Raw genomic sequence first — 55,497 nt, forward strand, 5'->3', positions numbered from 1 at the left:
CCACCGCCCGTATCTTGGCCTGGCCTATCACCATGCGCATGTCGGTGGGGTAGTCGCTGTCGCGGGCGTCGATCTCGGCGGCGAAGATGGCGTCGCCGATCACGGTGACGCGCAAGTCCACGCCCTGTATGCAGCGCTGGAAGATCACCGGCGCCAGGCGCACCAGCTCCAGCCGCTGCAGGTCCTCGGCCTGCACCAGCCGCGTCTCGCGCCAGTCCTCGATGCTGGCGAGAAAAGGCTTGAACACCACGCCATCGCCCCGGTGCGCATCGCAGAACGCGCGCGCGGCATCGGGTGATGTGGTCACGCAGGTCGGCGGCAGCGTCAGCCCCACGGCCACGGCCTGCGTCCACTGCAGCGGCTTGCGGTGCGCGGCCTCGTCGGCGCCGCGGGGGTTGATCCACGGCGCGTCAATCGAGTCCAGCATGCCCAGCACGGCCTGCTCGGTTTCGCTGTGGGCAAACTGGCGCCGGTCGGCCGGCCCCACCGCCGGGTCGATGTCAAAGCCGCGCACGCGCCGCCACCACACGGCGTCCACCGTGGCCAGGTCGATGGGCGTGCCGCCCAGCAGCCGCAGCGACGGCGGCGCCTGGCCCGGCCAGTCAAAGGCCACAGGGCACCGGGCAGGAAAGTCCGACAGGTCAATACGGTGCACCGGCTCGCCTGCGGCCATCAGGCGGTCGCACACCGCATCGGTGTGCTCCTCGCCCGGGTAGGACACGACAAGAATCATGCCGCGCCCTCGCCGCCGCCCAGCGCGCGCCAAACCTCCAGCGCCTGCTCCAGCTCCTGCGCCAGCACGTCGGCGGTAGCCTGGGCCTCTTCGTGGGCTGCGGCCAGCTGCTCCAGCTGCGCGGCGGCCTGCTGCAGGGCCTCGTCACCCTGGCTGCCCAGGCCACCCATTTGCGGCTGGCGGCTGGCGCCCGCCAGCACGAACGGCGTGGCGAAGTCGCCCCCCGCCGGGTTGATCACCGGGCCGGGGCCTGGGCCGATCGGGTCGCGGCCCACTTCCTTGACGGTCTCGCGGATGGGGTCTTTGCCCACCTCTTTGATCGTGTCGCGGATCGGATCCTTGGCAATCTCCTTGACCGTGTCGCGAATCGGGTCCTTGCGCACTTCCTTGATGGTGTCGCGGATCGGATCCTTGCCCACCTCCTTGATCGTGTCGTTGACCGGATCCTTGCGTATTTCCTTGATGGGGTCCTTGCGCACCTCTTTGAGGGTGTCGCGAATCGGATCCTTGGCGATTTCCTTGATCGTCGGACGCACATTGGGGTACATGGCCAGCACCCCCGCGATGTCGCCAGCAGACAAGCCCGTGCGCTGCCCCATGGTGACGCCCGCCGGCAGCGGCACCCGCGGCACCAGCGTGGGCTGGCCGTTGGTCGAAAAGGCCGTTGCCGGGTAATGCATGATGGACGCAAAGTCGTACGCACCCAGGTCGTCACCGTCCTGAATGTGCTGGTTGAAGTTGTGCTGCATCGCCGGGTCGATGTTGGCCCAGTTGACCTGCACGAACTGGTCGCGGTCCTCGCGGCTTTGCTCGTGCCACAGGCCCACGGCGTGCCCGATCTCGTGAATGGCGTTGCCCAAGGTGCAGCCCGGGCCCAGCGTGATCGCCTGCGAGCCGCCTCGGCGCCCGACGAACGACGAGCAGCCGTTGCCAGGCACAAAACGCACAAAGTCCGGAAACTGCGCCGCATTGGCCGGCGTGCGCGCCACAAAGCGGATGACGGTGTTGGCCTCCCAGTGCGCAATGGCGTCTGTGACGCGCGCCTGGTTGGGCAGGGCGGGGTCTATCTCGTAGGGCACGCGGCCGTTGGCCCAGCGAAACTGCACGCCATCGGGGCTGGTGATGCCGATCGAGAACAGCACCGGGTTGCCCGATTCGTCCGACTGCATGTCGGCAATGCTGCCCAGAACGATGTCGCCCTCGAACATCGCCATGCCATCGACATCGGCATAGTGCAGCCACTTGCCCGTGGTGTTGTTCAGGCCGCGCAGCCCCACGAACGCCGTGCCCGCCAGGGCGCCCGAGCGGCATTCGCACTGGTCGTCGCCACCGCCCGCATCGCCAGACTTGCCGGCCGCGCCGCGCCCCGTGTCTTGATGTTTTGCCATGATCAATGCCCCCCTTCAGAGCCCGCAGCCACTTGCGTGGCAACCGGCATGTCGATGCGCGTATCGATGTCCGTATCCATGCGCCACCGGGGTGGGCTGCCTGCAGTCGTCAGAGTCATGCGAATCATGTCAATCCTCCTTGAGGGGTGTATCCCCACGCACAAAGTGCACACCCACACAGCGGCAACCGCCTGGATGCGCCCGGGTTTGCGCGGCAGCAGGCCGCGGCGATCCAGTGTCATGGACGCTTTGGGCAATCTCAAGCCAGGCGCGGTAACGCATATGCAACAAGCGTGTGTGGAACTGCCCGCTGGTGTTGCAAGTAGGTACCCAACTGCCCCGGCGCACAGCCGCGCAGCACCCGGCAGTCATGGATTCCCGCCTGCGCGGGAATGACGGCAGCGTTACCCAGTCGGGCATCGAGGAATGCCTGGATCCCCGCCTGCGCGCGAAGGGCAGGTCTGGATCAGTGCCTTGCCTGGCGGCTCAGCGCCCCGCCGGCAGTGCCAGCCGGCACAACTGCAGCGCCAGCCGCTGCAGCGCCTGCCAGCCGTCGGTGGGCCAGTCAGGCGCCTTCAGGCCTTTGACGATGCCGTCCACGGTGTGCGCAGACTGCAGCAGGCGGGCCAGGGCGGCGTCGCTGGCCTGGGGCAGCAGGCGCTCGAACTGGCGCTCTTTGTTACCCCAGATGCGGTTTTCGCGCAGGGCCATGGGCAGGGGTTTGCCGGCGTTCATGGCATCTTTCACGCGCTTGAGGGCGCGGATGTCCTCGGCCAACGCCCAGTGCACCAGCACTTCGGCCTCGCCCTCGGCCTGCAGGCCGTCGAGCATGCGCTGCACCCGCGCCACCTGGCCCGACAGCACCGCGTCGGACAGCTTGAACACGTCGTAGCGCGCCACGTTGAGCACGGCCGATTCGACCTGCTCCCAGGTAAGCTCCCCCGCGGGGTGCAGCAGCGCCAGCTTTTGGATCTCCTGGTGCGCGGCCAGCAGGTTGCCCTCCACGCGGTCGGCAAAGAACTGCAGCGTGCGCTGCCCCTCCTCGCCCGCCGCGACGCGCTGGCCCTGGGCAGCCAGGCGCTGGGCGATCCAGGCGGGCAACTGGGCGCGCTCGATCGGGTCGATCTGCACCGTGGCGCCGTGCGACTCCAGCGCGGCAAACCAGGCGCCGGTTTTGGTGGCCTTGTCCAGCCGGGGCAGCAGCACGATGGTCAGGGTGCTGTCGTTGCCGTCGGCCGCCTTGGCGATCTGCTGCAGCGCGCCCGCGCCGTCCTTGCCGGGCTTGCCGGACGGGATGCGGATTTCGATGATCTGCTTGTCGGCAAACAGGCTCAAGCTGCCGCCCGCGGCCAGCACGCCGCTCCAGTCGAAGTGCGCGCCGGCGACGGTGTGGCTGCTGCGCTCGGTATAGCCTTGGGCACGCGCCGCGGCGCGGATAGCGTCCAGCGCTTCCTGCTGCAGCAGCACCTCGTCGCCGTGCAGGGTGTAGAGCGGGCGCAGACCTCTTTGCAGTTGCGCGTCCAGCTGGTTCAGCGGTATTTGAGCCAAATCGGCCTCCAGCCCTTATTCGTTGAACGCTGATAGCTATTTTTACGATAGCAGAAGGCATGTGCTGCGCCACTGGCGCACGCCAATCCGCGGGCCGCCGTGGAGCTGGCTTTGCCAGGCCACTGGCGGCGTCCCCCTTCCCGCAACGCGCAGCGATGCGAGAGAAGGGGGAAGGCGCGAAGCGACTCAGGGGGTTGCACCGGTTTTCACTGCGGCCAGACGGCGCATGATCTGCTGCACCAGGTCGGTGCGCATGTTGCGCATCAGCAGGGCCTCTTCGCCCTCTTTGGACAGGGCGATGGTTTCGTTGTAGCTGATGTCGCGCTGCTGCAGCATTTCGGTGTCGGCAATCCATTCGCGCCCCTGCGGGTCGCGCAGGCGAAAGCGCACGCGCAGGCGCAGCTGCAGCTCGCGCACCTGGCCAGAGGCGTTCAGGCCCACGACCACGCGCTCTTGCTGCTCGGACAGCAGCTCGAAAATAGCCTCGGCCTGGGGCATCTGGGCGGGCTCGGTCAGCAAGGTGAGCCCGGTGCCCGCGCCCTGCAGCGTGCGCCGCAGTTCACGCGCCAGCAGCGAGCCGGCAGGCGCCTGCACGTACAGCGAGCGAAAGCCGAACTGCGGCACGCCGCGCAGGCGAAAACCGCAGGCGGTCAGGGTGGCCAGCGGCGCCAGGGCCAGTGCGGTGAGCAGGGTGCGCTTACGCATGACGGGTTGGTGCATGGCGATCTTCAGACGACGACGTTGACCAGGCGGCCGGGCACGATGATGACCTTCTTGGGCGCCTTGCCTTCGGCGAATTTCTGAAAGTCTTCGCTGGCCAAGGCCGCGGCCTCGATGGCGGCCTTGTCAGCCGTGGCGGCCACGCGGATCGCGCCGCGCAGCTTGCCATTCACCTGCAGCATCAGCTCCAGCTCGTCTTGCACCAGGGCGCCCGCGTCCACCTGCGGCCAGGCGGCGTCGAGCAGGTCGCCCAGGGCGCCGGCGTAACCCAGCTCGCTCCACAGCACGTGGGTGATGTGCGGCGTGGCCGGGTACAGCACGCGCAGCAAGATGCCGAAGCCCTCGATCAGCGCCACCTGGGCGCCCGCGCTGTCGGTGGCCTTGAAGTCCTCCAGCGCGTTGATCATCTTCATGGCGCCGGACACCACGGTGTTGTATTGCATGCGCTGGTAGTCGTACTGCACCTGCTTGAGCACGGTGTGGATCTCCAGGCGCAGCGCCTTGGCCTCTTTGCCGAATTCCACGTCTTTCAGGCTTGCAGCGCCTGCTGCGCTTGCGCTGGCAGCTACTTTATCCATAGCAGCCAGCTTGGCGCCAAAGTTCCACACGCGGCGCAGGAAGCGGTAGCTGCCCTCCACCGCCGCGTCGTTCCACTCCAGCGTCAGCTCGGGCGGCGCGGTAAACATGGTGTACAGGCGCGCGGTGTCGGCGCCGTATTTTTCGATGAGCTGCTGCGGGTCCACGCCGTTGTTCTTGGACTTGGACATGGTGCCCACGCCCTCATAGTCGATGGGCGTGCCCACGGGCAGCAGACCGTCACCGCTCTCAGCGGGGTTCTTGAGCTTGGCACCGATGATCTTGCCGGCCTCGTCGTGCACGTGCTCCACGTCGTGAGGCCAGAAATAGTCCTTGGCCCCCTTGGCCGTGCGGCGGCTGTAGATGTGGTTGAGCACCATGCCTTGCGTGAGCAGCCTGGTGAAGGGCTCATCGACTTTCACCAACCCCAGGTCGCGCATCACCTTGGTCCAGAAGCGCGCGTACAGCAGGTGCAGGATGGCGTGCTCAATGCCGCCGATGTACTGGTCCATCGGCATCCAGTAGTCGGCGCCGCCCGCCACCATCTGCTCGCCGTTCTTGGCATCGCAGTAGCGCATGAAGTACCAGGACGAATCGACAAAGGTGTCCATGGTGTCTGTCTCGCGGCGCGCGGGTTTGCCGCAGCAGGGGCAGTCCACCTTCAAAAATGCCTCGCACCTGGCCAGCGGGTTGCCGCTGCCATCGGGCACCAGGTCTTGCGGCAGCACCACGGGCAGGTCTTTTTCGGGCACGGGCACGGCGCCGCAGCTCTCGCAATGGATGATGGGAATCGGCGTGCCCCAGTAGCGCTGGCGGCTGATGCCCCAGTCGCGCAGGCGCCAGGTGGTCTTGAACTCGCCCAGGCCCTTTTGCTGCAGCGCGTGGGCGACGGCGGCCACGGCGTCCTGATAGCCCAGACCGCTGAAGTTGTCGGAATTGATGGTGACGCCGCGCTCCTTGTCGCCGTACCAGTCCTGCCAGTGGTGGAAGTCGAAGGTTTCGCCGTCCACCAGCACCACCTGCTTGATGGGCAGCTGGTACTTGAGCGCGAAGGCAAAGTCGCGCTCGTCGTGCGCGGGCACGCCCATCACGGCGCCGTCGCCGTAGCTCATGAGCACATAGTTGCCCACCCACACCTCGACCTGCTCGCCGGTGAGCGGGTGCGTGACGAACAGCCCCGTGGGCATGCCCTCCTTTTCCTTCAGGGCCAGCTCGGCCTCGGTGGTGCCGCCCTTCTTGCATTCCTCGATGAAGGCGGCCAGCGGGGCGTTGGTGGCGGCGGCGTGCTGCGCCAGCGGATGCTCGGGCGCCACGGCGCAGAAGGTCACGCCCATGATGGTGTCGGCGCGCGTGGTGAACACGTACAGCTTGCCGTCCTGGATCAGCTCGCCAGTGGCGTTGCGGATGTCGTGGGTGAACGCGAAGCGCACGCCAGCGCTCTTGCCAATCCAGTTCTCCTGCATCAGCCGCACCTTGTCGGGCCAGCCGTTCAAAGTGGCCTTGTCGTTGCCGATCTGCACATGGTCGAGCAACTCTTGCGCGTAATCGGTGATCTTGAGGTAGTAGCCGGGAATCTCGCGCTTTTCCACCAGCGCGCCGGTGCGCCAGCCGCGCCCGTCGATCACCTGCTCGTTGGCCAGCACCGTCTGGTCCACCGGGTCCCAGTTGACCACCTGGGTCTTTCGGTAGGCAATGCCCTTTTCCAGCATCTTCAGAAACAGCCACTGGTTCCACTTGTAATAGTCGGGGTCGCAGGTGGCGACCTCACGGCTCCAGTCGATGGCCAGCCCCATCGCCTGCATCTGCTTTTTCATGTAGGCGATGTTGTCGTAGGTCCACTGCGCAGGCGGCACGCCGTTTTTCAGCGCGGCGTTCTCGGCCGGCAGGCCGAAGGCGTCCCAGCCCATGGGCATGAGCACGTTGTAGCCCTGCATGCGCAGGCTGCGCGTGAGCATGTCGTTGATGGTGTAGTTGCGCACGTGGCCCATGTGCAGCTTGCCGCTGGGGTAGGGCAGCATGGAGCAGGCGTAGAACTTCTTCCTGCTGACGTCTTCGGTCACGCGGTAGGCATCGCGGGCCGTCCAGTGGGCGTGCGCGGCGCGCTCCACCTCGGTGTGGTTGTATTTGTCTTGCATGAGGCCTGGGTAAAGAAAACTGCAGGGAACTGCGTGTCGGCGCAGTGGTCACAATGGACTCCGGTGTGCCCGAGATTCTAGGCCCGCAGCCACCCTGCCCCCGCCGCCCGCACGGGCCGGCACGTCTTTGTCATTCCAAGGAGTTTTACCCGTCGTGACCGACCTTCCGCTGCCCGATTCGCTCGCCCTGTGGATGCAGGCCTCCATCGGCCTGGCGGCGCTGCTGCTACTGGCTTTTGCCGCGCAGGCCGTCACGAGATATGTGCTGCGTCATGCCATGCCGCGCCTGCGCAATCGCGTCGATTCGCGCCTGACGCGGGTGCTGTGGCACGACGAAGTGCTGCGCCGTGCGGCCCAGGTGGTGCCGCCGCTGATCGTCCATACCAGCATCCACGCCGTGCCCCACCTGCACCCGACGGCCGCCACGGTGATCGACAACGTGGCCGTGGCGCTGACGGTGCTGCAGGCGGTGCGCACACTCATCGCGCTGCTGGATGCCGCGCAGCAAGAGCACGGCAAGTCGCCCGGCGACTCGCACACGGCCACGCGCTCCATCAAAAGTTACGTACAACTGGGCAAGCTGGTGCTGACGCTGGTGGGCGCCGTCATCATCGTGGCGACGCTGATCGACCGCTCGCCGCTGATCCTGCTGTCGGGCCTGGGCGCCATGTCGGCGGTGCTGATGCTGGTGTTCAAGGACACCATCCTGTCGTTCACCGCGGGCCTGCAGCTGTCGTCCAACGACATGCTGCGCGTGGGCGACTGGATCGAGATGCCCCAGGTGGGCGCCGACGGCGACGTGGTGGACATTGCCCTGCACACCGTGAAGGTGCAGAACTGGGACAAGACCATCACCACCATCCCCACCTGGCGGCTGATGAGCGAGAGCTACCGCAACTGGCGCGGCATGAGCGAAGCCGGCGGGCGGCGTATCAAGCGCACCGTGCGCCTGGACGCGGCCAGCGTGCGCTTTCTGAGCGATGACGACATTGACCGCCTGTCGCGCATTGCCCTGCTGGCGCCCTACCTGGAGGAAAAGCGCCAGGCGGTGCATGCCGCCAACGCCGCCCTGGGCGAGCGCGCCTGCGCCCCCGCCAACCTGCGCCGTCTGACCAACATCGGCACCTTTCGCGCCTATGTACAGGCCTATCTGCGCGCCAATCCGTGCCTTCGCCAGGACATGACGCTGATGGTGCGCACGCTGGAGCCCACCGCCGAGGGCGTGCCGCTGGAGCTGTACTGCTTTACCGCCACCACCGCCTGGGTGCAGTACGAGGCGATTCAGGGCGACATCTTCGATCACCTGCTGGCGGTGCTGCCCGAGTTCGACCTGCGTCTGTACCAAAGCCCCACGGGCTACGACATCCGCGCCGGGTTGCGGCAGGGCTTGCAATAACCCCCAGCGTCGGCATCGCCCGGACGCGGGGCCGTAGCCACGCCAAGGACCACAGGCCGGTCAGCGGCGGTCCAGCGGCGGCTGGGCGACAAATCCGATGCGCCGCAGCCCTGCCGCATGGGCCGCGCCCATCACCTGCACCACGCGGCCATAGGACACGGCGGTGTCGGCGCGCAGCTGCACTTCGGTATCAGGCGCCTGGGCGGCGACCTGGCGCAGGCGATCAGCCAGCGCGTCGTCCGCCACGGGCGCATCGTCCAGATAGGCCTGCCCGGCGGCATCCACCACCAGCGCCACGATGCGCGGCGCGGTGCCCGGCTGTGCGCCGTCGGCCTTCGGCAGATCCAGGTGGATGCTGCTGGCCAGCAGCGGCGCGGTGACGATGAAGATCACCACCAGCACCAGCATCACGTCCACCAGCGGCGTGACGTTGATCTCGCTCATGGGCTGCGGGCCGGGGGTGCGCTCAAGGCGGCCGAATGCCATGGCGCTCACCGGCCCGGGTCGACGGCATGGGTGTCGATGAGCAGCTCGCGCAGGTCGCGCGCAAAGCCTTCCAGATCGGCCTCAATACCGCCGATGACGCGGCCAAACCAGTTGTAGGCCAGCACGGCCGGAATGGCCACCACCAGGCCCGCGGCCGTCATGATGAGTGCCTCGCCCACGGGGCCCGCGATGCGCTCGATGGTGATCTGCCCTGCCCCGGCCATGGCCGTGAGCGCATGGTAGATGCCCCACACCGTGCCCAGCAGCCCCACGAAGGGCGCTGTGGACCCCACCGTGGCCAGCAGCACCTGGCCGAACTGCAGCCTGCCCAGCACGCCGTGCAGCGCGTCGCGCAGCACGCGGGTCAGGCGCTGCGACAGCCCGCCCCGCCCGGCCAGCGTGGTGGGGCCCAGCTGCTCCAGCTGCAACGCGGCGCGCACCAGCGGCAGCACCAGAGTCTCGCGGTCAAAGGCCGGCAGGCGTTCGAGCGCGGCTGCCAGCGACGGCGCCTGCCAGAACGCGGCCGCGCTGCGCGGCACGTCCGCATGGGCGCGCCGCAGCAGGCGCAGCTTCCAGAAGATGACCACCCAGCTGGCCACCGACATCGCCAGCAGCAACAGCGCCGAGGCCTGCGTCACCACATCCCCCTGACGCAACCACTGCAGGCCGTCCATGTCCGCGGGTCTCCGACAGGCTTACTGAAGGCCCAGGACGTCGAACATGTCGAACAATCCCGCGCGCTGCGTGGCCAGGTAGCGCACGGCGCGCAGGCTGCCCTGGGCGTAGCCGGCGCGGCTGCCAGCCTTGTGCGAAATCTCGACGCGCTCGCCGGTGCCGGCAAACAGCACCGTGTGGTCACCCACGATGTCGCCGCCGCGCACGGTGGCAAAGCCGATGCTGTCTTGCCGGCGCTCGCCCGTGTGGCCGTAGCGCTCATAGACGGCGCGGTCGGCCAGCACCGTGCCCTGCGCCTTGGCGATCACTTCGCCCATCTGGATGGCCGTACCCGAGGGCGCGTCCACCTTGTGTTTGTGGTGCGCCTCGATGATCTCGATGTCGTAGCCCGTGTGCAGCGCCTGCGCAGCCATCTGCAGCAGCTTGAGTGTGACGTTGACGCCCACGCTCATGTTGGGCGCGAACACGACGGCCACCTTCTGCGCGGCGGCCTCGATCTGGGCCTTCTGCGCATCGGAAAAACCCGTGGTGCCGATGACCATCTGCACGCCCAGCCCGGCACATACGGCCAGGTGGGCCAGCGTGCCCTCGGGGCGGGTGAAATCGATCAGCACGTCGGCGTTCTTCAGCCCCTCGTGGAGGTCGGCGGTGATGGACACCCCGCTGGCGCGGCCCAGGAAGGCCGCAGCATCGGTGCCCACGGCGGGGCTTGAGGGCTGGTCCAGCGCGCCGGCCAGAGCGCAGTCGTCACTGGCCAAAATGGCCTCGATGAGCATGCGGCCCATGCGGCCGGAAGCGCCAGCCACGGCCACGCGGCGGGGAGCAGTGGAAGAAGAGGTCATGTCAGCAAGCACAAAAAGTTAGATCAAGCGCCCGGCATCCCGGGGGACGCTCAGCGGCTGGTGGATTCCAGCGGCGGGTAGCTGGTCGCAGGCCGCGGCGGGGGCAGTGTGGCACTGGGGGCGGCCGCAGGCTCTGTTTTGGAAAAACGCGCCAGTTGTGCCTCGGTGGCCTCCAGCTGCGGCACCTTGGGCTTGGCCACCTTGGTGGTGAGCGAAGCCACGAACTCGGCCTCGGAAGGCATCTCGTCTCCTTCAACGCGATCCATCACGTTGTCTTTGAAGAACACCGTCAGCTTGCGTGTCTGCGCCTCGACGCCGGGGCGCTGCAGGGTGAAGACGTATTCCCAGCGGTCGCTGTGGAACACGCTCACCATCAGCGGCGTGCCCAGAATTTCGCGCACCTGCAGGCGCCCCATGCCGGGCTGCAGCGCGCGGACTTGCTCGCTGGAGATGAAGTTGCCCTGCACCACGTCCGTGCGGTAAGGCGTAACCACGCTGGACAGTCGCCTGCCCGTGTCGGCGCAGCCGGCCAGCCCGACACCAATCAACACAACGGCGCCCCAGAGGGCGCCACAACGGACGGGAGCAAACATGGGTTTATGCATAGGGATATGATCCGAGTCATTGTAGCGGCTGGATTTTCCGGGCCTTGCGCGCAGCCTGCAGGGCGCCTCATGCACGCCTCATGCACGATTTCGCCCTGGCGCATCAAACACCTTGTCATGACGAATATCGACGAACTCAAAAGCACCGGCCTGAAGGCGACGCTGCCGCGCCTCAAGATCCTGGAGATATTCCAAAAGGGCGCCCAGCGCCACATGACGGCCGAAGACGTGTTCCGCGTGCTGCTCGACGAGCGCTCCGACATCGGCCTGGCCACCGTCTATCGCGTCCTGACGCAGTTCGAGCAGGCTGGCATTCTGATCCGCAGCAACTTTGAAGGCGGCAAGGCCATCTACGAACTCAACGAGGGCCAGCACCACGATCACTTCATCTGCACCGCGTGCGGCAAGGTCGAGGAGTTCTACGACGCCGAGATCGAAAAACGCCAGAACCTGATCGCCCAGTCCAAGGGCTGGGTGGTGCAGGATCACGCCATGGCGCTGTACGGCCAGTGCGCCAGCTGCGCCAAGAAGTAGCGATCAAAGGAGCAGCGTAGCCTCAGGAGGCGCCGCCGCGCTCCATGGCGCGCCGGTGGCGCTCCACAAACTCCTGGTAGGTGTCGATGCCGCGCAGCTGCAAGATGGTGTTGCGCACCGCGGCCTCCACCAGCACGGCAATGTTGCGGCCGGCGACCACCTGGATCACCGCCTTGAGCACCGGCACGCCCAGCACGTCCTGCGTCAGCGGCTCATAGGGCAGCCGCTCGTATTCGCGCTCCATGGTTTCCTTGCGCACCAGGTGCACGATGAGGCGCAGGCGCATCTTGCGGCGCACCGCGGTCTCGCCAAAGATGGCTCGGATGTCCAGCAGGCCGATACCCCGCACTTCCAGCAGGTTCTGCAGCAAATCAGGGCATTTGCCCTCGATGGTGGTCTGATTGATGCGAAACAGGTCCACCGCATCGTCAGCCACCAGGCCGTTGCCGCGGGTGATCAGCTCCAGCCCCAACTCGCTCTTGCCCAGGCCCGATTCGCCCGTGATGAGTACGCCCAGGCCCAGAATGTCCATGAACACGCCATGCATGGTGATGCGGTCGGCGAAATGCTTGGACAGGTACGCGCGCAGCACGTCGATGACGAAGGCCGCCGACTCGTGCGTGGCGAACATCGGGATCTGCGCCCGCTCGCACATGGACACCACTTCGTCCGGCGCAGCCTGGCCGTCGGCCAGTACCAGCGCCGGCGGCTCCAGCGTGACGATGCGCGCAATGCGGCGCTTGCAGTCCTCGGGCGTGGCGTTGGTCAGGTAGGCGATTTCGCGCTCGCCCAGAACCTGCACGCGGTAGGGGTGGATGTAGTTCAGATAGCCGACCAGGTCGGCACCGGATCGCGCGGCGCGCACCGCCACCTCGGTGAAGCGGCGCTCGGAAGCGCCCAGGCCGGCAACCCATTCCCATTTGAGGAGCTCACGGAACTCCTCGAAGACCACATCAGCGCTGACAACGTTGGGTTTCACGGCGGGCTGATGGCGAGAAGCGGGGTCAGCCGCCCTGGGCGGAGCGCCAGGTGGCAATCAGGGTGTGCAGGCCTGCAGCATCGGTGCTGGACTTGAGGCGCTCGCGCAAGGCGGTATCGCTGAGCAGCTCGGCGATCTCGGAGAGGATTTCCAGATGCTTTTGCGTGGCCGCCTCGGGCACCAGCAGAAAGATCAGCAGGGATACGGGCTGCTCGTCAGGGGCATCAAAACCAATCGGCTGGGCCAGCTGGAACACGGCCGCCATGGGCGACTTCAGGCCCTTGATGCGGCCATGCGGAATGGCCACGCCGTGCCCCAGCCCGGTGGAGCCCAGGCGTTCGCGCGCAAACAGGCTGTCGGTGATCAGGGCCCGGGACAAGCCGTGCTGGCTTTCAAAAAGCAGGCCCGCCTCCTCGAATGCACGCTTTTTGCTTGTGGCATCGACGCTCACGAGCACTTGTGCGGAAGGCAGTATGGAAGCAAGTCGATTCATGGTTAGTGGGCGCTGATTATGCACGCCTAGCGGAAACCCTGAAAGTGTATCCACCAGCAACAAAAAACCGCCCCGATGGGGCGGTTACCGTTTCGCCGCTGCAGCGCCGCCCTCAGGGGCGGCCCGGCGCGTCATCATGTCAGGCGGCTGCGCCGGCGGCCTGGACGGTGGCCCGAACCACGCCGGCCTGGTGATCCTGCAGACGATCCTTGTGGCGCACGACCATGCGGTCGAGCTTGTCCATCAATTCATCCACGGCCGCGTACAGGTCGAAGTGAGCGCTTTCCACGAACAGGTCGCTGCCCTTGACATGCAAAGTGCACTCGGCACGCTGACGTTTTTCCTTCTCCTTTTGCTTTTCCACGGTCAGAAGCACCTTGACATCCACCACCTGGTCGAAGTGGCGAATGATGCGTTCCAGCTTGGACGTGACATAGCTGCGCATGGCGGGGGTCACTTCAATGTGGTGACCGCTGATCGTCAAGTTCATACACAAGTCTCCTGTAGCTCAGGGTTGAAAAACACCGCCCTTGCCCTTCGGGACGGGCGGGAACTTGAATGCATTCAGGCCTGGATTCACTATGCGCCTGCCATCCTGGGAATGCAATGCGATCCCGCCCCTGGCACAAGGACTATGACAAAAGGATGTCGAACCCTCCGAAAACCGTCACAATTGTTTTCTTGCCTCGGCCCCGGATGCCGCAGCTGCAGCGCGCCGACCGCCGTGCCTGGCCGCTTAGAATTCGCAGCCCTGTCCGCGACCTGGCCGGGGAGGCGTTTGCCCTGTGCGCCGCTTCTTTCGACCGCCTTCCGCCTCACTATGACCCAGCCCAGCACCTCCGCCCTGCACACTTCCGCCCTGACCTCGCTGCCGCTGCTGGCGCGCGGCAAAGTACGTGACAACTACGCCGTCGGCACCGATCGCATCCTGATGGTGGCCAGCGACCGGCTGTCGGCCTTTGACGTGATCATGGGCGAGCCGATTCCCGGCAAGGGCGAGCTGCTCACGCAGATGGCGCTGTTCTGGTTCGACAAGCTAGGGCACATCGTGCCCAACCACCTCACTGGCGAGGCACCCGAGAGCGTGGTCACTCCCGCCGAGGCGCCCCAGGTGCGCGGCCGCTCCATGCTGGTCAAGCGGCTCAAGCCGATTGCGATCGAAGCCGTGGTGCGCGGCTACCTGGCCGGCAGCGGCTGGAAGGAGTATCAGCAGTCGCGCTCGGTCTGCGGCGTACCGCTGCCGGACGGTCTGACCAACGCTGCCAAGCTGCCACACAGCATCTACACACCCGCAGCCAAGGCCGCCATGGGCGAGCACGACGAGAACATCACGTTCGAGCGCACGGTGGAGATGGTGGGCCCCGAGCTGGCCACCCGCATCCGCGACATCTCCATTCAGCTGTACGAGGCTGCGGCCGCCATCGCGCTGGACAAGGGCATGATCATTGCCGACACCAAGTTCGAGTTCGGCCTGACCGAAGCAGGCGAACTGGTGCTGATGGACGAGGTGCTCACACCCGACAGCTCGCGCTACTGGCCCGTCGAAGGGTACGCCGAGGCGCTGGCCAAGGGCGAGAACCCACCCAGCTACGACAAGCAGTTCGTGCGCGACTGGCTGGAGCAGGCCCAGGTCAACGGCAAGCCCTGGGACAAGACTGCACCCGCACCGCGCCTGCCGCGCGAGGTGGTGGAGAAGACCGCCGCCAAATACCGCGAGGCGCTGCAGCGGCTCACAGCCTGACGACCGACGGCCGGGTGGCGCGCCGCGCCGACGCGGTCATCGCAGCAAAAAGGCCCCTCGCGGGGCCTTGGTCATTTCAGCTCAGAACCACGCTGGACAGCCGCCGGCGATAGCTGGCCACCACCGGATCCTCGGGCGGAATCTGACCATCGGCCACCTTGGGCTTGGGCGGCTCGATGATCTCCAGCACCGCCACATAGGCCTTGCGCGCAGCCTCTTCGTTCCAGGTCTTGTCGCGCATGAGGATTTCGAGCAGCTCGTCCATCGCGTCCGTCCAGCGCTGTTGCGCGATGAGCCAGCGCGCGCGGGCGAAGCGGGTGTCAAAGTCGCGCTTGTTGGCGGCGATCTTTGCATCAAAATCGGCCTCAGCTCCTGCGCCGCATGCGCCAGCAGCTACAAAATCCAGAGCATCCATCCACATCTTGAGCGCCCCCAGCCGGCGCGAGCCCTGGGCCTTGGTGATTACCGGCGCAAAAGCCACCTTGGCGTCGTCCTCGCGGCCCAGTTGCAGCAGCAGCCGCACGTAGTCAAAACGCGCCTCGTCGTTGGCCGGGTCGGTGGCCACGGCGCTTTGCAGCGCCTCCAGCGCACCCTGGGTGTCGCCCTCGGCCAGCGCTTCCTGGGCTTGTTCTTCCTGCTCCTCGGCCTGCAATTCCTCGGCGCTGGGCAGGTGTTTGTCAAGGAAGTTGCGCAGCAGGCCCTCGGGCTGGGCACCCATGAAGCCTTGAACAGGCTGGCCGTTGATGATCAGCACGCAGGTGGGGATGCTGCGGATGTCGAACATGGCGGCCAGCTGCTGCTCCTGCTCGGAATCGATCTTGGCCAGTTTGAAGCGGCCGGCGTATTCCGCCTCCAGCTTTTCCAGTACCGGGCCCAGCGTCTTGCACGGAGCGCACCAGGGTGCCCAGAAGTCCACCAGCACGGGCACGCTCATGGAGGCGGCAACCACCTCGGTCTCAAAGTTCTCTAGGGTGATATCGATCATTTGTGGCAGTCCCGATAAGGTGGCGCGGCGCGCCAGTTTCAACGCAAACTGGGGCAGATTTTGGGGCAATTTTGTGCCCAATGGAGGCTGATGGGCCATCTTGGCCTCTTGTGATTACCCACTTGCCAGCGCGCGCGTCGCGCCTCCCTCTTCGCGGCCGCGTTGCACCAGGGCGCGCCCGCCAAAAATGCAAGCCCTGACTGCTTGATCAGGGGGCGCGGGCGGCGCGGGGCGCCACCGCCGGCACAAACGTAAAATCACGCGCTTCACCCCCGGCGAGCGCACCGCGCGCACCTCCCACATGAATCCCATCCAGATTGGCGTGGTCATGGGCTCCAGCAGTGACTGGGACACCATGCAGCACGCAGTTGCCATCCTCCAGCAATTCGGCATCGCGCACGAGGCGCAGGTGGTCTCCGCCCATCGCATGCCCGACGACATGTTCCGCTACGCCGAGACCGCCGCCGGCCGGGGCCTGCAGGCCATCATCGCGGGCGCCGGCGGCGCCGCGCACCTGCCCGGCATGATCGCCGCCAAGACCACCGTGCCGGTGCTGGGCGTGCCCGTCGCCAGCCGCCACCTGCAGGGCGTGGACTCGCTGCACTCCATCGTGCAGATGCCCAAGGGCGTGCCCGTGGCCACGTTTGCCATTGGCGCGGCGGGCGCGGCCAACGCGGCGCTGTTTGCCGTGGCGCTGCTGGCCAATCAAGACCCCGCGCTGCGCGACAAGCTGGACGCCTTCCGCGCCGAGCAGACCGCCGCCGCGCGCGCCATGACGCTGCCGCCGGTGTCCGCATGAGCGAGCGTCAGACCGTGATCCTGCCCGGCGCCACGCTGGGCGTGCTGGGCGGCGGGCAGCTGGGGCGCATGTTCGTGCACGCCGCCCAGGCCATGGGCTATTTCACCGCGGTGCTGGACGAGGACGCCACCAGCCCCGCCGGCCTGGTGAGCCACCACCACATCCGCACCGGCTACGAAGACCCGCAGGGCCTGGCCGAACTGGCCAAGGTCTGCGCGGCCGTAACCACCGAATTTGAAAACGTGCCCGCCGCCGCGCTGGACACCCTGGCGCGCAGCCTGCCCGTGTCGCCCGCGGGCAGCGCCGTGGCCATCGCCCAGGACCGCGCGCGTGAAAAGGCGCACTTCGTGCAGTGCGGCGTGCCCGTGGCGCCGCATGCGGTGATCGAAACCGCCGCGCAGCTCGCCGCCGTGTCGGCCGACACGGGCGCCGCGCCGGACCGCCCCAAGCAAGCGAGCGCCCCCTCGGGGGGCAGCGAACCACACGCAGTGGGGAGCGTGGGGGCATCACTCTTGCCGGGCATCCTGAAAACCGCCCGTATGGGCTACGACGGCAAGGGCCAGGTACGCGTGACCACGCCCGCCGAACTGGCCGCTGCCTGGGATCAGCTGGGCCGCGTGCCCTGCGTGCTGGAAAAGATGCTGCCGCTGGCGCACGAGTGCTCGGTCATCGTCGCGCGCGGGCGCGACGGCACCGTGGTGCACCTGCCCGTGCAGCGCAACCTGCACCGCGACGGCATTCTGGCGGTGACCGAGGTCTATGAAGGAAATCTGCCTGCAGCGCAGCTCCATCAAGCGCTGGCAGCTGCGAAATCGGTAGCAGATGGTCTGAACTACGTGGGCGTGCTCTGCGTGGAGTTCTTCGTGCTGCAGGACGGCACGCTGGCGGTCAACGAAATCGCCCCGCGCCCGCACAACAGCGGCCACTACAGCCAGAACGCGTGCGACGTCTCGCAGTTCGAGCTGCAGGTGCGCTGCATGACCGGCCTGCCGCTGGTCCAGCCGCGCCTGCACAGCCCCGCCATCATGCTCAATCTGCTGGGCGACCTGTGGTTCCAGGGCGGCGGCGATGCCACCACGCCCCCGTGGGACCAGGTGCTGGCCCTGCCCGGCTGCCACCTGCACCTGTATGGCAAGGTGGAGGCCAAGCCCGGCCGCAAGATGGGTCACCTGAACATCACCGGCGCCACGCCCGAGGCCGTGCGCGCCACGGCACTCAAGGCGGCCGCCATCCTCGGCATCGCGCCGTTCTGAACAAAGGCCCACATGATTCTGGATGGACGCCTGGACGCCTCGGTGCAGGCCGCCGCGCAAGCCCTGGCGCGCGGCGAACTGCTGGGCCTGCCCACCGAGACGGTGTACGGCCTGGCGGCCGATGCCGACAACGATGCCGCCGTGGCGCAGATCTTTGCCGCCAAGGGGCGCCCCGCCAGCCACCCGCTGATCGTGCACGTGGCCGACGCCGCGGCCATCACCCGCTACGCCAAGGAAGTGCCGCTGTTCGCGCAGCAACTCATCGACGCCTTCTGGCCCGGCCCGCTCACGCTCATCCTGCCGCGCCTGCCCCACGCCGCAGTGGCCTCCACGGGCGGGCAGGACAGCGTGGGCCTGCGCTGCCCCGCGCACCCCGTGGCCCATGCCGTGCTGGCGGCCTGCCAGCGGCTTGATCCGCCCGTATGGGGCGTGGCCGCGCCCAGCGCCAACCATTTCGGCCGCGTGAGCCCGACCACCGCGCAGCATGTGGCCGAGGAATTCGGCGACGACCTGCTGGTGCTGGACGGCGGCGCCTGCACCGTGGGCATCGAGTCCACCATCATCGACTGCACGCGCGGCGTGCCCGTGCTGCTGCGCCCCGGCGCCATCTCGCGTGAAGACGTGCAGCGCGCCTGCGGCCAACGACCGCTATCGAAAGAAGAGCTGCCAGCACTGGCCCCACGGGCTTCAGGCACACTTTTGGCCCATTACGCCCCCACGGCGCGCGTGCGCCTGATGGACGCCAAGCAGCTGCAGGCCGGACTGGATGTGCTGGGGGCGGACGCGGCCCACATCGCCGTGTATGCACGCGCGCCGCTGCGCGCGGCGTCGTCGAAGATCCTTGTGCGGCGCATGCCCGATGACGCCGCCGCCACCGCGCAACAGCTGTTCGCCGCGCTGCGCAGCTTTGACGACGCGGGCGTGCAGCTGATCTGGATCGAAGCCCCGCCCGACGCGCCTGCCTGGGAAGGCGTGCGCGACCGCCTGCAGCGCGCCGCGGCGGCGGGCTGATGCGGCGCATGGATGCGCCTGCCCGGCAGTCGCAAGCTCCCCCAACGCACCCTCGTTAAACTCTCGCCCACTTCAATCGGAGAAACACATGGCAGTAAATTGGATGCGCCGCACCTTTGTGGCAGCCGCTTGTGCATCGGCCGCGCTGCTTGCGGCCTGCGGTTCCAGCAGCACGGAATCGGCCATCTCGCCCCAGCGCTTCATCGCCTTTGGCGACGGCATGGCCGACGTGGGGCAAAAAGGCTCCAGCTACACCATCAACGACGGCAGCATCAACAACTGGACGCTGCGCGTTGCCGCCAACTACGGCGGCACGCTCAAGGCCGTATCGGCAGGGGGCCTGAGCTACGCGCAGGGCAACGCCCGCGTGAGCGCCACGCCCGACGCCGCCGGCAGCGCCGCCACGCCCACGGTGACGCAGCAGATCGACCAGTTTCTGGCTTCCAACAAGTTTGGCGACAACGATCTGGTGATGCTCAGCGCCGGCGTCAGCGACATCATCGCCGGCATGGCCGCGGTGCAGGCCGGCACGCAGACCGAAGACCAGTATGTGGAAGCCGCCGGCAAGGCCGGCAAGGAGCTGGCCGCGCAGGTGCGCCGTCTGTCGGGTGCCGGCGCCAAGTACATCCTGATGACGGGCACCTACGACCTGAGCCGCACGCCCTGGGCCAAGGCCATCAAGAAAGAAGCCCTGATCGGACGCGCCAGCCGCCAGTTCAATGACGAACTGCTGGTGAGCATCGTGGACCTGGGCGCCACGGTGCTCTACATCGACGTGGCCTATTACGTGAACCTGTTCGAGGGCAACCCTGGCGGCTACGGCTTCTCCAACAGCAGCACGCCGATCTGCACCTCGGTGGATACGGGCGCTGGCATCGGCATTGGCGCGGGCGAGGTGAACTCGGCCCTGTGCACCTCGTCCACCCTGCAGGCAGGCGCCGACCCGACCCGCTATCTGTTTGCCGACAAGGTCTATATCACCCCGGTGGCCCACCGCACCTTTGGCGACTACGCCTACGACCGGCTGCGCGAGCGCTGGTAAGTCATGAAAGCAGCGGCCCCGCGACACTGGCCGCCGCGAAAAGGCCGGTGCGCAGCACGGCCTGAGTTCAGACAATCAGCGCCAGCCCGCTTGATCCAGTGACCGCTGCACCAGCTGCGCCATCAGCTGGTGCCCCAGGGGCGTGGGGTGAAAGCCGTCTGAAAAACTGTAGCTCTTCCACCAGTCGGCCCCGCCGGTCGCGCCGGCCGGTGGCGTCGAGGCCGACAGCGCGGCCGCAGTGCAGGCGGGCATGTCATAGCGGGGCAGGCCATTGCCGTCCACGCCGGTGGCGGGGCAGGCGGGAGTGGTCACGTTGGTGTAGCCGTATGCCGCGGGGCGATCGACCTGATCCTTGAACGAGGCGTAAAAGTCCACCACGGCGATGCGGCTGTCGCCCGCCAGCGCCGCAGCCAGCCGGGTGTTGAATGCCTGAATCCAGCCATCGAACAGTGCCTGCGCCTGGGTCGCGGCTGCCGGGCCGCCAGCTGCGGCAACGGCGGCCAGCACCGTGCGAAAGCGCGGCGTCAGCGTGACCGGGGGCATGTTGAGCACGGCCACGCGCGGCGCGCCCTTGTCCAGCGTCTGGGCCTTGATGGTGGCGGCAAAGCGGCTGGCCAGTTCCTGCATGTAGGCGCCGCCCGCCTGGGCCATGCCGGTGGCGCCACCGGCCAGCAGGCTGCCGACGGTGGCGGCGTCCAGCACCGAGCGCAGCATGGTTGCGTAGGCCTTGCCGCCGTCTTGCGATGCGGCCAGGTAGGCGCTGATCAGGTCGGCCGCGTCGTTGCCGCCCCCGTCGATGAGGACCAGGTCGCCCTCGGCATAGCCTGCGGCGCCCGCGTCTTGAAGCTGCCGGACGATGGACACCGGCGTGCCCGGCGCCGTGAAGTGGTTGATGCGCCCGCCAAGCACCGCGTAATTGGTGCAGCCCGCCGTAGTGGCAAAGCTGCCTCCCGTTGCGACGTAGCGCGGGCACAGCGTCTGGCCGTAGCGAGCGGCCACCTGTTCGGGCCACAGGGTGGCAGAGCCCGCCCCCGTGGCGGCCGCGCCCTGCACGGTGAACTTGAAGCCAAAGGTGCCGCTGTCGGCCAGGCTGTCGCCCACCACCTTCACCGCCGTGACGGCAGGGGCGGGCGTGTCGTCAGAGCCGCCACAGGCCACAAGGGTCCCGGCCAAAACAACAGAGACAACGGCCGAAGCCAGGGCGGAAACGGGTGATCGTGCAGCCGGGGGTCTTGCAGGCGGGCGTGGTAATGGCATCAAGAAAGTCCGTCAAAAAAATAAGAGGCTGGTGGTGCGTGGAGATGCGTTGGTGCCCGGACAATCTAAGCGATGACCGGCAGTTGACGCCCCATGGAAAACACCGGCTCGGCGGCTCGGCGCCGCGGCCTGCGCAATGTCCCGGCAGGCCGAATGCCTCACGCCTCCTGTCGGGTCGCCGGATCGGGCGCCAGCACCACGCAGTTGCGACCTTTCGCTTTGGCCTGGTACATCGCCAGGTCGCCACGGCGCATCAGGGACGGCAGACCCTCCTGGCCGTCGTGCGCAATGGCCACCCCGATGCTCATCGTGGGCGTCACCACGCCTTCCCGCAGATCACACCGCAGCCCGGCAACGGCCTCCCGCAGACGCTCGGCTGCGGCGCTGGCCTGGGCCAGCGAGGTCTGCGGCATGAGCACGGCAAACTCTTCGCCGCCCAGCCGGGCCAGGCAGTCGTTGGTGCGCACCATCTCCCGGCACACGCGCGACACGGACTTGAGCACCTCATCGCCGGCCAGGTGCCCGTGCGTGTCGTTGATCGACTTGAAATGGTCGAGGTCCATCATCAACAACGCAAGCGGGTGGCGGTAGCGTGCGGCTCGCTCCAGCTCGGTGCGTCCGGTGGCGATGAAGTGCTCGCGGTTGCTCAGGCCGGTGAGCCCGTCGCGCCGAACCTGCTGTTCGAGCTGGCGGATCAACTCGTCGTTGCGCTGGCGCAAAACCAGCGTTTCGGTCGTGCTGGCGTGCATTCTCAGGCCCACCTGCAGCATCAGCGCGACATAAAAAATACCCACGGCCGTCAAACCCAGGCTGAACAGGGTGCCGTCGCGCAAGGGCGGCACCACCAGCGCCACCGTGGGCGCCACCAGGTCGGACAACAGCAGCCGGCGATGCGGGTTGCTCATCGCCACCGTCAGCGAAATGAGCCCTGCCTGCATCAGCATGACGAACATCAGCGGGTTGAGGTCGCCCGGCACATAGGCCCACACCACGATGGACGACCACATCACCATGTGCGCGCCGTGCGCCCAGGCGATCCGCCGCGTCCAGAGCTCCTCATGACTGGGTTGTGGCTGCGCACGGAGAAACCGCAGATAAACGCCGATGTACACGGCGATCACCGCCAGCTCGACGACGGCCCACAGCACCACCTGCCAGACCGGCACCCACGTCGTCAGCAAGGCCGCGGCCACCAGCACCAGGGGCGGCGCCAGATAGCGGTCGTGCAGATGGTTGTCCACATACAACCTGAGCTGGTGCAGCCGCACGCGGGGGCACGGAGTGTCTTGCATGTCTCTTCTTGATTGGCGCCCAGGCAAATACAGGCGATGTTTGTGTCAAATGGTTAACCAGCCATGCTAGCGCAAGCCAGCAACCTGGCCAGGCACGCCGGCCAATCAACGCTCGCCCAGCGTCCAGTCCACCAGCGCATCCATGGCCGGGCGCGCAGCCGCCGCGTGGGGGTGGTTGACCACGGCCACCAGCACATAGCGCCGGCCGCTGGCGGCATGCACGTAGCCGGCCAGGGCCGACACGTCACGCAGCGCGCCGGTTTTGAGGTGGGCAAAACCCGTGGCCGGGCCCTGGCGACGGCGCAGCGTGCCGTCCACCCCGGCGATCGGCAGGGACGCCACAAACTCCGGCATCACCGGCGACGCCCAGGCCTGCTGCAGCATGCGCGCCAGCGCCCGGGCACTCAGGCGCGCGTCGCGGCTCAGGCCCGCGCCGTTGTCCACCACCAGCGCATCGGCGGCGCCCACGCGCTGGCGCCACCATTGGTCGAGCACGGCGCGGGCGCTGTCAAACCGCCCCGCGCCGCCCTTGTGCAGCCCCAGCGTCAGCAGCAGTTGCTGCGTCATGACGTTGTTGCTGTGTTTGTTGATGTCGCGCACCACTTGCGACAGGGCGGGCGAGGCGTTGCTGAACACCGGCTGCAGCCCCGCGGGCACCTGGCCGTCGCGCACACGGCCCGTGAGCGCGCCGCCCAGCTCGCGCCACATGCCCTCCACGGCGCGCGCGGCGTAGCCGCCGGGGTCGGCCGGCGCCACGGACCATTCGCGCTCGCCGCAGGCCGCCGGGTAGGCGCCCTGGAACGCGATGCGCGCGGCGTCGGCAAAGTCGGCCCGCAGCGCCGCACGCCAGTCGCCACAGGCCGTGCCCGGCGCCGCCAGCGGCACGGAGGCGGGCAGCTCCACGCCGGCCAGTGGGGGCTCGTAGCGCACGCGCGCCACGCCGGCCACCGCGTCGGGCACAAAGCCCATGGCCACGGCCTTGTAATTGATCAACAGCGCGTCGGGCGCGGCGTTGTAGGGGCGCCAGGGCTCGCCGTCGAACAGCGCCGGGTCGTGCGGGGGCAGCGCGAAGGCGCCACGGTCCAGCACGATGTCGCCCTGGATCACCGCAATGCCCATGGCACGCAGGCGACGCAGCAGCAGCCACAGGCGCTCCACCACCAGCTGGGGGTCGCCCCGGCCCTGGATGTACACATTGCCGCGCAGGCTGCCGCCCTGGGGCGCGGCGTCCAGATAGACGGGCGTGTCCCAGGTAAAGGCCGGGCCCAGCAAATCGAGCGCCGCATAGGTGGTGACCAGCTTCATCACCGAAGCCGGGTTGACCGCCGCGTCCGCACGGTGGGCCAGGCGCGGTGGCTGGCTCGCATCCACCGGCACCACCAGGGCGGACAGCGCCTCGCGCGGCACCTTGGCGCGCTGCAGGGCGGCCTCGACGGCGGGCGGCAAGGCGCTGGCAGACAAAGGGGCGTCGGCCTGAACCGTCTGGGAGGCAGCGACGGTCGGCAGCAACGCCAAGGCCAGATACAGGGCGCGCACCGCCCGTGGCAGAGGGCGCGGACGGCAGCCCCGCGCAAGAAGGAATCGCAACATGCGGGCAAGTTTAGGGCGCGCCGCAGCCGCCCGCCCGGCAAAGCCCGGCACGCAGCCGATAATCACGCCCTCCATGAACCTGCTCGCCTTCGACACCAGCACCGACATCCTGTCCATCGCCGTACGGCACGGCGACCGGGTGTGGGAGCACAGCGGCGCGGGCGGCGCGCAAGCCTCGACCACGCTGATCCCCGCCATCCGATCGCTGCTGGCGCAGGCCGGCCTGTCGTTCAGCCAGCTGGACGCAGTGGTGTTTGGCCGCGGCCCCGGCTCGTTCACGGGGCTGCGCACCGCCTGCGCGGTGGCCCAGGGCCTGGCCTTTGGCGCGCGCGGCGGCCAGGGCGTGCCCGTGCTGCCGGTGGACACCCTGCTGGCCGTGGCCGAGCAGGCGCGTGCGCAATACGGCTGCACCCGCGTGGTGGCCGTGCTGGACGCGCGCATGGACGAGGTCTATGCCGCCCCCTTCGAGTGGCTGGCCGACGCCGACACCACCACCGGTGCCCCGGGCGGCGGCCGCTGGCAGACCCCGCAGGACTTTGGCCTGTGCGCGCCCGAGGCCCTGGCCGTGCCCGATGGCTGGACGCTGGCAGGCAACGCCCAGGCTGCCTACGGCGAGCGGCTGGCGCCGCAGGCGCACCATGTGCACGTGCTGCCCACCGCCGCAGCCCTGCTGCGGCTGGCACCGGCGCTGCTGGCGGCGGGCGCCGCCGTGGCGGCCGATGCGGCGCTGCCGCGCTACATCCGCGACAAGGTAGCGCAAACCACCGCCGAAAGAGAGGCCGCGCGCAACACCGCGCCGGCCCGCAAGCCATGAGCGCCCTGCCCCAGCCTCCCACGGCCATCGAAGCCGGCTTCGAGCCCATGGCGCCCGCGCAACTGGATGCGGTGCTGGCCATAGAACAAAGCGCCTACACCCACCCGTGGACGCGCGGTAACTTCCTTGACGCCCTGGCGTCCGGCTACCAGGCCCAGATGCTGATGGCCGACGGACAGATCCTGGGCTACTTCATCGCCATGCGCGGCGTGGACGAGGTGCACCTGCTCAACATCACGGTGGCGCCGGCCTTCCAGCGCCAGGGCTGGGCGCATGTGATGCTGGACGCGCTGGCGCTGTGGGCGCGCGGCCAGGGCGCGCACATGGTCTGGCTGGAGGTGCGCATGAGCAACGAGCGCGCCCGCCGCATTTACGAGACCCACGGCTACCGCCGCGTGGGCGAACGCAAGCGCTACTACCCCGCCGAGGGTGGCCAGCGCGAAGACGCCGTGGTCATGAGCCTGCCGCTATGAGCCTGAACCTGGACACGCGTCAACGCGCCATGCTGCAGGAAATGGGCATCACCGTCTGGGCCCCGCCAGCGGCGCGACCAGCCCCTGCGGCCCCTTGCGCCCCCGACCAGCCAGCGCCCCCGGCCGCGGCAGCCCCCACCACCGGCGCCGTGGCCGCCACCCATGCGACCGCCCGGCCGGCCCCGGGCATCGACGCCCGCGCGTCTGCTGCACCTGCTGCACCTGCTGCGCCTGCGGGCCTGCTGCTGCGCGCGCCGCAGGCGCTGTACCCGCAGGCCAACCCCGCAGCCACCCCTGCAGAGCTGGGCACCGGCTGGCTGGTGGTGCTGGAGAGCCACTCGGCCAGCGAACCCCTGGCGGACGACGCCGCCAGGCTGCTGGACAACATGCTGCGCGCCATGCGCCTGCACCGGCACCCGCGCACCCACCTGGCCATGCTGGCCCGCCACGCGCCCGGCCTGCCGACCGAAGGAGCGCAGCCCGCAGCCGCCGGCCTGCAGCACGCCCTGGACACGCTGCGCCCATCCTTGGTGCTGGTGCTGGGCCTGGGCGCGGCGCGCGTGGTGCTGGGCAGCCGCGAGCCCCTGGGCCGCCTGCGCGCCAATGTGCACCACCTGGCCGACGGCACGCCCGCCGTGGTCAGCTACGACCCGGCCTACCTGCTGCGCGCCCCCGAAGCCAAGGCCGCCGCCTGGGCCGACCTGTGCCGCGCGCTGGCGGTGGTGCGGCGCAGCGCCACGGCCTGAGCAGCAACGCACCCCGCAAACGCCCAGTAGATACCCGGCACGCCTGCCGGCCGGGCAGCGCCTGTCGCCTGTCAGCAAACAAAAAAGCGCTCGGTTGCAATACCCGATGCGGGTTTCCCCCATGCAGTCTGCCCGCCCCTTGCTGCCCACAATACCTATGCAAATCTTTTCATAGGCAAGGCGCTGCCAGCCCCGGGCGCCGGTATCCAAGGAGACACACATGCAAAAGGTGTTGCACATCAACGCCGACAAGTGCACCGGCTGCCTGCAGTGCGAGATGGCCTGCTCTTTCGAAAACTACGGCGTCTATGCCACCGCCAAGTCGCGCATCAAGGTGTTCGACTTTCACACCACCGGCAAAAAGGTGCCCTACACCTGCACCCAGTGCGACGAGGCCTGGTGCCTGCATGCCTGCCCGGTCGAGGCCATTACCGTGGACAAGGCCAGCGGCGCCAAGGTGGTGCATGAGTCCACCTGCGTGGGCTGCAAGGTCTGCACCATTGCCTGCCCGTTTGGCACCGTGAACTACGTGGCCGACACCGGCAAGGTGCAAAAGTGCGACCTGTGCCACGACCGCGCCGAAGGCCCGGCCTGCGTGGAGGCCTGCCCCACCACGGCGATCACCTACATCGACGCCAACTGGACCGGCCTGGAGCGCATGAAGCAGTGGGCCGACAAGCTGGGCAATCAAGCCAATCAGCCCGCCAGCGCCTGATAAACAAGCGCTGACAGCTATCAATCAAGGAGCACACATCATGTCCTGGGCTGGCAAGATTTTGCGCGTCAACCTGAGCGCTGGCACCGTCACCCCCGAGCCGCTGAACATGGACTGGGCACGCCAGTACCTGGGTTCGCGCGGGCTGGGCACCAAATACCTGGTCAGCGAGATCGACCCCCAGGTCGATCCGCTGTCGCCAGACAACAAGATCATCTGGGCCACGGGTCCGCTGACGGGCACCATGGCATCGACCGGAGGGCGCTACACCGTCATCACCAAAGGGCCGCTGACCGGCGCCATCGCCTGCTCCAACTCGGGCGGCTACTGGGGCGCGGAGCTGAAGATGGCCGGCTGGGACATGGTCATCTTCGAGGGCAAGTCGCCCAGGCCCGTGTACCTGTACATCCACGACGACGTGGCCGAGCTGCGCGACGCCAGCGACCTCTGGGGCAAGAGCGTGTGGCAGACCGAAGAGCACCTCAAGACCGCGCTGCAAGACCCGCTCACGCGCATCTCGGGCATCGGCCGCGCGGGCGAAAACCAGGTGCTGTTTGCCGCCGTGGTCAACGACCTGCACCGCGCCGCGGGCCGCTCGGGCGTGGGCGCGGTGATGGGCAGCAAGAACCTGAAGGCGATTGCCGTGCGCGGCACCAAGGGTGTGGGCAACATCCGCGACCCCAAGGCCTTCATGGCCGAGACCTTCGCGCGCAAGAAAATCCTGCACGACAACGCCGTCACCGGCCAGGGCCTGCCCACCTACGGCACGCAGGTACTGATGAACGTGATCAACGAAGTGGGCGCCCTGCCCACGCGCAACCACCGCGACGTGCAGTTCGAGGGCGCCAAGGACATCTCCGCCGAAGCCATGGCCACGCCGCGCGAGAGCGACGGCAAGAAGCAGCTGGTGACCAACCAGGCGTGCTTTGGCTGCACCATCGCGTGTGGGCGCATCAGCAAGATCGACGAGACGCACTTCACCGTGCAGAACAAGCCGCAGTACTGGGGCGCCAGCGGCGGGCTGGAATACGAAGCCGCCTGGGCGCTGGGCGCGGCCAACGGCGTGAACGACCTGGAATGCCTGCAGTACGCCAACCTGCTGTGCAACGAGCAAGGCATTGACCCCATCAGCTTCGGCGCCACCGTGGGCGCGGTGATGGAGCTGTACGAGATGGGCGTGCTGACCCGCGAGCAGATCGGCATCGAGGCGCCCTTCGGCTCGGCCAAGGCGCTGGCCTTTTTGGCCGAAGAGACCGTCAACGGCCGCGGCTTTGGCAAAGAGGTGGGGCAGGGCTCCAGGCGCCTGTGCACCAAGTACGGCCACCCCGAGCTGTCCATGTCCTCCAAGGGCCAGGAGTTCCCCGCCTACGACGGCCGCGCCATCCAGGGCATCGGCCTGGCCTACGCCACCAGCAACCGCGGCGGCTGCCACCTGCGCGGCTACACCATCGCATCGGAAATTCTGGGCATCCCCGTCAAGACCGAGCCCACGGCCACCGAGGGCAAGCCCGAGCTGGTCAAGGCCTTCCAGGACGCGACGGCGGCGTTTGACTCGGCCGGCGTGTGCGTGTTCACCACCTTCGCCTGGGGCCTGCCCGACCTCGCACCCCAGCTACAGGCCGCCTGCGACGAGAAGTTCACCGTGCAAGAGCTGGAAAAAATCGGCGAGCGCATCTGGAACATGGAGCGCGAGTTCAACAACGCCGCGGGCTTTACCAAGGCCGACGACAGCCTGCCCCAGCGCCTGCTGACCGAGGCCGCCAAGACCGGCGGATCGAAGGGCAGCGTGAGCCACCTGCCCGAGATGCTGCCCAAGTACTACGCCGTGCGCGGCTGGGACGCCGAGGGCCGTCCCACGCCCGAGACGCGCGCGCGCCTGGGGCTGTAGGCGGCCTGCGATGGATATGGGTCAAATGAGCCGCTAGCGCTTACCCTGAAAGCGCTAGCAGCTATTAATAGCATAGCAATCAAGAGCCCCCATGCACCACCTGATCCTCGGGGCCGGCCCGGCCGGCGTCATCGCCGCAGAAACCCTGCGCAAGCATGCGCCGGATCACCGCATCACCCTGGTGGGCGACGAGGCCGAGCCGCCCTACTCGCGCATGGCCATTCCCTACCTGCTGGCGGGCCATATCGACGAGCGCGGCACCTACCTGCGCAAGCAGGGCGATCACTTTGCGCAGCAGCGCATCGACCGTTTGCATGCCCGCGCCACAGCCGTTGACGCCCAGGCCCGCACCGTCACGCTGGACAGTGGCGCCGCGCTGGCCTTCGACCGCCTGCTGATTGCCACAGGCTCGCACCCCGTGCGCCCGCCCATTCCCGGGCTGGACCTGCCCGGCGTGGAGACCTGCTGGACGCTGCAGGACGCGCGTGCCATCGCCGCGCGGGCGCGGCCCGGCGCGCGCGTGGTGCAGATGGGCGCGGGCTTCATCGGCTGCATCATCATGGAGGCGCTCACCCAGCGCGGCGTGCAGCTGTCGGTGGTGGAAATGGGCGACCGCATGGTGCCGCGCATGATGGGCCCGGTGGCCGGCAACATGATCCGCGACTGGTGCGAGCGCCAGGGCGTGCAGGTGTTCACGGGCCGCAAGGTCGAGCGCATCGAGCAAGCGGGTGGCGACGGCGAAGGCAACACGCTGCGCGTGCACCTGTCGGGCGGCCAGGTGCTGGAGGCCGACCTGGTCATCAGCGCCACGGGCGTGCGCCCGGCCATCGGCTTTTTGCAGGACTCGGGCATCACCTGCCTGCAGGGCGTGCTGACCGACGAGCGCATGCAGACCAACCGGCCCGGCATCTACGCCGCGGGCGACTGCGCCGAGGCGTTCGACCCCTTCACGCGCAAGACCGTGGTCAGCGCCATCCAGCCCAACGCGGCCGAGCAGGCGCGCGTGGCAGCGCTCAGCATGGTCGGGCAGCCCACCGCGATCACCGTGGTCACGCAGATCAATGTGCTGGACACGCTGGGGCTCATCTCCACCAGCTTCGGCAACTGGCAGGGCGTGCCCGGCGGCGAGCATGCCGAGCTGACCGACGTGCCCGGCGGCAAGCACCTGAGCCTGCAGTTCGAGGGCGACCGGCTGATTGGCTGCAACAGCGTGGGCCTGACCCAGCATGTGGGCGCCATGCGCGGCCTGGTGGAAGGCCAGGTGCGCCTGGGCCCCTGGAAGGACCAGCTGCTGCGCGACCCCACGCGGCTGATGGAAGCCTACCTGGCCTGCGCCCAGGCGCAGGGCCGCTGGAGCGGCGCGCAGGACGCGCGCCGGCGCTGATGCTGCGTGTCCATCGGGTCTCTGCAAACGCTATGCTATCAATAGCTTCCTGCGCTTGCCACACAAGGGCTAAAGGCACTTTTTACCTGTTTAACAAATAGCCACCGCCGCATGCGCATCACGTTCAAACTCTTCGCCTCGCTGACCGACTACCTGCCGCCCGAGGTGCGCCCCGGCAACCAGATGGTGCTGGACGTATCCCCCGGCGACAGCATCAGCCAAATCATCGCGCCCTTTCGGCTGCCGCCGGCCATGGTGCACCTGGTGCTGGTCAACGGCCGCTACATCGCCCCCACGGCACGCGACACCACCACGCTGCAGGATGGCGACGCGCTGGCCATATGGCCGCCGATTGCCGGCGGCTGAGCCCCTGACCGGCGCAGCGGTGACCGACTGGCCCGACCAATTCACGCGCGACATGAGCTGCACCTCGGCCGAATGGCAGCGGCTGCTGTCGCAGGCGCTGGCAGGCCACGACTGGGCGGCGCAGGGCGAGACCCAGGCACGCATCGCCCTGCCGGGCGGCACTCTCACGCTGCACTGGGCCCCGGGGCCGCCGCGCCAGATCGCCCTGCTGCGCCTGCCCACTCTGCAATTGCACGGCGCCTTTGAGGGCGTGCCGCCTGCCGCACGCCGCATCTTCATGCGCCACCTGGACCTGCACACCCACCGCGGCGGGGGTTAACAAGCTGTCATCGAGCGGCATTCCAATGCGCAAGCGGGTGCCATAATTCGCCGCTTGCACAACGCAAGGAGATAACTCCGTGGAAACCTACCCCAGTTGGTAGCTTTCAGCCTCCCGGCCGGCCAGCCTGCACAGGGGGACTGAAAGCGCCCCCCCCGCCCCATTTGCAGACGCCACAAGAACCCGGGAGAGTGAGCCATGCTCAACATCTTTTCGCTAGCCAATGGCCGGCTCGTCCAGGAAGAAATCGAGTCCCTGGAAGAGCTGGCGCGCTTTCAGCCCATCTGGGTGGACCTGGAGTCCCCCACGCTGCAGGAAAAGCGCTGGATCAAACAGCATTACGGCCTGTCCATCCCCGAAGACGCGATGGACGAAGATATCGAAGAATCGGCGCGCTTTTACGAAGAAGACAACGGCGAGCTGCACATCCGCAGCGACTTTCTGGTGGATGTGTACGACAAGCCGCGCTCGGCGCGCGTGGCCTTCATCCTGAACCTGGTCAACGACGAGCTCAAAAGCAAGGGCGTGCTGTTTTCCATCCACGATGAGAGCATTCCGGTCTTTCGCCTGGTGCGCATGCGCGCGCGGCGCGCGCCGGGCCTGATCGAAGATGCCAAAGAGGTGCTGCTGAGCCTGTTTGACACCGACGCCGAATACTCCGCCGACACGCTGGAAGGCATCTACGACGACCTGGAGCAGGTCAGCACCCAGGTGCTGGCGGGCAACGTGACCGACGCCCGCGCCGGCGAAGTGCTGGCCGCCATCGCACGCCAGGAAGACCTGAACGGGCGCATCCGCCGCAACGTGATGGACACGCGCCGCGCCGTCAGCTTCATGATGCGCAGCAAGATGCTGAACGCCGAGCAGTTCGAGGATGCGCGCCAGATCCTGCGGGACATCGAGTCCCTGGACAGCCACACGGCCTTTTTGTTCGACAAGATCAACTTCCTGATGGACGCCACCGTGGGCTTCATCAACATCAACCAGAACAAGATCATCAAGATCTTCTCGGTGGCCAGCGTGGCGCTGCTGCCGCCCACGCTGATCGCCAGCGTGTACGGCATGAACTTCAAGTTCATGCCCGAGCTGGAATGGCAGTACGGCTACCCCTACGTGCTGGCGCTGATGGTGGCCAGCGCCCTGGGGCCCATGCTGTACTTCCGCAAGCGCGGCTGGTTGAAGTAAGTACATCCCCCTGAGCGGCTGCGCCGCTTCCCCCTTCTCTCGCATCACTGCGCGCTGCGGGAAGGGGTACGACGCCAGTAGCCTGGCAAAGCCAGTTCCACGGCGTCTGCTAAGGCGGCCTGCTCCGCGGCCATCGGACGAGTGAGGGTGCGCCAGTTTCAAGCAAAACTGGCCTCCAGCTCAGGTATATAAAGCGCTGGCAGCTCCTGTTTTCAGAGCATCTGTACGAAACGCTGCACGATGTGATCGGCATAGCGGCTGGCCACGTTCTGCACAAAATGCGCAAAGTCCACATGCGCGCTGTCGTCGGCGCGGTCGGAAATGGTGCGCACCGCCGCGAACGGCAGGCCGTAGTCGTGGCACACCTGGGCCACGGCGGCGCCCTCCATCTCGACGGCCAGCACGTCATGGCCCGCAGCCGCCAAAGCGCCGCGCAGCGCGCGGGACTCGTGGGCGGTGCAGACAAAGCGGTCGCCGCTGGCCATCAGCCCGTGGTGCACCTGCGGGGGATGCGCAGGCAATGAAAGACGAGAGCCAAAACCAGCTCCAGCGCTCTTCAGATAGTCGCCAGCAGCTTCCAAAAGCATAGCGGACAGGCGGGCATCGCACTCCAGGCGCGCGCGGCCGTAGCCGGGCACCTCCCAGCGCGCGGCCAGGGGCGATGCGTCAAAGTCGTGCTGCAGGTAGTCGCGCGCCACCACCACGTCGCCCACCTGCACGCCCTGGCCCAGGCCACCCGCCACGCCGGTAAAGACGATGCGCGCCACGCCAAAGCGCTCGGCCAGCACCGCGGCCGTGGTGGCAGCGGCCACCTTGCCCATGCCCGACAGCGCCAGCACCACCGGCTGCCCGTGCAGGCGGCCGCGCCAGAAACTGCGGCCCGCGTGGTGCAGCTGCCCGGACTGCTGCAGCGCGTGCATGAGGCCGCCCTGCTCTTCGGGCAGGGCGCTGAGGATGGCGGTGGTCATGGCTGGGACGGGCGTAAAAAAATGCCGGGATTATCCCGGCTGGGGCTGCGCTGCCCCCGGTGCATCCGGGGCTCATCCGGGGTTCATCCGGGGCTAATGCGCGTCCCGTAATGCGCGCCGCAGAATCTTGCCCACGGGTGTTTTGGGCAATTCGTGGCGGAACTCGATCACCTTGGGCTGTTTGTAGCCGGTGAGGTTGGCGCGGCAGTATTCGCGCACCTGCTCCTCGGTCAGCTCGGGATCTTTCCTGACGATCACCAGCTTGACGGCTTCGCCAGTTTTCTCGTCAGGCACGCCCACCACGGCGCATTCCAGCACGCCGGGGATCAGGGCCACGACTTCCTCGACCTCGTTGGGATAGACGTTGAAGCCGCTGACCAGCACCATGTCCTTCTTGCGGTCCACTATCTTGAAGTAGCCGCGCTCGTCCATGAAGCCGATGTCGCCACTCTTGAAGTAGCCGTCCTCGGTCATGGCCTTGGCGGTCTCGTCGGGGCGCTGCCAGTAGCCTGCCATGACCTGCGGGCCCTTGATGGCGATTTCGCCGCTCTTGCCGCTGGCGGTGATGTCGCGCCCCTCGTCATCGAGGATGCGCATGTAAGTGCTGGGTATCGGCACGCCGATGTTGCCCGAAAATTCTTTGGACGTGACCGGGTTACAGCTGACCGAAGGGCTGGTCTCCGACAGGCCGTAGCCCTCGCAGATGGGGCAGCCGGTCTTCTCCAGCCACTGCTTGGCCACGGCTGCCTGCACCGCCATTCCGCCGCCCACCGAGACTTTCAGGTGGCTCCAGTCCACGGTGCCAAAGTCGGGGTGGTTGACCAGCGCGTTGAACAGCGTGTTGACCGCAGGAAAGCTGTGAAAGCGGTGCCTGGACAGTTCCTTGAGCACCGCCGCGAAGTCGCGCGCGTTGGGGATCAGGATGGTTTTGCCGCCCGTGCGCATGGACAGCATCATGTTCACCGTGAAGGCGAAGATGTGATAGAGCGGCAGCGCGCAGACGCTGGTGGGTTGCTCGCCCGCCGCAATGCGCTTCATCACCGGGTCGTTCCAGGCCTCGGACTGCAGCACGTTGGCGATCACGTTGCGGTGCAGCAGCACCGCGCCCTTGCTCAGGCCGGTGGTGCCGCCGGTGTATTGCAGCAGGGCGATGTCGCCCGGCTGCAGATCGGGCTGGTGCAGCGTGGCCTGCGCGCCCTGCGCCAGGGCGTCGTTGAAGGGCACTGCGCCCGGCAACTGAAAGGGTGGCACCAGCTTCTTGACGTTGCGCACCACCTGGTTGACCAGCATGCCCTTCAGAAAACCCAGCCGGTCGCCCATGGTGCACAGCACCACATGCTGCACGGCAGTGCGGGCCATGCAGGCCTGCAGCGTGTGGGCAAAGTTTTCGATGATGACAATGGCCTTGGCGCCCGAATCCTTGAGCTGGTGCTCCAGCTCGCGCGGCGTGTACAGGGGGTTGACGTTGACCACCACGAAGCCCGCGCGCAGCACCGCGGCCACGGTGACCGGGTACTGGGGCACGTTGGGCATCATGATGGCCACACGGTCGCCGCGCGCCAGCCCCAGACGTTGCAGGTACGCGCCCAGCTGGCGGCTGAGCGTGTCGGTCTCGCGGAAGGTGATCTCTTTGCCCATGTAGCTGTAGGCCGTGCGATCCGCGTAGTCGCGAAAGGCCTGCTCCATCAGCTGCACCAGCGATGCGTACTGCGTTGCGTCGATATCGGCGGGCACCCCTTGCGGGTACGCCGAGAGCCAGGGGCGGTCTGCCATGGGTTTTGTCTCCTGATGCGTTCATCGGCTGCCGGCCGCTGCAACCAAATTCGCACGGCCGTGCTTTTTGTCAGGAGATTATGCACTCGCGCCTGGCTGCGTGATATGCGGGATTGGACTGAGAAGCCTTGCGCCTTCTGAGCCCGCATGCACCGTCAGGCGCGCCCTGGCTGCTGGCAGGGCGCCAGCGGGACAACCGGGCTAATCGCCCTTGAGTGCGCCCAGCACCTCATCGAGCATTTTCTTGGCATCGCCAAACAACATGCGGTTGTTCTCTTTGTAGAACAGCGGGTTGTCCACGCCGGCGTAGCCGCTGGCCATGGAGCGCTTCATGACGATGCTGGTCTTGGCCTTCCACACTTCCAGCACCGGCATGCCGGCAATCGGGCTGGTGGGGTCGTCTTGCGCCGCCGGGTTGACGATGTCGTTGGCGCCAATGACGATGGCCACATCGGTGTCGGGGAAGTCTTCGTTGATCTCGTCCATCTCCATCACGATGTCGTAGGGCACCTTGGCCTCGGCCAGCAGCACGTTCATGTGGCCGGGCATGCGGCCCGCCACCGGGTGGATGGCAAAGCGCACTTGCGCACCCTTGTCGCGCAGGGTTCTGGTGATCTCGTTCACCGTGTGCTGGGCCTGGGCCACGGCCATGCCGTAGCCGGGCACGATGATGACGCTTTTGGCCTCGCGCAGCAGCTCGGCGGTCTCGGCAGCGCTCACCGGCACCACTTCGCCCTGGGGCTCAGCCGCATCGCCCTTTTTGGCCGGTGTGCCGCCGCCGGAGCCAAAGCCGCCGGCAATCACGCTGATGAAGTTGCGGTTCATGGCGTTGCACATGATGTAGCTCAGAATGGCGCCCGACGACCCCACCAGCGCACCGGTGATGATGAGCAAGTCATTGCCCAGCATGAAGCCCGTGGCCGCAGCCGCCCAGCCAGAGTAGCTGTTGAGCATGGACACCACCACCGGCATGTCGGCGCCGCCAATGGCCATCACCATGTGGATGCCGAACAGCAGCGCAATCACCGTCATCACGATCAGCGGCAGCATGCCCGACTGCACGTCGTGGGCGTTGAGGAACTCGCGGCCAAACCAGATCACCACCAGCAGGGCCATCAGGTTCAGCCAGTGGCGTGCGGGCAGCAGCAGCGGTTTGCCACCGATCTTGCCGTTGAGCTTGCCAAAGGCGATCAGAGAGCCGGAGAAGGTGACGGCACCAATCAGGATGCCGACGTAGATTTCGACTTCGTGGATGGCTTTTTCCGCGCCTTCCAGCTGGATGGAAGTATCGACATAGCTGGCAAAACCCACCAGGCAGGCCGCCAGGCCAACCAGGCTGTGCATGAGGGCGACCAGCTCGGGCATTTGCGTCATCTTCACCACTTTGGCCGCATACAGGCCAATGCTGCCGCCCACCACCAGCGCACCGACAATCCAGGCCATGCCCGAGGGACTGACGCGCGGGCCGAGCACCGTGGCCAGCACCGCCAGCGCCATGCCGACCATGCCGAACAGGTTGCCGCGGCGCGAGGTTTCCGGGTTGGACAGACCACCCAGGCTGAGAATGAAAAGAATGGCGGCGCCCAGGTAGGCCACCGTTGCGAGACTTTGGGACATGAATGTCTTTCTGCTGTGTTCTGGTTCTGGAGGTGGCTTACTTGCGGAACATGGCCAGCATGCGGCGCGTGACGGCAAAGCCGCCGAACATGTTGATGGCCGTGAGCACAATGGCGGCAAAGGCCAGCCACAGAATCAGCCCGTCGGGGCGACCGTTCACACCAGCCTCGGGCGGCGCAATCTGCACCAGCGCGCCAATGGCGATGATGCTGGAGATGGCGTTGGTCACGCTCATCAGCGGCGTGTGCAGCGCGGGCGTGACGTTCCACACCACCATGTAGCCGATGAAGCAGGCCAGCACGAAGACCGTGAAGTGGCCCAGGAAGGCCGCTGGCGCGTAGGCGCCAATGAACCAGAAGGCCAGCGCTGCCACGGCAAAAATGATGGCCAGCGTCTTGGCGGGCAGCGGGCCGCTGCTGCCATGGCCGTGGCCGCCTTTTTTCTGCTCCACGGGGACAGCCGCCGCCGTGGGCGCGGGCGCCGGAGCCTGCTTCAAAGGCGGTGCGGGCCAGGTGATGGCGCCGTCTTTGGTCACCGTCAGGCCGCGGATGGCGTCGTCTTCCATGTTCACCACGGCCACGCCGTCCTTGGCCTTGCACAGCTCTTCGGTCAGGCGCAGCAAGTTGGTGGCATACAGGGTGGAAGATTGCTTGGCCAGGCGCGAGGGCAGATCGGTGTAGCCAATGATGGTCACGCCATGGCGCACCACGGCCTCGCCGGGTACGGTCAACTCGCAGTTGCCGCCTTGCTCGGCGGCCATGTCCACGATCACGCTGCCGGGCTTCATGCTCTGCACCATCTCGGCGGTGATCAGGCGGGGCGCGGGTTTGCCCGGAATCAGCGCGGTGGTGATGATGATGTCGGCCTCTTTGGCCTGGGTGGCGTACATCTGGCGCTGCGCGGCCTGAAAGCCCTCGCTCATCACCTTGGCGTAGCCGCCGCCGCCCGAGCCGTCTTCTTCGTAGTCCACCTTGACGAACTCGCCGCCCAGCGATTTGACCTGATCGGCCACTTCGGCACGGGTGTCGTTGGCACGCACGATGGCGCCCAGGTTGGCCGCCGTGCCAACCGCCGCGAGACCGGCCACGCCAGCGCCCGCAATGAACACTTTGGCCGGGGGCACCTTGCCAGCCGCCGTGATCTGGCCGTTGAAGTAGCGGCCAAAGGCGTTGGCGGCTTCGATCACGGCGCGGTAGCCGCTCACACCGGCGGTGGACGTCAGCGCGTCCATCTTCTGCGCGCGGCTCAGGGTACGCGGCAGGCAGTCAATCGCCAGCACGGTGGTCTTCTTGGCCGTCAGCTGCTCCATCAGCGCGGGGTTTTGCGCCGGCCAGACAAAGCCGATCAGCGTGCCGCTTTCGCGCATCAGCGCCACTTCGTCGGGGCTGGGCGGGCGCACCTTGAGCACGATGTCGGACGCGCCCCACAGCGCGGCCGCGTCGGGCAGCACCTGGGCACCGGCAGCGCGGTAACTGTCGTCGCTGAAGTTGGCAGCATCGCCAGCGCCCGCTTCAATGGCGACTTCAAAACCGAGTTTGATGAGTTTTTCCACCACATCGGGCACGGTGGCGACGCGCTTTTCACCGGGGAAAGTCTCCCGCGGCACACCTATGCGCTGCGCTGTGGAGGCAGGGTTGGATTGCATGCAGTTCTCCTCAAGGTTTTAAATCGGTCAGCATGGCCCGGCATGGCCTGCGGCAGTCATGGAACAACGGGCACGAAAACCTCCGTGCCCGTTGCGTTGGTGTACATGAGCTTACATGAAGAACTTGGAGACTCCGCGCGCGTGCCGCGCGGCCCGCAACGCCCGTCGCCATGAAAAAAGGCAGCCCAAAGGCTGCCTTTTTCGCGCAAGCGTGTTGAACAGGCGTCAGTTCACCACCTGGGCCAGTTCACCCGCCGCGTATTTCTGTGCCATCACGGCCAGCGTGTGGCCCTTGATCTTGGCGGCTTGGCCTTCGCAGCCAAACTCGATGTAGCGCTGTTTGCAGATCGCCTTGGCAGCTTCGCGCGCCGGCTTCATCCATTCGCGCATGTCGAACTTGTCGGGGTTCTCGGCCTGGAACTTGCGCACCGCGCCGGTCATGGCCAGGCGGATATCGGTGTCGATGTTGATCTTGCGCACGCCGTGCTTGATGGCTTCCTGGATCTCGGCCACCGGCACGCCGTAGGTTTCCTTCATCTTGCCGCCGTACTGGTTGATGAGGGCCAGCAGATCCTGCGGCACGCTGGACGAGCCGTGCATCACCAGGTGGGTGTTGGGGATGCGTGCGTGGATGGCCTTGACGCGGCTGATCGACAGCACGTCGCCCGTGGGCGGGCGCGAGAACTTGTAGGCGCCGTGGCTGGTGCCGATGGCGATCGCCAGCGCATCCAGCTGCGTGGCCTTGACGAACTGCGCCGCCTCTTCGGGGTCGGTCAGCAGCTGGTCGTGGCTGAGCTTGCCTGCCGCGCCCACGCCGTCTTCCTCACCGGCCTCGCCGGTCTCCAGGCTGCCCAGGCAGCCCAGCTCGCCTTCGACGGTGGCGCCAATGCGGTGCGCCATGGCCACCACTTCCCGGGTGACGCGCACGTTGTAGTCAAAGTCGGCGGGGGTCTTGCCGTCTTCGCGCAGCGAGCCGTCCATCATGACCGAGCCGAAGCCCAGATCCAGCGCGCCCTGGCAGATGACGGGGCTGGTGCCGTGGTCCTGGTGCATGACCAGGGGGATGTGCGGGTACGCCTCTGCGGCGGCGGCGATCAGGTGCTTGATGAAGCTCTCGCCCGCGTACTTGCGCGCGCCGGCGCTGGCTTGCAGGATCACCGGGGCGCCCACTTCGTCGGCAGCAGCCATCACGGCCTGCACCTGCTCCAGGTTGTTGACGTTGAAGGCGGGAATGCCATAGCCGGCTTCGGCGGCATGGTCGAGCAGTTCGCGCATCGAGACGAGAGGCATGGTGGTGTATCCGTTCGAGGGTGGGTGGATAGGCGGCGGTAACCGTTTGGTAACCCGCAATCTTAACCGGCCCGCCCGTCCACGCCCCACCCCCGGCGCCACGGCGCCAGCGCGCGTCAGCCGGCGCGGCAGATCTTCAACATGTTGGTGCCGCCCGGCGCGCCCATGGGCTCGCCGCAGGTGATCACATACAGATCGCCCTGCTGCACGATGTTGCGCATCTTCAGGTGGTTCTCGGCCTGCTCCAGAGCGGTGTCGCGGTCGGCGCTGGTGTCCATGAGCAGCGGGCGCACGTTGCGGAACATGGCCATGCGCCGCTGCGTGGCCACGCGGGGCGTGAGCGCGTAGATGGGAATGTGGATGCGGTGGCGGCTCATCCACAGCGCCGTGGAGCCGCTGTCGGTCATGGCCACGATGGCCTTGGCGCCCAGGTGGTGGGCGGTGAACAGCGCGCCCATGGCGATGGACTGGTCGATGCGCCCCGCCGTCTGGCCGATGAAGTCGGAGTCGCGGTCAACGTCTTCGGCGGCCTCGGCGGCAGCGCAAATCTTGGCCATCTCCAGCACTGTCTCCAGCGGGTACTTGCCCGCGGCCGTTTCGGCGCTGAGCATCACCGCGTCGGTGCCGTCCAGCACGGCATTGGCCACGTCGCTGACTTCGGCGCGCGTGGGCACGGGGTTGGTGATCATGCTCTCCATCATTTGCGTGGCGGTGATGACCACCTTGTCCATGTCGCGCGCCATGCGGATCATGCGCTTTTGCAATGCGGGCACGGCGGCGTTGCCCACCTCCACGGCCAGGTCGCCGCGCGCGACCATGATGCCGTCGGACACGCGCAGGATTTCCTCCAGGCGCGGAATGGCCTCGGCACGCTCGATCTTGGCGATCAGGCTGGGCTTGTGGCGGTATTCGGCCGCCGCCACGTTGCACAGCTGGCGGGCCATTTCCATGTCGGTGGCATTCTTGGGAAAACTCACGGCCACGTAGTCGGCCTGGAAGCTCATGGCGGTCTTGATGTCTTCCATGTCCTTGCCCGTGAGCGCGGGCGCCGTCAGGCCGCCGCCCTGCTTGTTGATGCCCTTGTTGTTGGACAGCTCGCCGCCCACCTTCACCGTGGTGTGCACTGCCTCGCCGCGCACGGCATCCACCTGCAGCACGATCAGGCCGTCGTTGAGCAGCAGCACGTCACCGGGCTTCACATCGCGCGGCAGCTCCTTGTAGTCCAGGCCCACGCCCTGCAGGTCGCCAGCTTCCGTGCGCGAAGCGTCCAGCACAAAGGGCCGGCCCGATTCCAGCATCACCCGTCCCTCGGCAAACTTGCCCACGCGGATCTTGGGCCCCTGCAGGTCGGCCATGATGGCCACCTCGCGTCCGGCACGCTGCGCAGCCTCGCGCACCATGGCTGCACGCTCCACATGGTCCTGCGCCCTGCCGTGGCTGAAGTTCAGCCGCACCACGTTCACGCCCGCGGCAATCATCTGTTCAAGCAGCTGCGGGCTGCTGGAGGCGGGGCCCAGCGTGGCGACGATCTTGGTGGCGCGGTAAATCTGCATGGCGATGGCCGTTCTGTGGATGTAATTAGGTTCCGATTCTTGCACGGCACCGGTTACAAACCGGTTCCAAAACGCATTTCAGTTTTCGCTGGCGCTGCGCATCACCCGCGACGCATGAGACTGGCGCGGCCCGGGCCGGGCGCGACGCGCCACAGGGGGTTGTTTCACTTCAACCACGCATCAGCGCCTCGATCTCGTCGGCCTCCACGGGTACGCCGCGGGTGATGAGCTCGCAGCCGCTGTCGGTGACGATGGCGTCGTCCTCAATGCGGATGCCGATGTGGTGGAACGCCTCGGGCACGCCCGGCGCCGGGCGCACGTACAGGCCCGGCTCGATGGTCAGCACCATGCCCGGGCGCAGGATGCGGCTGGGGCGGCTCTGGATCAGCTCGCCCGACAGCGGATCGCGGCGCTCGCTCACCTGCCCCACCTCGCCCGGCTCCACGTAGCTGCCGCAGTCGTGCACGTCCATGCCCAGCCAGTGGCTGGTGCGGTGCATGTAGAACTGAAAATATGCGCGCTGCTCGATCACGTCCTGCGCCGTGCCCACCTTGTCCTTGTCGAGCAGCCCCAGGTCCAGCAAGCCCTGCGCCAGCACGGCCACCGTGGCCTCGTGCGGATCGTTGAAACGGTTGCCGGCGCGCGTGGCGGCAATGGCTGCCTTCTGGCTGGCCAGCACCAGGTCGTACAGCGCGCGCTGCGGCCCGGTGAAGCGCCCGTCAGCCGGAAAGGTGCGCGTGATGTCGCTGGCATAGCCGTCCAGCTCGCAGCCGGCGTCGATCAGCACCAGCTCGCCAGCGCGCACGGGCGCGGTGTCGGCGCGGTAGTGCAGCACACAGGCATTGGCGCCCGCCGCCACGATGGAGCCATAGGCCGGGCATTGCGAGCCTTCTTCGCGGAAGGCGTGCAGCAGCTCGGCGTCCAAGTGGTATTCGCGCACATCCTGGCCGGCGCGCAGCATGCGGCTGCTGCGCTGCATGGCGCGCACATGGGCGCGGGCGCTGATGGCGGCGGCGCGGCGCATCAGGTCCAGCTCGTGCGGGTCTTTCACCAGGCGCATTTCATCGAGCAACGTGCACAGGTCGCCCTGCTGCGCCGGGCACAGCGCGCCGTGGCGCACGCGCGCGCGCACCTGGTTCAGCCAGCCCTCGACGCGCGCGGCCAGCCCGGCATGCGTGGCGAAGGGAAACCACACCTGGCTGCGGTTTTCCAGCAGGCGCGGCAGGCGCGCATCCAGCTCGGCCACGGAATGCGCGGCCTGCACGCCCAGATGGGCCACCGCCGCCTCGGGGCCCAGGCGGTAGCCGTCCCAGATCTCGCGCTCCATGTCCTTGGGCTGGCACAGCAGCGTGGCCTGGCCCTCGGCCGTGAGCACCAGCCAGGCGCCGGGCTCGGCAAAGCCGGTCAGGTAATAAAAGTAGCTGTCGTGGCGGTACAAAAAGTCGCTGTCGCGGTTGCGAGCACGTTCGGGGGCCGTGGGCACGATGGCGACGCCGCCAGCGCCCAATTGGGCCGCCAGACGCGCACGCCGCTGGGCGTAAATGGATGTCATGCGGCTATCGTACTGCCCCACCGCCGCGCGCCCGCAGCGGCGCGGCGACAACCCCGCGGCCAGCAGGCCCGGCGCCGCTCCTGCGCCCACCGCCTGCAGACGACTGCCGCACACGCGCTGTGTGCACCTGGGGAAGCCGACAAAGTGTCAAGGTGTTTTTGGACTCAAACCCAGGCCAGTCAAGCGCCAGACGCTCCTATTTTCAAGAAACCCAATCAGTCCAGGTTCAACGCCGCCAGGCGCTCGGGCGTGCCCACGTCCGTCCAGCGCCCGGTGTAGCGCTCGGCCGTCACCCGCCCGGCATCCATGGCGCGGCGCAGCAGCGGCGCCAGCGGCGCAGCCACGCCCTGCGGGTTGCCGGGGGTGATGTCGCACCACGGCGCGGTAAACAGTGCGGCGCGCAGCAGGGCAATGGTGCTGTAGGTGTAGCGCGGCGCCGCGCTGTCCGTCGGCAGGTTCAGCGCCCGGCCGTCCGGGGACAGGCCGAAATCGCCACGCGGGTTGTGCGCCGGATTGGGCACCAGCCAGATATGGGCCAGCGCTTCGCTGGCGGCAAAGCGCCGCACGGCAGCAGCCTCAAAGCGGAAGTCGGGCGCATACACATCGCCCGCGGCCAGCCAGAACACCGGCCCCAGCAGCGGCAGCGCGCGCGCAATGCCCCCGGCGGTCTCCAGCGCGGCGCCAAAGTCCTGCCCCTCGTGCGAGTACGTAATTGATAGCTGCTCACGCTTGTCCGACAAGGGCTGGGAGCCGAAATGATCACCAAACCTGGCGCTGATCTGCTCGCCCAGCCAGGCGGTGTTGACCACCACGCGCGGCACGCCGGCATCGGCCAGCGCCTGCAGATGCCAGCCCAGCAGCGGCTGGCCGCGCACCTGCAGCAGGGGTTTGGGGGTGTGGTCGGTCAGCGGGCGCATGCGCTCGCCGCGTCCGGCAGCCAGCAGCAGCGCCGGCGCCTGCGCGTCGCGGTCCGTCGCGGTGTCCAGAAAAGTAGGGGAGCCGTTGTGCATGGCGATGCACTGTAGCGGCTCGCGCACCGTCATATTTCCGACACGTGGACCGGTATGGACAGCCGCCGCCCAAGCCCGGCCGCGGGGGCGCCGGTAAAATCCGCGGTTTCTTTCACCAGAACACCGCCCCCTTTGCGGCGCCACTCCCTCATGGCCAACTCTCAACAAATGGCGAATGCGATCCGCGCACTCGCAATGGATGCCGTTCAACAAGCCAACTCCGGCCACCCCGGCGCGCCCATGGGCATGGCCGACATGGCCGTAGCGCTGTGGGGCCGACACCTTCGGCACAACCCCGCCAACCCGCAGTGGATGAACCGCGACCGCTTCGTGCTGTCCAACGGCCACGCCTCCATGCTGCTGTATGCGCTGCTGCACCTGACGGGCTACGACCTGCCCATCAGTGAGCTGAAAAACTTCCGCCAGCTGCACAGCAAGACCGCGGGCCACCCCGAGCACGGCATCACCCCCGGCGTGGAAACCACCACCGGCCCGCTGGGCCAGGGCATCACCAACGCCGTGGGCTTTGCGCTGGCTGAAAAGCTGCTGGCTGCCGAGTTCAACCGCGAAGGCCACCAGGTGGTGGATCACCACACGTACGTATTTTTGGGCGACGGCTGCCTGATGGAAGGCATCAGCCACGAGGCCGTGGCGCTGGCCGGCGCCTGGAAATTAAACAAGCTGATCGCGCTGTACGACGACAACGGCATCAGCATCGACGGCCAGGTGGCGCCCTGGTTCATCGACAACACGGCCCAGCGCTTTGCCGCCTGCGGCTGGAACGTGATCGACGCGGTGGACGGCCACGACGTGGAGGCCCTGGCCACCGCCATTGCGCAAGCCAAAACCAGCGCCGACAAACCCACGCTGATCGTCTGCAAGACGGCCATTGGCAAGGGCAGCCCCAACCGCGCGGGCACCGCCAAGGCCCACGGCGAGCCGCTGGGCGCAGAAGAGATCAACCTGACGCGCGCCGCCCTGGGCTGGTCGCACGAGCCCTTCTCCATCCCCGAATCGGTCTATGCCGACTGGGACGCCAAGGCCGCCGGCCAAGCGTTTGAAGCCGAATGGACGCTGCGCTTTGCCGCCTACGAGGCCGCCTACCCCGAGCTGGCCTTCGAGCTGACCCGCCGCATGGCGGGCGACCTGCCCCCGTCCTTTGCCCAGGTGGCCGTGGACACCGTGGTGGCCGCCCACCTCAAGGCCGAGACCGTGGCCAGCCGCAAGGCCAGCCAGCTGGCGCTGGAAGCCTTCACCGCCGCGCTGCCCGAGCTGCTGGGCGGATCGGCCGACCTGACGGGCTCCAACCTGACGAACACCAAGAGCACGCCCGCGCTGCGCTTTGACGGCAAAGGCCATGTGGTCAAGACCGAGGACGGCCAGATCGGCCGCCACATCAACTACGGCGTGCGCGAGTTCGGCATGGCCGCCATCATGAACGGCGTGGCGCTGCACGGCGGCTTCATCCCCTACGGCGGCACCTTCCTCACGTTCAGCGACTACAGCCGCAACGCCATCCGCATGGCCGCGCTGATGAAGCAGCGCGTGATCCACGTCTTCACGCACGACTCCATCGGCCTGGGCGAAGACGGCCCCACGCACCAGTCCATCGAGCACGCCGCCAGCCTGCGCCTGATCCCGGGCCTGGACGTGTGGCGCCCCGCCGACACCACCGAGACCGCCGTGGCCTGGAGCGCCGCCCTGTCCAACCGCAACCAGCCCACCGCGCTGCTGCTGAGCCGCCAGAACCTGCCCTACGCGCCCAAGAGCGACCTGGGCGACATCTCGCGCGGCGCCTACATCCTGTCCGAGCCCAAAGACATCGGCCTGAAGAAAAAGGCCCAGGCCGTCATCATCGCCACCGGCTCCGAGGTGCAACTGGCCCTGGCCGCGCAAAAGCTGCTGGCAGAGCGCAAGATCGCCGTGCGCGTGGTCTCCATGCCCAGCACCACCACCTTTGACCGCGAGGACGTGAAGTACAAGAAGCAGGTGCTGCCCGCGGGCCTGCCGCGCATCGCCGTCGAGATGGGCGTGACCGACTTCTGGTGGAAGTACGGCTGCGCTGCCGTGGTCGGCATCGACACCTATGGCGAATCCGCCCCCGCGCCCGTGCTGTTCAAGCACTTCGGCTTCACGCCCGAGAACGTGGCCGACACCGTACGTGCGGTGCTCAAGCGTGCGCGCTGATTCCACACGGTTTTCGTTTTTTGCAATCCTCCCTATCCAAAGGCTCACAACATCATGACCATCAAGATTGGCATCAACGGCTTCGGCCGCATCGGCCGCAACGTGCTGCGCTCGGCGGTGCAGAATTTTTCCGACATCGAAGTCGTTGCCATCAACGACCTGCTGGAGCCCGAGTACCTCGCGTACATGCTGCGCTATGACAGCGTGCATGGCCGCTTCAAGGGCGAGGTCTCGGTCGAGGGCAACACGCTGATCGTCAACGGCAAGAAGATCCGCCTGACGCAGGAGCGCGATCCCGCCAACCTGAAGTGGAACGAAGTCGGCGCCGACATCGTGATCGAATCCACCGGCCTGTTCCTGGACAAGGCCAGCGCCGAGAAGCACATCGCTGCCGGCGCCAAGAAGGTGCTGATGTCGGCTCCGTCCAAGGACGACACGCCCATGTTCGTGTTCGGCGTGAACCACAAGACCTACGCCGGCCAGGCCATCATCTCCAATGCGTCCTGCACCACCAACTGCCTGGCCCCCGTTGCCAAGGTGCTGCATGACAAGTGGGGCATCAAGCGCGGCCTGATGACCACCGTGCACGCCGCCACCGCCACGCAAAAGACCGTGGACGGCCCCAGCAACAAGGACTGGCGCGGCGGCCGCGGCATTCTGGAGAACATCATCCCCAGCAGCACCGGCGCCGCCAAGGCCGTGGGCGTGGTGATCCCCGCGCTGAACAAGAAGCTGACCGGCATGTCCTTCCGCGTGCCCACCTCTGACGTGTCGGTGGTGGACCTGACCGTCGAGCTGGAAAAGGAAGCCAGCTACGACGAGATCAAGGCCGAGATGAAGGCCCAGTCCGAAGGCGCCCTGAAGGGCGTGCTGGGCTACACCGAAGACAAGGTGGTGGCCACCGACTTCGTGGGCGAGACCTGCACCTCGGTGTTTGACGCCGAAGCCGGCATTGCCCTGGACAAGACCTTCGTGAAGGTCGTTTCCTGGTACGACAACGAGTGGGGCTACTCCAACAAGTGCCTGGAGATGGTGCGCGTGATGGCCGGCAAGTAAGCCGCCAAACTGCATCAACCCTGCACACCAACGCGCCCTCGGGCGCGTTTTTTTGCGCCTGCAAATAGGCAGCGCCCACAAAAAAGGCCGCAGGCACATCGCGTACCTGCAGCCCTGGTTTGTAGCCAAATATGGCTTTAGCGCTTACCCATCAAGCGCTGGCAGCTATTGATTCAATAGCTGCCGATCACTCCGCCGTGCGGATGGTGTCGCGGCCGTTGCGGTCCTTGGCGCGGTCGAGGTCGTCGCCCAGCACGCGCACCATCTTGTCCACTGCACCGGTGAAGGCGTCGGCCACCTTCGCTGCCTCGGCGTGCACCGCCACGGGCTGACGGCCAGCGGGGCGTGCTTCGATCACGCAGCGCTTGTCGGCCGTGCCGGACTTGCCGCCGTCCAGGTCGGACAGGAACACCTCGATGCGCGTCACATGGTCGCGAAAGCGCGCCAGCTTGGCAGCGGCCTCTTCTTGAATCCATTGGGCCAGCGATTCACCACCCTGGATGTGGTCGTCGGTATGCACTTGAATCTGCATGATTTCTCTCCTTCTAGAAAATGATTCCAATAACGTCAGTCGGGGCATGACTTCCCCATTGCATCCATCATGCCGCAGCAAGCGAACAAGAAATTGACACCCCCCGAGTATCGCCGCCCTCGCCACCCGCGCCGCGGCCCGCTCCTACACGCGTCGCACTGCAGAGGCGTTACAAAATAAACATGACTGTCCTGCCCCACTGGCTGCAGCAAGGTGCAGCCGCAGCGCCAATGCCCTCGCCCGCGCGCCTCAAGATCGGCCTGTCGGCCTGCTTCTCGCACGCCGACCCCGGCCGCCCGCTGTTTACCAACAAGACGCTGCAATACGTGGAGCAGTCCATCGCGCACTGGATCATGTCGGCCGGCGCGCTGGTGGTGATGGTGCCCTGCCCCACCGGCGAGACCGCGCGCGGCGACGTCACCCTAAAGCACTACGCCGAGTGGCTGGACGGCGTGGTCATGCACGGCGGCGCGGACGTGTGGCCCGGCAGCTACGGCGAGGTGCCGCTGCACGACGCCTGGCTGGGCGACCGCGTGCGCGACCTGTACGACCTGGCCGTGGTGGAGGCCTTCGAGCAGGCGGGCAAGCCCATCTTTGGCGTGTGCCGCGGGCTGCAGCTGATCAACGTGGCCTTTGGCGGCACGCTGTACCAGGACATCGAGACGCAGCACCCCGGCGCGCTGCAGCACCGCAACGCCAGCGCCTACGACCAGCATGTGCACGAGGTGGACATCGTGCCCGGCACGCAGATGGCGCGGCTGTACCCGGGGCAGCCGCGCGTCACTGTCAACAGCATCCACCACCAGGGCATCAAGCGCCTGGCGCCGGGCTTTGACATCGAGGCCTGGAGCTACCCCGACGCCGTGCCCGAGGCCATCCGCCGCAGCGCCAGCCAGGGGCGCGGCTACATCGCAGCCACGCAGTGGCACCCGGAGTTTCGCAGCACCAACGCGGCCCTGCTGGACGACACGCCGCTGCTGCACGACTTTCTGGCCGCCTGCAGCCAGGCCCGCGCGCGCCCGCATCCGGGGCGCAGCCCGCTGCACATCCGCGACCGCGCCGAGCGCCTGCTGCGCCGCGCGCTGCTGCGGCAGCGGTGAATCAGTCGCTGGCCGCTACGTCCTCATCACCATCAGGGAAGAGCGTCTCGTAGGTGGGATCGGCGTATTCCCAGTCAATGTCGCAGCTGTCCACGTAATCGCGCACCGCCTCAAAATCGCAATGGGGTTGCACATTGATGACGAAAAACTTGGCGCCATCGCCCTCGTAGCCGCAACCCATCGCCTGCAGCCGATCCAGCACGGCACGCGCTTCGGCCGACTCCTGGATCGATTCCTTCATGAAAATACGCAGCGTGCGGTGACCCGACTTCTGCACGACACGCGTCACATAAGGCCGCGGGTCGTCTTCGTACTTCGGCTCGGCTTCGAAAATGTCCTCGAAGGAAATGCCATAGGCAAAGAACGGGTAGTTCTGCAGCTGGTAGCGATTTCCCCCCAACGGCTTGGCCCAGGGGCATTCGACATCCACCTCGTCCGTATCGTCGTAGGTTTGTTCAATCACCACCTTGACGACCTCGTCGCCGTTATCCAGCTGCTGATTGCTCATCTCTGGGCCTCAATGGTGATGCCCGTGCCCGCCGTGCACATGACGGTGGGCGATTTCCTCCGGCGTGGCAGCGCGCACCTCGGTCACCTTGCAGGCAAAGCGCAGGGCCTTGCCGGCCAGCGGGTGGTTGCCGTCCAGGTGCACCACGGGGCCCTTGATCTTGACCACGTTGAAGACCTGCGGCTGGCCGTCAGCGCCCGGGCCCTGCAGCTGGCCACCCACCTTCACGCCCGGCGGAAATTCGGCCTTGGGGATGGTGCGCACCAGCGCTTCGTCGCGCTCGCCAAAGGCGTCGGCCACGGCCAGGTCCACGGTGGCGGCATGGCCCACGGCCTGGCCGTCCAGTGCGGCCTCCACCTTGGCAAAAATATTGTCATAGCCGCCGTGCAGGTAGGCGACGTGGCCCGCGTCCAGCGGCTTGGCGGTGGCGGGGTCGGTGATCTTGTAGCTGAGCGTGACGGCGGTGTCTTTGGTGATGTGCATGGCTGATTCGGATTGAAAGCGGCTGCGATTGTCCCGCAAGCGCAGCCCCGCAGCTTCAGGTCGCCTTATGCCGCGATCGGGGTAAGGCCTCAGGCCTGTGGCACCTCGTCGGTCTGCGCGCCCGGGTGGCGCGCAAAGCGCCGCGGCGCGCTGCCGTGCACGGGGTCGCTGCTATCCCAGGGCCAGCCGCCAAACTGGGTGCGGCGATAGTCCTGCATGGCCTGCATGATTTCCTGCTGGGTGTTCATCACGAAGGGGCCGTACTGCACCACCGGCTCGCCAATGGGGCGGCCCTGCAGCAGCAGGCATTCGACGGCGTCGCTGCCGGTGTTGAGCAGTTCCAGCGCGCGGCCCGGCACCACCTCCAGCGCTGCATGGCCGGCCTGCGCCTGGCCCCCGACCGTGAGGCCCTGGCCCACAAACCAGTACAGCATGCGGCGCGTGCCCTGGCCGCGTACGGCGGGCAGCGTCCAGCGGGCGCCGGGTTCCAGGTGCAGCGTCCAGACGGCCACATCGGCATCGTGCTGCGCGGCCCAGGACTCGGGCGGGGGCGGCAGCGGTGCGCCCGCGCCGTCCAGCGCACCGGCAATCACGGTGACCGTGGTGCGCCGGCCGGCAGCGTCGGCCTGCACCAGACGCGGTATGCGCTCGTTCCAAAGCATGGTGAAGTGCGGCTGCGCCATCTTCTGACGGGCGGGCAGGTTCAGCCAGATCTGGAACAGCTCCAGCGGGTTGGACGCGTCGGTGTTCAGCAGCGGAAACATCTCCGAATGCATGATGCCCGCGCCCGCGGTGACCCACTGCACATCGCCGCCGCCAAAGCGCGCAGCTGCGCCCAGCGAGTCGGCATGGTCGATCAGCCCCTTGCGTACCAGCGTGACGGTCTCAAAGCCCCGGTGCGGGTGGCCGGGAAAGCCGGGCACGCTCTCGCCGTGGTACATCGAAAAGCCGTCCTTGCGGCTGAAGTCGCTGCCCATCTGGCGGCCCTGCAGTTCGACGGCCTGCACGCCCATGGCGCCATTGCCCGCGGGGTAGGCGTCGTCGTGGTGGGCACAAAACAAAAACGGATCGAGCGTGGGCCACAGGGGGCCAAGCGGCTGGGTGTGCAGGACGGGGCTGTCGGGGGTGTGCATGGGGGCCTTTCTGGGGGTGGTTGTGTGGATGGCAGGTTACGCGCCTGGTGCAGCAGATGCGGCCACAGGTCGATTCGGCCAGCGGGCTTGAGTGCAACACTGCGGCCCAGCCGTGGAACACCGGCCCTGCAAAATACAAGCCAAATCTGCCTCCATCCCTTATCTGTCAAGCGCTAGCAGCTATCGTTTGATGAGCACACAAACGATGCACCCGCCAGCGCACGCAACTGCTGGTGCGCCGCGCTGTCCAGATCCACGGGGCGCTGGTTCTTGGCCTGCAGGTAGCGCTCGGTAAACACCTCCAGCCAGGCCAGCAGCAGCGCGGCTGCATGCGCATCGCCCGCCTGCGCCAGGCACAGGGCCGCCACCTCGGCGGTGCAGAAATGGTCGCTGCGCGTGGAGCGGCGCAGCCGGTAGCGCGAAGCCTCGTCGCTGTGCAGGCTCAGCACTGGAAAGCGGTCCAGGTACGGACTTTTGCGGAACATCTTGCGCGCCTCGGGCCAGGTGGCGTCCAGCAGCACGAACAGCGGGCGCGGGCCGTGCGGCGCAGCGCCGGCCGCCACCACCTCCGCCTGCGGCGCTACCGCCCGCACCACGCGCGCGGCATCGGCAAATTCACCCGGAAACACCACATACGGCTGCCACTGCGGGTCGGCCAGCAGCGCCAGCAGGGCCGGATCGACCTCGGTGCGCGTCCAGCCAAAGGCGTAGGTGTGCGGCACCAGGTCGGCAATCAGCCAGCCGGTGTTGCTGGGCTTGAGCGGCTCGATGTCCGCCATCAGCAGGCACATGCCCGCATGCACCACCGGCTGCGGGCGCAGCGCGCATTGGCAGTGGCTCAGCGGCAGGCGGCAGCCTTCGCAGCGCTCGCGACGCGAGCCGCCGCGCGCCAGAAACGGCTTGGCGCTGCGGGCCAGGCGCGCAGCGCGCAGCAGTGAAACGGCATGGGACATAAAAGGCGGCGCACGCCCGCAGCGGGCGCACACGGGTGGCGTCAAGGCGGCGATTGTCGGGCATGGGCGCCGCGCGGCGGCGCTGCCTCGTCAGGGTAAGCCCTGGCATCGCCAAACGATTGTTTTACCCATTGAAATTTAAAACATCGGTTTTGACCGACAACTCCACTCACACCTAAATTCCATGACAAATCACGTTTCAACCAAAGAAACAAACACCATGTCCTCGCCCAATTCCAACGCCCGCCCCAAGGCCGTGGTGAACCACCTGCCCGGTGGCAGCACGTCCACCGTGGAGCGCGCCATGCGCGTGCTGCGGGTGATGTCCGAGGGCGGCAATGCGCGCCTGACCGACATAGCAGCCGCGGCCGATCTGGACAAGGCCACCACGCTGCGCCTGCTGGAGGTGATGGTGCGCGACGGCTTTGTGGCGCGTGATGCGCAAAGCAAGCAGTTCTCGTTGGGGCCCGAACTCATGGTGCTGGGCGCGGCCGCGCTGCGGCGCTTTGACCCGCGGCCGCTGGCGCGCCCCAGCCTGCTGCGGCTGGTGGGCCAGTTTGAGGACAGCGCGGTGCTGTCCATCCCCAGCGGCGTGGAGTCGCTGTGCATTGACGTGGAAGACGGCACCTACCCCATCCGCGCCAACTACCTGCGCGTGGGCAGCCGCCGCCCGCTGGGCGCGGGCGCAGGCAGCCTGGCGCTGCTGGCCTGGATGCCCGATGCCGAGCGCGAGGCGGCGCTGGAAATTTTGGCCAGCCAGATGAGCCGCTACCCGCGCATCACCCCCGCGCTGCTGCGCGAGCGCATTGCCGATGCGCGTGAACGCGGTTACGTGGTGCTGCTGGACGTGGTGGTCGAGCGCATGGGTGGCATTGGCGTGCCCGTGCTCGACCCCGAGGGCCGCCCCGTGGCCGCCCTGAGCATCGCCGCGCTGAATGACCGCATCCTTGCGCGCGAGTCCGCCATGGCGCATGCGCTGATCCACGAATCCACTGTGTGCCAGGTGCGCTGGTCCGAGGCCATGCGCACCAGCCGCCGGCAGGCGGGCACACCCCCACAGCCCCCATCCCTGGAGACATTGCGATGACCTCACCCTCCCCCGCCTGGCTGCGCGGCGCGGGCAGCACCCCCTTTGGCCGCCACGAAGGCCGCGGCGCGCTCGATTTGATGGCCGACGCCGCGCGCCAGGCGCTGGCCAGTGCCGATTTGGCGCGTGCCGACGTTGACGGCGTGCTGTGCGGCTATGCCACCACGCTGCCGCATTTGATGCTGTCCACGCTGTTTTGCGAACGCTTTGGCCTGGCGCCGCACTACGCGCACAGCATGCAGCTGGGCGGCGCCACGGGCGCGGCCATGCTGATGGCGGCGCGCGAGCTGGTGCGCGCGGGCCGCTGCCGCAACGTGCTGGTGGTGGCGGGCGAGAACCGCCTCACGGGCCAGTCGCGCGACAGCTCCATCCAGACCCTGGCCCAGGTGGGCGACGCCGACTACGAGGTGCCCAACGGCGCCAGCGTGCCCGCGTATTACGCGCTGATGGCGTCCGAATACATGCACCGCACGGGCGTCACCAGCGCCGACCTGGCCGAGTTCGCGGTGCTCATGCGCGCCAACGCCGCGCGCCACCCCGAGGCGCACCTGCGCACGCCCATCACCCATGCCGAGGTGCTGGCCGCCAAACCCATCGCCGCGCCGCTGTCGCTGCTGGACTGCTGCCCCATCTCTGACGGCGCCATGGCGTTCGTCGTCTCTGCCGACCCAGGCCCCCACACCGCCGTGCGCCTGGCGGGCGCTGGCCAGGCGCACCGCCACCAGCACCTCACCGCCATGGCCGACGTGATGCAGTGCGGCGCGGCCGACGCCGCCACCCGGGCCTTTGCCGAGGCGGGACTGACCCCGGCGGACATCGACTACCTGGGCATTTACGACTCGTTCACGATCACGCTGGTGATGCTGCTCGAAGAGATTGGCTTTGCCCCACGCGCCGGCGCCGCCGCACGGGCCCGCGCGGGCGACTTTGCGCCCACCGGCGCGCTGCCGCTGAACACGCACGGCGGCCTGCTGTCGTTCGGCCACTGCGGCGTGGCGGGCGGCATGGCCCACACCGTGGAGGCCTGGCGCCAGATGACGGGCCAGGCGGGCGAGCGCCAGATCCGGGCGCCACGGCGCGCCTTCATCCATGCCGACGGGGGCGTGATGTCGTCCCACGTCAGCCTGATTCTTTCAACGGAGGGCTGATCGCCATGACCTCGCTGGCAACCCCTTTCAACGACAGCCTGCGCGCGGGCGTGGTGCGCTTTCAACGCTGCGCCGCCTGCGGCCATGCCCAGACCCTGGCGCGCTACGCCTGCCAACGCTGCGGCCACGACCGGCTGGACTGGCGCGACGCCGCTGGCACCGGCGCCGTGTGCGCCGCCACGGTGGTGGCGCGCGCGCCCTCGGAGGACTTCCGCGCGCTGGCGCCCTACACGCTGGTGATCGTGCAGCTCGACGAGGGCCCGCGCCTCATGGGCCACGCGGCCGCGGGTGTGCAGATCGGCGAGCGCGTGCGCGCCGAATTCTTCGAGCACCAGGGCCGGCCGCTGCTGCGCTTCGTGCCAGATGAAGCAACACCCCCCTGAGACGCTTCGCGTCCTCCCCCCGCTCTCGCATTGCTGCGCAACGCGGGCAGGGGGACGCAGCCCTCGCTGCGGGGCGGCCCTTGCTCGGCTGCCCTGGTTTCGGTTGCGCCAGTTGCATCGGCCGCGCTTTTCATCCATCGACTGAAAGATCACAAGGAGACAAACCATGCCATTCACCTCTTTACACCGCCGCCGCTTCACGGGCCTGGTCTGCGCCGCGCTGTGCGCCGCTGCCTCGCCCTTCGCCTGGGCCAACGACTACCCCAACAAGCCCGTGAAGCTGGTCGTGCCTTACCCGCCGGGCGGGCCCACCGACATCGTGGCGCGCGTGGTGGCGCAAAAGCTGCAGGAGCAGATGGGCCAGCCCTTCGTGATCGACAACCGCCCCGGCGGGGGCGCCAACATTGGTGCCGAGGCCGTGGCGCGCAGCCCCGCGGACGGCTACACGCTGGTGGTGGCCACCACGGTGCATGCCATCAATCCCTCGCTGTTCGCCAAGCTCAGCTACTCCATCACCAAGGACTTTGCGCCCGTGTCGCAGCTCACCAGCGGGCCGCTGGTCATCGTGACCCACCCCGCCACGCCCGCCAACAACGTCAAGGAGCTAATCGCGCTGGCCAAGTCCAAGACCGGCGGGCTCAACTACGCGTCGTCTGGCAACGGCCAATCCACGCACCTGTCGGCCGAGCTGTTCAGCGCCATGGCCGGCGTGAAGATGGCCCATGTGCCCTACAAGGGCAGCGCCCCTGCGCTCACGGACGTGATGGGCGGCCAGGCGGATCTGATGTTCGACACCATGCTCTCGTCCATGCCGCATGTGAAGGCGGGCAAGCTCAAGGCGCTGGCCGTGACCAGCAGCCAGCGCTCGCCCAGCGCGCCGGACATCCCCACGGTGGCCGAGTCCGGCCTGCCCGGCTACGAGGCCATCGCCTGGAACGGCGTGCTGGCGCCTGCCGGCACGCCCAAGGAGGTGGTGGACCGCCTGAACGCCGAACTGAAGAAGGCGCTGGACAACCCCGAGGTAAAGCAGCGCTTCGAAGCCCAGGGCTTTGCCGCCGCCTGGAACACGCCCACCGCCTACGCCGGCTTTCTGCAGGCCGAGGTGGACAAGTGGGGCAAGGTGGTCAAGGCCTCGGGCGCAAAGATTGACTGACCCCCTGAGGCGCTGCGCGCCTTCCCCCTGAAAGGGGGACGCAGCCCTCGCTGCGGGGCGGCCCTTGCTCGGCTGCCGCGCAGGGGGTTGCGCCAGTTTCACGGTTTGCGCGCCATGACCATGGATCACTGAGACACACGTAACCACCATGCAAGACCTTCTTACCTCCGCACTCAATCCGCGCTCGGTCGCCATCGTCGGCGCCTCCGAGAACATCCACAAGATCGGCGGCCGCCCTATCCACTACATGCAGCGCCACGGCTACCGGGGCACCATCTATCCCATCAACCCGGCGCGCGAGGAAGTCCAGGGATACAAGAGCTACGCCGGCCTGGCCGCGCTGCCCGAGGTGCCCGACCTGGCGCTGATTGCCGTGGGCGGCGACAAGACCGTCGC

The 55,497-nt window shown here is 67.5% G+C and carries 54 protein-coding genes (1 of these 54 running past the window's edge); 24 read left to right on the forward strand and 30 right to left on the reverse strand.

The window, feature by feature from the left end:
- The 6 genes from AB7E35_RS07880 to leuS form a co-directional block, all read right to left on the reverse strand.
- Nucleotides 1-733, reverse strand: a 733-nt coding sequence (locus AB7E35_RS07880; protein WP_428167364.1) for an ATP-grasp domain-containing protein, incomplete at its 3' end; no start/stop codon positions are given.
- On the reverse strand, nt 730-2,121 hold the full coding sequence (gene legP / locus AB7E35_RS07885) for a Dot/Icm T4SS effector Zinc-dependent metalloprotease LegP (protein ID WP_428163112.1): 1,392 nt from the start codon (nt 2,119-2,121) through the stop codon (nt 730-732). The genes AB7E35_RS07880 and legP, both read right to left, overlap by 4 nt.
- Nucleotides 2,122-2,123: 2 nt before the next feature.
- Nucleotides 2,124-2,249: a hypothetical protein gene (locus AB7E35_RS07890; RefSeq protein WP_428163113.1), complete on the reverse strand. Its 126-nt coding sequence runs from the start codon at nt 2,247-2,249 to the stop codon at nt 2,124-2,126.
- Between the two features lie 358 nt (nt 2,250-2,607).
- Nucleotides 2,608-3,669: a DNA polymerase III subunit delta gene (gene holA / locus AB7E35_RS07895; RefSeq protein ID WP_428167365.1), complete on the reverse strand. Its 1,062-nt coding sequence runs from the start codon at nt 3,667-3,669 to the stop codon at nt 2,608-2,610.
- A 186-nt stretch (nt 3,670-3,855) separates the two neighbouring features.
- Nucleotides 3,856-4,374 (reverse strand): LPS assembly lipoprotein LptE, encoded by a 519-nt coding sequence (lptE, locus tag AB7E35_RS07900; RefSeq protein ID WP_428167384.1) that lies wholly within the window; start codon nt 4,372-4,374, stop codon nt 3,856-3,858.
- Between the two features lie 23 nt (nt 4,375-4,397).
- Nucleotides 4,398-7,100 (reverse strand): leucine--tRNA ligase, encoded by a 2,703-nt coding sequence (gene leuS, locus AB7E35_RS07905; RefSeq protein ID WP_428167366.1) that lies wholly within the window; start codon nt 7,098-7,100, stop codon nt 4,398-4,400.
- Nucleotides 7,101-7,254: 154 nt separating this feature from the next.
- On the opposite strand from leuS, the gene AB7E35_RS07910 reads away from it, so the two are divergent.
- Nucleotides 7,255-8,496 (forward strand): mechanosensitive ion channel family protein, encoded by a 1,242-nt coding sequence (locus AB7E35_RS07910; protein ID WP_428167367.1) that lies wholly within the window; start codon nt 7,255-7,257, stop codon nt 8,494-8,496.
- Nucleotides 8,497-8,556: 60 nt separating this feature from the next.
- Here AB7E35_RS07910 and AB7E35_RS07915 read toward each other — a convergent pair whose 3' ends face one another.
- Genes AB7E35_RS07915 through AB7E35_RS07930 form a run of 4 tightly spaced genes read right to left on the reverse strand, consistent with a single transcriptional unit; the run spans nt 8,557 to nt 11,104 of the window.
- The gene (locus AB7E35_RS07915; RefSeq protein ID WP_428163118.1) at nt 8,557-8,982 is read right to left on the reverse strand and encodes an ExbD/TolR family protein; all 426 of its coding nucleotides are present in this window, start codon (nt 8,980-8,982) and stop codon (nt 8,557-8,559) included.
- Nucleotides 8,983-8,987: 5 nt separating this feature from the next.
- A complete protein-coding gene (locus tag AB7E35_RS07920; RefSeq protein WP_428163119.1) occupies nt 8,988-9,656 on the reverse strand; it encodes a MotA/TolQ/ExbB proton channel family protein in 669 nt (222 codons plus the stop codon).
- Between the two features lie 21 nt (nt 9,657-9,677).
- Complete coding sequence (gene dapB, locus AB7E35_RS07925) at nt 9,678-10,499, reverse strand: 4-hydroxy-tetrahydrodipicolinate reductase (protein ID WP_428163120.1); 822 nt, start codon at nt 10,497-10,499, stop codon at nt 9,678-9,680.
- A 50-nt stretch (nt 10,500-10,549) separates the two neighbouring features.
- Nucleotides 10,550-11,104, reverse strand: a complete 555-nt coding sequence (locus tag AB7E35_RS07930; RefSeq protein WP_428163121.1) for an outer membrane protein assembly factor BamE — start codon at nt 11,102-11,104, stop codon at nt 10,550-10,552.
- A 117-nt stretch (nt 11,105-11,221) separates the two neighbouring features.
- On the opposite strand from AB7E35_RS07930, the gene fur reads away from it, so the two are divergent.
- Nucleotides 11,222-11,638, forward strand: a complete 417-nt coding sequence (gene fur / locus AB7E35_RS07935) for a ferric iron uptake transcriptional regulator (protein WP_428163122.1) — start codon at nt 11,222-11,224, stop codon at nt 11,636-11,638.
- A gap of 22 nt (nt 11,639-11,660) precedes the next feature.
- On the opposite strand, the gene hprK is transcribed toward fur, so the two are convergent.
- The 3 genes from hprK to hpf form a co-directional block, all read right to left on the reverse strand.
- On the reverse strand, nt 11,661-12,617 hold the full coding sequence (gene hprK, locus AB7E35_RS07940; protein WP_428163123.1) for an HPr(Ser) kinase/phosphatase: 957 nt from the start codon (nt 12,615-12,617) through the stop codon (nt 11,661-11,663).
- Nucleotides 12,618-12,642: 25 nt separating this feature from the next.
- Nucleotides 12,643-13,110, reverse strand: a complete 468-nt coding sequence (locus AB7E35_RS07945; RefSeq protein ID WP_428167368.1) for a PTS sugar transporter subunit IIA — start codon at nt 13,108-13,110, stop codon at nt 12,643-12,645.
- Nucleotides 13,111-13,249: 139 nt separating this feature from the next.
- On the reverse strand, nt 13,250-13,600 hold the full coding sequence (hpf, locus tag AB7E35_RS07950; RefSeq protein WP_428163125.1) for a ribosome hibernation-promoting factor, HPF/YfiA family: 351 nt from the start codon (nt 13,598-13,600) through the stop codon (nt 13,250-13,252).
- Between the two features lie 330 nt (nt 13,601-13,930).
- On the opposite strand from hpf, the gene AB7E35_RS07955 reads away from it, so the two are divergent.
- Nucleotides 13,931-14,851, forward strand: a complete 921-nt coding sequence (locus tag AB7E35_RS07955; RefSeq protein ID WP_428163126.1) for a phosphoribosylaminoimidazolesuccinocarboxamide synthase — start codon at nt 13,931-13,933, stop codon at nt 14,849-14,851.
- Between the two features lie 76 nt (nt 14,852-14,927).
- On the opposite strand, the gene trxA is transcribed toward AB7E35_RS07955, so the two are convergent.
- Nucleotides 14,928-15,836, reverse strand: coding sequence for a thioredoxin (gene trxA, locus AB7E35_RS07960; protein ID WP_428163127.1), 909 nt, complete (start codon nt 15,834-15,836; stop codon nt 14,928-14,930).
- A gap of 301 nt (nt 15,837-16,137) precedes the next feature.
- On the opposite strand from trxA, the gene purE reads away from it, so the two are divergent.
- From purE to AB7E35_RS07980, 4 genes are all read left to right on the forward strand, one after another.
- Nucleotides 16,138-16,635 (forward strand): 5-(carboxyamino)imidazole ribonucleotide mutase, encoded by a 498-nt coding sequence (purE, locus tag AB7E35_RS07965; protein ID WP_428163128.1) that lies wholly within the window; start codon nt 16,138-16,140, stop codon nt 16,633-16,635.
- Entirely contained in the window at nt 16,632-17,888 is a 1,257-nt protein-coding gene (locus AB7E35_RS07970; RefSeq protein WP_428167369.1) for a 5-(carboxyamino)imidazole ribonucleotide synthase, read from the forward strand. The genes purE and AB7E35_RS07970 overlap by 4 nt, the downstream gene beginning before the upstream one ends.
- A gap of 12 nt (nt 17,889-17,900) precedes the next feature.
- Nucleotides 17,901-18,899, forward strand: a complete 999-nt coding sequence (locus AB7E35_RS07975; protein ID WP_428167370.1) for an L-threonylcarbamoyladenylate synthase — start codon at nt 17,901-17,903, stop codon at nt 18,897-18,899.
- An 88-nt stretch (nt 18,900-18,987) separates the two neighbouring features.
- Nucleotides 18,988-19,941 (forward strand): SGNH/GDSL hydrolase family protein, encoded by a 954-nt coding sequence (locus AB7E35_RS07980; RefSeq protein ID WP_428167371.1) that lies wholly within the window; start codon nt 18,988-18,990, stop codon nt 19,939-19,941.
- Nucleotides 19,942-20,016: 75 nt separating this feature from the next.
- On the opposite strand, the gene AB7E35_RS07985 is transcribed toward AB7E35_RS07980, so the two are convergent.
- From AB7E35_RS07985 to dacB, 3 genes are all read right to left on the reverse strand, one after another.
- Nucleotides 20,017-21,114: an SGNH/GDSL hydrolase family protein gene (locus AB7E35_RS07985; protein ID WP_428167372.1), complete on the reverse strand. Its 1,098-nt coding sequence runs from the start codon at nt 21,112-21,114 to the stop codon at nt 20,017-20,019.
- A 242-nt stretch (nt 21,115-21,356) separates the two neighbouring features.
- Nucleotides 21,357-22,490, reverse strand: a complete 1,134-nt coding sequence (locus AB7E35_RS07990; RefSeq protein ID WP_428167373.1) for a GGDEF domain-containing protein — start codon at nt 22,488-22,490, stop codon at nt 21,357-21,359.
- Between the two features lie 105 nt (nt 22,491-22,595).
- Complete coding sequence (gene dacB / locus AB7E35_RS07995; protein WP_428167374.1) at nt 22,596-24,080, reverse strand: D-alanyl-D-alanine carboxypeptidase/D-alanyl-D-alanine endopeptidase; 1,485 nt, start codon at nt 24,078-24,080, stop codon at nt 22,596-22,598.
- A gap of 73 nt (nt 24,081-24,153) precedes the next feature.
- Here dacB and tsaB point away from each other — a divergent pair, with 73 nt between their 5' ends.
- The 9 genes from tsaB (at nt 24,154) to corA (ending at nt 31,970) form a co-directional block, all read left to right on the forward strand.
- Entirely contained in the window at nt 24,154-24,894 is a 741-nt protein-coding gene (tsaB, locus tag AB7E35_RS08000) for a tRNA (adenosine(37)-N6)-threonylcarbamoyltransferase complex dimerization subunit type 1 TsaB (protein WP_428167375.1), read from the forward strand.
- On the forward strand, nt 24,891-25,367 hold the full coding sequence (gene rimI, locus AB7E35_RS08005; protein WP_428163136.1) for a ribosomal protein S18-alanine N-acetyltransferase: 477 nt from the start codon (nt 24,891-24,893) through the stop codon (nt 25,365-25,367). Before tsaB ends, rimI begins: the two co-directional genes overlap by 4 nt.
- Nucleotides 25,364-26,113, forward strand: coding sequence for a uracil-DNA glycosylase family protein (locus tag AB7E35_RS08010; protein WP_428167376.1), 750 nt, complete (start codon nt 25,364-25,366; stop codon nt 26,111-26,113). The genes rimI and AB7E35_RS08010 overlap by 4 nt, the downstream gene beginning before the upstream one ends.
- 220 nt (nt 26,114-26,333) lie before the next feature.
- Nucleotides 26,334-26,828 carry a 4Fe-4S dicluster domain-containing protein gene (locus AB7E35_RS08015; protein WP_428163138.1) on the forward strand — a complete coding sequence of 165 codons (495 nt, stop codon included), beginning with the start codon at nt 26,334-26,336 and terminating at the stop codon, nt 26,826-26,828.
- Nucleotides 26,829-26,868: 40 nt separating this feature from the next.
- Nucleotides 26,869-28,716, forward strand: a complete 1,848-nt coding sequence (locus AB7E35_RS08020) for an aldehyde ferredoxin oxidoreductase family protein (protein ID WP_428167377.1) — start codon at nt 26,869-26,871, stop codon at nt 28,714-28,716.
- Between the two features lie 91 nt (nt 28,717-28,807).
- A complete protein-coding gene (locus tag AB7E35_RS08025; RefSeq protein WP_428167378.1) occupies nt 28,808-30,100 on the forward strand; it encodes an NAD(P)/FAD-dependent oxidoreductase in 1,293 nt (430 codons plus the stop codon).
- Between the two features lie 111 nt (nt 30,101-30,211).
- Nucleotides 30,212-30,466, forward strand: a complete 255-nt coding sequence (gene thiS, locus AB7E35_RS08030; protein ID WP_428167379.1) for a sulfur carrier protein ThiS — start codon at nt 30,212-30,214, stop codon at nt 30,464-30,466.
- Nucleotides 30,467-30,485: 19 nt separating this feature from the next.
- The gene (locus tag AB7E35_RS08035) at nt 30,486-30,785 is read left to right on the forward strand and encodes a hypothetical protein (protein ID WP_428163142.1); all 300 of its coding nucleotides are present in this window, start codon (nt 30,486-30,488) and stop codon (nt 30,783-30,785) included.
- A gap of 198 nt (nt 30,786-30,983) precedes the next feature.
- A complete protein-coding gene (gene corA, locus AB7E35_RS08040) occupies nt 30,984-31,970 on the forward strand; it encodes a magnesium/cobalt transporter CorA (protein WP_428163143.1) in 987 nt (328 codons plus the stop codon).
- A gap of 212 nt (nt 31,971-32,182) precedes the next feature.
- Here the strand turns inward: corA and AB7E35_RS08045 are convergent, their stop codons facing one another.
- The 8 genes from AB7E35_RS08045 to AB7E35_RS08080 form a co-directional block, all read right to left on the reverse strand.
- Complete coding sequence (locus AB7E35_RS08045; protein WP_428163144.1) at nt 32,183-32,938, reverse strand: 5'-methylthioadenosine/adenosylhomocysteine nucleosidase; 756 nt, start codon at nt 32,936-32,938, stop codon at nt 32,183-32,185.
- Between the two features lie 93 nt (nt 32,939-33,031).
- Complete coding sequence (locus AB7E35_RS08050; protein WP_428163145.1) at nt 33,032-34,711, reverse strand: long-chain-fatty-acid--CoA ligase; 1,680 nt, start codon at nt 34,709-34,711, stop codon at nt 33,032-33,034.
- 201 nt (nt 34,712-34,912) lie between these two features.
- Nucleotides 34,913-36,328 (reverse strand): Re/Si-specific NAD(P)(+) transhydrogenase subunit beta, encoded by a 1,416-nt coding sequence (gene pntB, locus AB7E35_RS08055; RefSeq protein ID WP_428163146.1) that lies wholly within the window; start codon nt 36,326-36,328, stop codon nt 34,913-34,915.
- A gap of 37 nt (nt 36,329-36,365) precedes the next feature.
- Nucleotides 36,366-37,973, reverse strand: coding sequence for a Re/Si-specific NAD(P)(+) transhydrogenase subunit alpha (locus AB7E35_RS08060; protein ID WP_428163147.1), 1,608 nt, complete (start codon nt 37,971-37,973; stop codon nt 36,366-36,368).
- Between the two features lie 225 nt (nt 37,974-38,198).
- Entirely contained in the window at nt 38,199-39,263 is a 1,065-nt protein-coding gene (fba, locus tag AB7E35_RS08065; protein ID WP_428163148.1) for a class II fructose-bisphosphate aldolase, read from the reverse strand.
- A 116-nt stretch (nt 39,264-39,379) separates the two neighbouring features.
- On the reverse strand, nt 39,380-40,816 hold the full coding sequence (gene pyk, locus AB7E35_RS08070) for a pyruvate kinase (protein ID WP_428163149.1): 1,437 nt from the start codon (nt 40,814-40,816) through the stop codon (nt 39,380-39,382).
- Between the two features lie 169 nt (nt 40,817-40,985).
- Complete coding sequence (locus tag AB7E35_RS08075) at nt 40,986-42,368, reverse strand: aminopeptidase P N-terminal domain-containing protein (RefSeq protein ID WP_428163150.1); 1,383 nt, start codon at nt 42,366-42,368, stop codon at nt 40,986-40,988.
- 215 nt (nt 42,369-42,583) lie between these two features.
- On the reverse strand, nt 42,584-43,378 hold the full coding sequence (locus AB7E35_RS08080) for a nucleotidyltransferase family protein (RefSeq protein WP_428163151.1): 795 nt from the start codon (nt 43,376-43,378) through the stop codon (nt 42,584-42,586).
- A 150-nt stretch (nt 43,379-43,528) separates the two neighbouring features.
- Between AB7E35_RS08080 and tkt the strand changes: the two genes are divergently transcribed.
- Both tkt and gap read left to right on the forward strand, forming a co-directional pair.
- Entirely contained in the window at nt 43,529-45,565 is a 2,037-nt protein-coding gene (gene tkt / locus AB7E35_RS08085; RefSeq protein WP_428163152.1) for a transketolase, read from the forward strand.
- Between the two features lie 54 nt (nt 45,566-45,619).
- A complete protein-coding gene (gene gap / locus AB7E35_RS08090; RefSeq protein ID WP_428163153.1) occupies nt 45,620-46,621 on the forward strand; it encodes a type I glyceraldehyde-3-phosphate dehydrogenase in 1,002 nt (333 codons plus the stop codon).
- Between the two features lie 187 nt (nt 46,622-46,808).
- Here gap and AB7E35_RS08095 read toward each other — a convergent pair whose 3' ends face one another.
- On the reverse strand, nt 46,809-47,153 hold the full coding sequence (locus tag AB7E35_RS08095) for an HPF/RaiA family ribosome-associated protein (protein ID WP_428163154.1): 345 nt from the start codon (nt 47,151-47,153) through the stop codon (nt 46,809-46,811).
- A gap of 182 nt (nt 47,154-47,335) precedes the next feature.
- Here AB7E35_RS08095 and AB7E35_RS08100 point away from each other — a divergent pair, with 182 nt between their 5' ends.
- Nucleotides 47,336-48,253: a gamma-glutamyl-gamma-aminobutyrate hydrolase family protein gene (locus tag AB7E35_RS08100; protein WP_428163155.1), complete on the forward strand. Its 918-nt coding sequence runs from the start codon at nt 47,336-47,338 to the stop codon at nt 48,251-48,253.
- A 1-nt stretch (nt 48,254) separates the two neighbouring features.
- Here AB7E35_RS08100 and AB7E35_RS08105 read toward each other — a convergent pair whose 3' ends face one another.
- The 4 genes from AB7E35_RS08105 to AB7E35_RS08120 all read right to left on the reverse strand — a co-directional run bounded on the left by AB7E35_RS08105 (nt 48,255) and on the right by AB7E35_RS08120 (nt 51,330).
- Entirely contained in the window at nt 48,255-48,761 is a 507-nt protein-coding gene (locus AB7E35_RS08105; protein WP_428163156.1) for a DUF4265 domain-containing protein, read from the reverse strand.
- A gap of 9 nt (nt 48,762-48,770) precedes the next feature.
- A complete protein-coding gene (locus AB7E35_RS08110) occupies nt 48,771-49,244 on the reverse strand; it encodes an FKBP-type peptidyl-prolyl cis-trans isomerase (RefSeq protein WP_428163157.1) in 474 nt (157 codons plus the stop codon).
- Between the two features lie 89 nt (nt 49,245-49,333).
- Complete coding sequence (locus AB7E35_RS08115; RefSeq protein WP_428163158.1) at nt 49,334-50,377, reverse strand: pirin family protein; 1,044 nt, start codon at nt 50,375-50,377, stop codon at nt 49,334-49,336.
- Nucleotides 50,378-50,550: 173 nt separating this feature from the next.
- A complete protein-coding gene (locus tag AB7E35_RS08120) occupies nt 50,551-51,330 on the reverse strand; it encodes a tRNA-uridine aminocarboxypropyltransferase (protein ID WP_428163159.1) in 780 nt (259 codons plus the stop codon).
- A gap of 220 nt (nt 51,331-51,550) precedes the next feature.
- Here AB7E35_RS08120 and AB7E35_RS08125 point away from each other — a divergent pair, with 220 nt between their 5' ends.
- The 5 genes from AB7E35_RS08125 to AB7E35_RS08145 form a co-directional block, all read left to right on the forward strand.
- Nucleotides 51,551-52,417 carry an IclR family transcriptional regulator gene (locus AB7E35_RS08125; RefSeq protein ID WP_428167380.1) on the forward strand — a complete coding sequence of 289 codons (867 nt, stop codon included), beginning with the start codon at nt 51,551-51,553 and terminating at the stop codon, nt 52,415-52,417.
- Nucleotides 52,414-53,565, forward strand: a complete 1,152-nt coding sequence (locus AB7E35_RS08130) for a thiolase family protein (RefSeq protein ID WP_428167381.1) — start codon at nt 52,414-52,416, stop codon at nt 53,563-53,565. Before AB7E35_RS08125 ends, AB7E35_RS08130 begins: the two co-directional genes overlap by 4 nt.
- Nucleotides 53,566-53,570: 5 nt before the next feature.
- Nucleotides 53,571-53,948, forward strand: a complete 378-nt coding sequence (locus AB7E35_RS08135; protein WP_428163162.1) for a Zn-ribbon domain-containing OB-fold protein — start codon at nt 53,571-53,573, stop codon at nt 53,946-53,948.
- Nucleotides 53,949-54,114: 166 nt separating this feature from the next.
- Nucleotides 54,115-55,101 (forward strand): tripartite tricarboxylate transporter substrate binding protein, encoded by a 987-nt coding sequence (locus tag AB7E35_RS08140; protein WP_428167382.1) that lies wholly within the window; start codon nt 54,115-54,117, stop codon nt 55,099-55,101.
- Nucleotides 55,102-55,249: 148 nt separating this feature from the next.
- A protein-coding gene (locus AB7E35_RS08145) for an acetate--CoA ligase family protein (RefSeq protein ID WP_428164431.1) crosses the window boundary here: on the forward strand, nt 55,250-55,497 show its 5' end (the start). 1,840 nt of this gene lie beyond the right edge of the window; 248 of the gene's 2,088 nt are visible here — the first part of the coding sequence; it begins with the start codon at nt 55,250-55,252; its stop codon lies off the right edge, out of view.

This window comes from Diaphorobacter sp. (assembly GCF_050251835.1).
In the GTDB taxonomy this organism is placed as follows: Bacteria; Pseudomonadota; Gammaproteobacteria; order Burkholderiales; family Burkholderiaceae_C; genus JBFXIE01.

Coding starts and splice junctions, on each gene's coding strand:
- legP (WP_428163112.1), bottom strand. CDS start 2,121: ATGGCAAAACATCAAGACACGGGGCGCGGCGCGGCCGGCAAGTCTGGC.
- AB7E35_RS07890 (WP_428163113.1), bottom strand. CDS start 2,249: ATGATTCGCATGACTCTGACGACTGCAGGCAGCCCACCCCGGTGGCGC.
- lptE (WP_428167384.1), bottom strand. CDS start 4,374: ATGCGTAAGCGCACCCTGCTCACCGCACTGGCCCTGGCGCCGCTGGCC.
- leuS (WP_428167366.1), bottom strand. CDS start 7,100: ATGCAAGACAAATACAACCACACCGAGGTGGAGCGCGCCGCGCACGCC.
- AB7E35_RS07915 (WP_428163118.1), bottom strand. CDS start 8,982: ATGGCATTCGGCCGCCTTGAGCGCACCCCCGGCCCGCAGCCCATGAGC.
- AB7E35_RS07920 (WP_428163119.1), bottom strand. CDS start 9,656: ATGGACGGCCTGCAGTGGTTGCGTCAGGGGGATGTGGTGACGCAGGCC.
- dapB (WP_428163120.1), bottom strand. CDS start 10,499: ATGACCTCTTCTTCCACTGCTCCCCGCCGCGTGGCCGTGGCTGGCGCT.
- AB7E35_RS07930 (WP_428163121.1), bottom strand. CDS start 11,104: ATGCATAAACCCATGTTTGCTCCCGTCCGTTGTGGCGCCCTCTGGGGC.
- fur (WP_428163122.1), top strand. CDS start 11,222: ATGACGAATATCGACGAACTCAAAAGCACCGGCCTGAAGGCGACGCTG.
- AB7E35_RS07945 (WP_428167368.1), bottom strand. CDS start 13,110: ATGAATCGACTTGCTTCCATACTGCCTTCCGCACAAGTGCTCGTGAGC.
- hpf (WP_428163125.1), bottom strand. CDS start 13,600: ATGAACTTGACGATCAGCGGTCACCACATTGAAGTGACCCCCGCCATG.
- AB7E35_RS07955 (WP_428163126.1), top strand. CDS start 13,931: ATGACCCAGCCCAGCACCTCCGCCCTGCACACTTCCGCCCTGACCTCG.
- trxA (WP_428163127.1), bottom strand. CDS start 15,836: ATGATCGATATCACCCTAGAGAACTTTGAGACCGAGGTGGTTGCCGCC.
- purE (WP_428163128.1), top strand. CDS start 16,138: ATGAATCCCATCCAGATTGGCGTGGTCATGGGCTCCAGCAGTGACTGG.
- AB7E35_RS07970 (WP_428167369.1), top strand. CDS start 16,632: ATGAGCGAGCGTCAGACCGTGATCCTGCCCGGCGCCACGCTGGGCGTG.
- AB7E35_RS07975 (WP_428167370.1), top strand. CDS start 17,901: ATGATTCTGGATGGACGCCTGGACGCCTCGGTGCAGGCCGCCGCGCAA.
- AB7E35_RS07980 (WP_428167371.1), top strand. CDS start 18,988: ATGGCAGTAAATTGGATGCGCCGCACCTTTGTGGCAGCCGCTTGTGCA.
- AB7E35_RS07990 (WP_428167373.1), bottom strand. CDS start 22,490: ATGCAAGACACTCCGTGCCCCCGCGTGCGGCTGCACCAGCTCAGGTTG.
- dacB (WP_428167374.1), bottom strand. CDS start 24,080: ATGTTGCGATTCCTTCTTGCGCGGGGCTGCCGTCCGCGCCCTCTGCCA.
- tsaB (WP_428167375.1), top strand. CDS start 24,154: ATGAACCTGCTCGCCTTCGACACCAGCACCGACATCCTGTCCATCGCC.
- rimI (WP_428163136.1), top strand. CDS start 24,891: ATGAGCGCCCTGCCCCAGCCTCCCACGGCCATCGAAGCCGGCTTCGAG.
- AB7E35_RS08010 (WP_428167376.1), top strand. CDS start 25,364: ATGAGCCTGAACCTGGACACGCGTCAACGCGCCATGCTGCAGGAAATG.
- AB7E35_RS08015 (WP_428163138.1), top strand. CDS start 26,334: ATGCAAAAGGTGTTGCACATCAACGCCGACAAGTGCACCGGCTGCCTG.
- AB7E35_RS08020 (WP_428167377.1), top strand. CDS start 26,869: ATGTCCTGGGCTGGCAAGATTTTGCGCGTCAACCTGAGCGCTGGCACC.
- AB7E35_RS08025 (WP_428167378.1), top strand. CDS start 28,808: ATGCACCACCTGATCCTCGGGGCCGGCCCGGCCGGCGTCATCGCCGCA.
- thiS (WP_428167379.1), top strand. CDS start 30,212: ATGCGCATCACGTTCAAACTCTTCGCCTCGCTGACCGACTACCTGCCG.
- corA (WP_428163143.1), top strand. CDS start 30,984: ATGCTCAACATCTTTTCGCTAGCCAATGGCCGGCTCGTCCAGGAAGAA.
- AB7E35_RS08045 (WP_428163144.1), bottom strand. CDS start 32,938: ATGACCACCGCCATCCTCAGCGCCCTGCCCGAAGAGCAGGGCGGCCTC.
- AB7E35_RS08050 (WP_428163145.1), bottom strand. CDS start 34,711: ATGGCAGACCGCCCCTGGCTCTCGGCGTACCCGCAAGGGGTGCCCGCC.
- pntB (WP_428163146.1), bottom strand. CDS start 36,328: ATGTCCCAAAGTCTCGCAACGGTGGCCTACCTGGGCGCCGCCATTCTT.
- AB7E35_RS08060 (WP_428163147.1), bottom strand. CDS start 37,973: ATGCAATCCAACCCTGCCTCCACAGCGCAGCGCATAGGTGTGCCGCGG.
- fba (WP_428163148.1), bottom strand. CDS start 39,263: ATGCCTCTCGTCTCGATGCGCGAACTGCTCGACCATGCCGCCGAAGCC.
- pyk (WP_428163149.1), bottom strand. CDS start 40,816: ATGCAGATTTACCGCGCCACCAAGATCGTCGCCACGCTGGGCCCCGCC.
- AB7E35_RS08075 (WP_428163150.1), bottom strand. CDS start 42,368: ATGACATCCATTTACGCCCAGCGGCGTGCGCGTCTGGCGGCCCAATTG.
- AB7E35_RS08080 (WP_428163151.1), bottom strand. CDS start 43,378: ATGCACAACGGCTCCCCTACTTTTCTGGACACCGCGACGGACCGCGAC.
- tkt (WP_428163152.1), top strand. CDS start 43,529: ATGGCCAACTCTCAACAAATGGCGAATGCGATCCGCGCACTCGCAATG.
- gap (WP_428163153.1), top strand. CDS start 45,620: ATGACCATCAAGATTGGCATCAACGGCTTCGGCCGCATCGGCCGCAAC.
- AB7E35_RS08095 (WP_428163154.1), bottom strand. CDS start 47,153: ATGCAGATTCAAGTGCATACCGACGACCACATCCAGGGTGGTGAATCG.
- AB7E35_RS08100 (WP_428163155.1), top strand. CDS start 47,336: ATGACTGTCCTGCCCCACTGGCTGCAGCAAGGTGCAGCCGCAGCGCCA.
- AB7E35_RS08105 (WP_428163156.1), bottom strand. CDS start 48,761: ATGAGCAATCAGCAGCTGGATAACGGCGACGAGGTCGTCAAGGTGGTG.
- AB7E35_RS08110 (WP_428163157.1), bottom strand. CDS start 49,244: ATGCACATCACCAAAGACACCGCCGTCACGCTCAGCTACAAGATCACC.
- AB7E35_RS08115 (WP_428163158.1), bottom strand. CDS start 50,377: ATGCACACCCCCGACAGCCCCGTCCTGCACACCCAGCCGCTTGGCCCC.
- AB7E35_RS08120 (WP_428163159.1), bottom strand. CDS start 51,330: ATGTCCCATGCCGTTTCACTGCTGCGCGCTGCGCGCCTGGCCCGCAGC.
- AB7E35_RS08125 (WP_428167380.1), top strand. CDS start 51,551: ATGTCCTCGCCCAATTCCAACGCCCGCCCCAAGGCCGTGGTGAACCAC.
- AB7E35_RS08130 (WP_428167381.1), top strand. CDS start 52,414: ATGACCTCACCCTCCCCCGCCTGGCTGCGCGGCGCGGGCAGCACCCCC.
- AB7E35_RS08135 (WP_428163162.1), top strand. CDS start 53,571: ATGACCTCGCTGGCAACCCCTTTCAACGACAGCCTGCGCGCGGGCGTG.
- AB7E35_RS08140 (WP_428167382.1), top strand. CDS start 54,115: ATGCCATTCACCTCTTTACACCGCCGCCGCTTCACGGGCCTGGTCTGC.